Genomic DNA, 54535 nt, shown 5'->3' with positions numbered 1-54535 from the left:
TGCTGCGCAAGATGGTGCGGATCGCACAGACCTATCGCGTCACCTCGATCGCCGATTTCATCGCCACGCGCTATGGCAAAAGCCCGGCGCTGGCGGCGGTGGTCACGTTGATTACGGTGATCGGCATCGTCCCCTACATCGCGTTGCAGGTCAAAGGCGTGTCGGCCGGGTACGAGGTGCTGATCGGGCAGGCCGAGGTTCAGCGCACAGGCGTCGCCTGGTGGCAGGACGGGACGCTGGCGGTCACGCTGGCCCTGGCCGCCTTTACCATCGTGTTCGGGACGCGCCACCTCGACCTGTCGGAACGCCACGAGGGCATGGTGGCCGCCGTCGCGTTCGAATCGCTGGTCAAGCTGGGCGCCTTTCTGGCCGCCGGGGTGTTCGTCACCTGGGGGCTGTTCGACGGCCCCGCCGACATCTGGGCCCGCGCCCGTGACGTTCCCGACCTGCAATCGCTGCTGCGGCTGAAGGGGGCGACCGGCGCGGGCGATTTCGGGCACGCGCAATGGTTTGCGCTGACGATCCTGTCGATGTTTTCCGTCCTGCTGCTGCCGCGGCAGTTCCAGATGATGGTCGTCGAGTGCGTGGACGAACGTCATGTGCTGCGGGCCGCCTGGATCTTTTCGCTTTATCTGCTGGCGATCAACATCTTCGTGCTACCGATTGCTCTGGGTGGGCTGATCCATTTCGGGCCGGGCGGCGCGAACCCGGAAACCTTCGTGCTGTCGCTGCCCCTGTCGCAAAACGCCACGGCGCTGGCCCTGCTGGCCTATATAGGGGGCATGTCGGCGGCGACGGGCATGCTGATCGTCGAAACCGTGGCGGTGTCCACCATGGTCTGCAACGACCTGGTGATGCCGGCGCTGCTGCGGATGCGGGTCATGGGGGCCGGCGCGGGTGACGTGACCCGCCTGCTGCTGGTCATCAGGCGCGTGGCCATCCTGGCTGTCCTTTTGCTGGGATATGTCTATTTCCGGGTCGCCGGCGACGTCTATGCGCTGGTGTCCATCGGCCTGATCAGCTTTGCCGCCGTCGCGCAGTTCGCGCCCGCGCTGTTCGGGGGGATGTACTGGCACGGCGGGACGGCCGCAGGCGCCATGGGCGGCCTGCTGGGCGGGTTCGCGGTCTGGGCCTATACGCTGCTGCTGCCTTCGATGGCCAAGTCGGGCTGGCTGCCGGGCGGCATTCTGGACCAGGGGCCGTTCGGCATCGCCCTGCTGGCGCCCGAGCGGCTGTTCGGGATCACCGGCCTGGACAACCTGACCCACGGGCTGTTCTGGTCCATGCTGGTCAACGTCACCCTTTACGTCGGGCTGTCGCTGGCCCGCGCGCCGTCCGGGCGCGAGGCCAGCCAGGCGCTGCTGTTTGTCGATGTGTTCGACCGCGCCGACGCCGCAGAGCCGCAGTGGATCTTCTGGCGGGGTCGCGCGCGGCTGCCGGACCTGGTCGATCTGGCGACCCGCCTGCTGGGCCGGGCCCGCGCCGACAAGGTGTTTCGCGACTATGCCCAGGCGGTCGGCGCCCGGGACATTTCGGGGATCACCGCGGACGCGCGGCTTGTCGATCACGTCGAACGCCAGATCGCCGGTGCCGTGGGCGGTGCGTCGGCCCGGATCATGGTCGCCTCGGTCGTGCAGGAAGAGCCGTTGGGCATCACCGACGTGATCGAGATCCTGGACGAGGCGTCGCAGATCCGGGGCTATGCCCGCGCGCTGGAGGAGAAGTCGCGGTCGCTGGAGGCGGTGATGGACGAACTGCGCGCCGCCAACGACGCGCTGAAAAGCCTGGACCAGATGAAGGATGACTTCATGTCCTCGGTCACGCACGAACTGCGCACGCCGCTGACCTCGATCCGGGCGCTGTCGGAACTGATGCTGGATGTTCCCGACATGGACCCCGACGAGCGGGCCGAGTTCCTGCGCATCGTCGTGTCGGAATCGCAGCGGCTGAGCCGTCTCGTCAATCAGGTCCTGGACATGGCCAAGATGGAATCGGGCCACGCCGAATGGTGCAGCACGGAAATCGACCTGCGCGAGTTGCTGACGGACGCGGTCCACGTCACGGCCGAGCTGTTCCGCGAACGCGGGGCCGAGGTCGTGATGGACCTGGGCGACGATGTGCCGCGTGTTTTCGCCGACCGCGACCGATTGATGCAGGTGGTGCTGAACCTGCTGTCGAACGCGGCCAAGTTCATGCCCGACCAGGGCGGCCGCGTGACCGTCACGCTGCGGCAAGAGGCGCAGGCGCTGGTGGTCGGCGTCCGGGACAACGGTCCCGGCATCAGCGCCGACCAGCATGGCGCGATCTTCGATCGGTTCCAGCAGGCGGGCGATCCGGCTGACCGGCCGCCCGGCACGGGTCTGGGCTTGCCCATCAGCCGCCGCATCGTCGAGCATTTCGGGGGCAGGATTTGGGTGGAATCGGCACCGGGCGAAGGGGCGCTGTTCGCCTTTTCGTTGCCGCTTGGCCGACAGGGGGAGGGTGAGCATGAGCCAGAGAGTCCTGATCGCGGATGACGAGCCGAACATCGTCGTCTCGCTGGAATTCATGATGAAGCGCGCGGGCTATGAGGTGCTGGTCGCCCGTGACGGTCTGCAGGCGCTTGACATGATCCGCCGCGAACGGCCGCGCCTGGTCCTGCTGGACGGGATGATGCCGGGCCTGTCCGGGTTCGAGGTCTGCGAGGCGGTGCGGGCAGACGACGCGCTTGCGGACACCAAGATCGTCATGCTGACTGCAAAGGGGCGCGACACCGACGTCGCGCGCGGCGTGGGCGCGGGCGCGGACGCCTATGTCGTGAAGCCGTTCTCGACCCGCGACCTGGTGGACATGGTACGGGACATGCTGGCATGACGATTGACCGCCGGCTGATCGTGGCGGCTGCCGGCCCGGCGGTCGCGCTGGCCGCGTGGGTGGCCGGCGGCGCGGCTGTGCTGCTGGCGACGCTGGGCCCCAACCGCGCGGCCGCCCTGCGCGCGGCCTGGGCGCCGGTGCTGGCGACGCACGGGATGGTGCTGTTCGCCTGGTGGCTGGTTGCGGCGGTCCTGGCGGCGTGGCTTGGCCATCGCCTCTATCGCCGGCATGTCGTCGCGCCGGCCATGCTTCTGGACGCGACCCGCATTCTGGTCGAGAATCCCGACGCGCCCGACGTGCCGCCGCATGGCGCGCCCATGGTCCGGGCACTGGCGCACGAGATCAACAATCTGGCCGAACACCGCCGCACGCTGAACGCCAACATGGCGCAACTGGTGGACCAGGCCAGCCGCAGCGTCGCCGAACAGCGCGACCAGCTGGCGGCGTTGATGACGGAACTGGATCACGCCGTCGTCGTCTGCAACCTCGAGGGGCGCATCCTGCTTTACAACAGCCGTGCGCGGGCGCTGTGTGCCCGTCTGTCGCCTGCCCCCGTGGGGGGGGCTGCGGGGGCGACCTCGGGCGGAGCGGATCGCATCGGGCTGGGCCGGCCGATCACCGGGGTCGTTGATCCCGCCGCGATCACGCACGCGCTGGACACGGTTCGCGGGCGGCTGGCGCGGGGCGTCGATCCCTCGGCTGCCGTGGCGCAGGTCGTGACGACCACCGAGGCGGGGCATCTTCTGCAGGTCCGGCTGGCCCCCGTGCGCTCCGCGGACGCGGGCGGCGGTGACCGGGCGGACAGTCCGGCGGACGAAAACGCCGGTCTGACCGGCTATGTGCTGCTGCTGGACGACATCACCGTGGACCAGCACGTTCATCTGCAGCGCGACCAGGCCCTGCTGCAGATGACCGAGAACGGCCGCGCCTGCGCCGCGACCATGCAGGCCGCGCTGGACATGCTGGACCTGCCCGATCTCGAACCGGCCGACCGCGACCGCTTTCTGGCCGTCGTGCGCGACGAGGTGACGCGGATGCGGGACCGGCTTGCCGCCATCGCCGACAGTTCGGTGCTTGACGTGGCCGCGCGCTGGCCGCTGCAGGACATGCTGGGGTCCGACCTGATCGCCGCCATCGTCCAGCATCTGGGCCGCGTCACCGGGACGCCCATCACGACCTTGCCGGGGGACGGGGATCTCTGGCTGCGCATCGACAGCTTCAGCCTGATCAAGGCCTTCGAGACGCTGGCGCAAAGGCTGCGGTCGCTGACCCATGATCCGGTGCTGTGGATCAGGCTCAGCCGCAACGTCACCCGCGCGCATCTGGATCTGGGCTGGACCCCCCGGTCCGACGCGGCGCCGATTGCGCCGCAGGCCCTGACCGCAATGCAGCTGGACCCGATCCAGTCCACCGGGGCAGGGGGACAGCTGTCGGTGCGCGACGTGGTCGAACGCCACGGCGGCGAAATGTGGATCGAGCGGGGTCGTGGCGAATCGCAGCCGTTTTTCCGCATCCTGCTGCCCCTTGCCGCGGTCGAGGTGGACGGCCCCGCCCTGGCGACCGGCAGCCGGCCCGAGTTCTATGACTTCGACCTGTTCGCGGCGCGGCCCGACAGCGTCGGGGACGACCGGCCGCTGGCGGACCTCAGCTTTACCGTCTTCGACTGCGAGACGACCGGCCTTGATCCCGCCGGCGGTGACGAGATCATCCAGATCGGCGCGGTGCGGGTCGTGAACGGGCGCGTTCTGCGCGGCGATACGATGGACCAGCTGATCGACCCCTGCCGGTCCATCCCCGAGGCGGGCATACCGATCCACCACATCCACCCCGAGATGGTCCGGGGCAAGCCGACCATCGCCCAGGTCCTGCCGGTGTTTCACCGCTTTGCCGCCGACAGCGTGCTGGTCGGGCACAACGTCGCGTTCGACATGCGATTCCTGCGCCTGAAAGAGGCCGCGACCGGCCTGCGCTTCGACCATCCGGTGCTGGATACGCTGCTGCTCTCCAGCATCGTCCACCCCGCCGAGGATCATCACGGACTGGAGGCGATCGCCGAACGGCTGGGCATCGCCATCGGGGGCCGGCACACGGCCCTGGGCGACGCGCTGGCCACCGCGGACGTGTTCGTCCGCCTGCTTCCGCTGCTCGCCAAGCAGGGGATCGTGACACTGGGCCAGGCCCGCACGGCCTCGAGCCGGTCGCAGTTCGCGCGCTTGAAATACTGATGCCGAACCGGAACGACCTGCCGGGGCGGTTCCGGCCACGAGCAGGCGGCGCGCTGTCGGTCGTGAGACGGAAACGCGCCTGTTCTGTCTGAGCAGAAGGCCCCTACAGTTTCCAAAGGGGGGGAAGTGGTGCCGCAGAAGGGACTCGAACCCCCGACCCCATCATTACGAATGACGTGCTCTACCAGCTGAGCTACTGCGGCGTGCCGCGCGGGTTAGCACAGGCCCGCGCGGGGGAAAAGGGGGTCAGGCGGATTTCGCCGGATCGCTCGCCCCGATGGGCTCGACATCCGGGCGGACCGGCGGGTTGCCGGTGCCCGCACCGTCGACGGCGTGCGGCGGCACGGTCGTGATGGTCACCACCGTGGCCGCCTCGGCCGGGGTCGCGGCGGTCCGCGACGGGCGGGGCGCCGGATCGGGATGGGTCACGGTCATCGAGGGCGCATAGTCCGATTCCCTCGGCACCATGCCCGGCGGCACGTTGGCGATCTCGGGCGCGTGGCGCGGGCGGGCCGGGGCGGGCGGCACCGCGGCGGACGCCCCAGGACCGGGCGCCCCATGACCGGACGGGCCGGGATCAGGGGCGCTGGCGGACGGGCGTGCCGGATGGGGCAGATGGCGCGGCGCGTCGGTGCCCTCGGCATAGGCGTCGGCCTCGTGGAACGCCTTCTCGGCGTGTTCAGGGCGGCCGACGATCAGCGGCAGCATCTCGACCCCGTTCGTGGTCGTCGCGCGCAGGGGCACGGGCGGTTCGCGCCAGGTCAGCGTGTCGAAGCCGGCGCAGCTGTCGCAGACCGGCGCCCAGTCGGCCATGATGTTGTGGCAGTTGTCGCAGACCCACTGCGGGCCGCGGCTGGCATTGATGGCGCGCGCCAGCCAGCCCCGCACCACGCTGTCATCGGCCCCTTCGCCGCGTTCCACGGCCGCCATGATCGCCAGCGACCGGACCGTGGGATGTTTCTCGGCGAGATCGCCGAGCGCCCGGCGAGCGGCGGGAAAATCCTCGGCCGCAAGGGCCAGTTCGGCCTGCAGCAGGCGCGATTCCTCGTGCGTGGGCGACTGGCGGATCAGATCCTCGAACCGGCGCATCCGCTGTGCGGGCGTCTCGTCGGGAACGATCTCGGCATAGGCCGCGGCCAGGGCGGGGTGCGGCTGCGCGGACCACGCCTTTTGCAGCAGGCGGCTGGCGTTGCGGGTGTCCTTCTGCGCCAGATAGCTGCGCGCGGCCAGCACCGCCGCCGGCACCAGGTCGGGCGAGGCGCGGTTGGCGCTGATCGCGGCCTCGCGCGCGCTGATCGAATTGCCGTGCGCCAGCACTTCGCTGGCCTCCTGCAAGGCCAGGACGGCGTCGCGGCGCAGATGCAGGTCCTGGGGAATCGCGCCCTGCCGGCGCTTGTCCTTCAGCGTGGCGCGCGCGCCTTTCCAGTCATGCGCGCGCGTCTGCAGGCCCAGCAGCGTGTCCTGCAACTCGGGCAGCGACGGCTTCAGCGCATAGGCCTTTTCGGCCAGCTTCAGCGCCTTGTCGGTGTGGCCCAGTGCCATCTGACGCTGCATCAGGCCGCGGATGCCGACAAAGCGGGTGCGGTTGTCGGTCAGCATCTCGCGATAGACGGCGTCGGCCCGGGTCGCATCGCCCGCGACCTCGGCCGCCTGCGCGGCCAGCAGGTTGGTCAGATGCGGCTGGTCCAGGAACCGGGCGGCGCGCGACGCCTTGTCCTGCGCCAGGCGCCCCTCGCCCGAGGCGACGGCCAGCATCCCCTCGGCCAGCGCCTGATAGCCCTTCCGCTCGCGCGAGCGGTCGAAATAGCGGTCGATGGCCGTCTTGTCGCCCATCAGAAAGCGCAGGAACGCCAGCGCCAGCCGCAGGATCTGCACGACCAGCCAGGCCGCCAGGATCAGCACGATCACCGCGACGGCGGCCTGGACCGGACCCAGCGCATATTCGACGCCGTTGAACTGGACGATCAGCGCCTGGCCCGTCTCGGCCAGCCGCATCGCCCCCAGCGCCGCCGCCAGCACCACGGCAAAGAAGAACACGATCTTGAGCAGCGACAGCAGCATCGGGCGGACCTCAGTTGGACGGGGCGGCGGGGGCAGCGGCCGCAGGGGAAGGGGCATCGGCAGGCACGGCGTCGGGACCGGCCGCAGGCGCGGGCTGCGCGTCGGGGGCCGGGGTTGGGGCGGGGGCCGGGGTTGGGGCCGGCGCCGCATCCGGCGATCCCGTGGCGGCGGGCGCGGCCAGTCCGACCACGGCGGCCTGCGCGTCGGCATAGGCGCGCGCCTTTGCGGTCCAGTCGGCCATGGCCGGGCGCGCGGCCTCGGGCAGGGCCTCGATCTCGGCCAGCGCGGCCGGGATGTCGCCGCGCTCGACGGCCTCGCCCGCGCGCGACAGGACCGCGTCGGCGTCGGTGCCCTCGCGGGGCGCGACCGAACGGGCGCCGGTCTGTGCCCGCAGGAAGTTGCCCAATGCGCTGCCCTGACCCTCGGCCGAGCGGGCACGCAGGTCGGCGGCGACCGCCGCCCGTGCCGCCGGGTCGAACTCGGCCACCAGCGTGTCCAGGGGAACGACGGGAACGGTCAGGGCCGCCGGGGGCTCGACGCCCGCGTCGGCCAGCTGGGCGAGGGCGGCGTCGCGCGGCCCTCCGGTGCGGATGGCGGACCCCAAGGCCGCGGCCGCGGCGGCGGACCGGGCGCGCCCGGAGGCGTCCTCGGCCGCCGCTTGCAGTTCGGCCGCCTTGGCCTCGGCCGCGGCAAGCCGGGCGTCCGCCTGGTCGGCGGCCTCGGCGATGCGGGCCTGCGCGGCCTCGGCCTCGGTCGCAAGGGCGATCAGCTGCTCGACCTGCTCCGGACTGGCGCTGGGCCGCGCGGCCAGTTCCTCGATCCGGGCCTGCAGGGGCGCAAGGTCCGGGGCAGGCTGCGCCTGCAGGGCGCCGACCCGTGCGTCCAAGGCGGCAAGCTGTTCGGCCTGCGCGCTCAGCGTTGCGGCCAGGGTGCCGTCGGGCTGCGTGGTGGCCGGAGCCTCGGCGATCAGCTTGCGCGCGGCCTCGGCCCCCGCGGTGCTGGCCGCCTCGCGCGCCTCGGCCAGCAGCTGGTCGCTCTGGCCGGCAAGGCTGGCGCCCTGGGATTTCAGCGCGGCATCGGCCGCGGCGACGGCGGCAGCCTGCGCGGCCTCGACGCTGCGCTGCTCAAGCGCCGACGATTGCGCGGCCAGTTCGGTCCGCACGGCCTCGGCCGCGGCGACGCGGGCCGCCTCGGCCAGGGCGTTGCTGTCCACCGCAGCGGGCGCGGCGGGGGCCGGTTGCCATGCGGCCGGCAGGCGCGGCATCGCCCACCAGGCCCCGCCTGCGCCCAGCCCGGCCGCCACGACCCCGCCCAGGAACAGCGGGGCAAATCCGCCACGCCGCGCGGGCGCGGGTTCAGGGGCGCGCGCCGGCAAAGGCGAGGACGCGGGCCGTTCAGAGGCCGCGGGGGACGCCGCCCGCGCCGAGGCGGCCGAGGACGCGGTGGTCGGGAACGACGTGGCGGGTTCCCCGGACGCGGTTGACCGGGGCAGGGCCGCCGGGTCCGCGTCGTCGGATCTGCCCGCAGCGCCGGCGCCTGACCCCATCGCCGCCGTCTGGCCGGAGGCCGAGGGTTCGGGGCGCAGCGGCTGATCCCCGTCATCATCGTAGGTCAGGCTGTCGCGGCCGGCGGTGTCGCCCGGCGCGGAGGCACGCGTCTTCGGCATCGCGGCCGGACGGTCGCCCCCGGTGCCGAACAGAACCGACTCGATCGCCGGATGGGCGGATGCCGGGGCGGGCGCGTCCGGGCCGGGGCGCGGCGCGGGTCCGGCATCGCGCCTGTCCAGCGCCGCGCCCGGCGCGGCGGCCGCCCTGCCGGCCCGGTCGGTGCCCGCGCCCGTCGCGGCGGGGCCGTCCGTCAGGGGGCCGTCGTCGCTGGCCGGCCGGGACGGGACGGGGTCTTGGGTGCTGTCGATGTCGCTCGTCATGGCGCGGCGGTTCCCTGCGGCGGCGGGCCGCGCGAGGCGGCCGATTCGGTCGATAAATCTGCAAGATCCGGAACGGTCTGCGTGCCGGGTCGGGCCACACTAGACGCGGCGTGCCACCGGCTCAACCCGGGCTTTGCGGGTTTGTTCCCCGGTCCTGCGGGGGCGTGCCGGGGGGCCGGGGCGCCGTCAGGCCAGCGCCGTGCACAGCGCCTCGACCGCCGCCACGACGCCGGGCGCATCGGGGGTGGCGGCCACGACCCGCCGCGCCGCGGGGCCGTCAAAGGCCGCGTCGGCGGCGATGCTGATGGGCGCAAGCCACAGCGGCGCCCGCGCACCCGCCACCGCCGCCGCCGCAAGCCGCGCCGAGCGGGGCGAGAACAGCGGCAGGATCACCGGCGCATCCCCGGCCAGCGCCTGCGCCGCAACCGCCGTCAGGGGCAGCGCGGTCTGGTCGTAGACGACGACCGACGCCAGCCCCAGGTCGGCGGCCACATGCGCGCCCCGGACGTGCAGCCACCCCGGCCCCAGGTCCTGCAGCATCGGCATCAGCCCGGCGGCGTCGCCCGGCCCTGTCCGCGCCTCAAAGCCCGCGGCTTCGGCCGCCAGCGCGGTGCGTGGCCCCACGCAGATCGCGGGGCGCCCCCCTCCGGTCCCCGCAAAGGCGACCCCGTTTTCCGAGGTGAACACCAGCCCCGCCGCCCGGTCCAGCGCCGCCGCATTGTGCGGCACCGGGTCGATTCGCATCAGCGGCGCGATGATGGTGGGCAGGCCCAGCCCGGCAAGGTCCCGCGCCAGCCTGCCGGCGGCGGCTTCGGGGCGGGTGATCAGCAGGACGGGCATGGGGTCGCCCCGGTCGAAAAGTTGCGCGCACATGGTGTTTTCCTTGTCCCGGTGCTAACCGGACCCCGACCGACTAGGCGCTTGCGCCTCTGGAACTCAACCCCCCGCGGCGCCCGGACCCCCATGACCCTGACGTTCCTTGGCATCGAAAGCAGTTGCGACGACAGCGCCGCCGCGGTGGTGCAGGGCGACGGGGTGATCCGGTCCTCGGTCGTCAGCGGCCAGCAGGCCCTGCACGCGGCCTTTGGCGGCGTCGTGCCCGAGATTGCCGCCCGCGCCCATGCGGAACGCCTGGACGGCTGCGTCGAGCAGGCGCTGGCGGGGGCGGGCCTGGGCCTGCGCGACCTGGACGGCATCGCGGTCACGGCGGGGCCGGGGCTGATCGGCGGGGTCATGGCGGGGGTGATGCTGGCCAAGGGGCTGGCCGCCGGCAGCGGGCTGCCGCTGGTGGGCGTGAACCACCTGGCCGGTCACGCCCTGACGCCGCGGCTGACCGACGCAGCGGCGTTTCCCTATCTGATGCTGCTGGTGTCGGGGGGGCACTGCCAGTTCCTGCGCGTGGACGGACCCGAGGATTTCACGCGGCTGGGCGGCACCATCGACGACGCGCCCGGCGAGGCGTTCGACAAGGTCGCCAAGCTTCTGGGCCTGCCCCAGCCCGGCGGTCCCGCGGTCGAGGCCGAGGCGGCGCGCGGCGATCCTGCCGCCCTGCGCCTGCCGCGCCCGCTGCTGGACCGGCCCGGCTGCGACCTGAGCTTTTCGGGGCTGAAGACCGCCGTGCTGCGCGCCCGGGACGAGGCCGTGGCCGCAGAGGGCGGGCTGCGCCTGCAGGACCGCGCCGACATCTGCGCCGCGTTCCAGGCGGCGGTGGCCGAGGTGCTGGCGGAAAAGACCCGGCGGGCACTGGCGGGGTCAGGCGTGCCGCTGCTGGCGGTCGCGGGCGGGGTGGCCGCGAACGCGGCGGTCCGGTCGGCGCTGGACGGGGTGGCGCGCGAACGGGGCGTACGGTTCCTGGCCCCGCCGCTGGCGCTGTGCACCGACAACGCCGCGATGATCGCCTGGGCCGGGATCGAGCGGTTCCGCCTGGGCCACCGCGACGGCCTGGACCTGGCCGCGCGGCCGCGCTGGCCGCTGGACCGGGCTGCGGCACCGATGCTGGGCGCCGGCAAGCGGGGCGCCAAGGCATGAGCGTCGCCGTCCTGGGGGCGGGCGCCTTCGGCACGGCGCTGGCCGTGGCGCTGGCGGCCCGCGGGCCGGTCGTGCTGTGGGGCCGGCGCATCGACTGGCAGGGCGAGAACCCGCACCTGCCGGGCGTCACCCTGCCCGCCGGCATCACCGTGACCGACCGGATCGCAGACGCGCTGTCCGCCGGGGCCGCAGGTTCCGGCGCCTCGGTGCTGCTGGTCGCCATACCCGCGCAGGCGCTGTCGGGGTTCCTGGACGCCAACCGCGCCGTGCTGGATCGCCGCGCACTGGTCAGCTGCGCCAAGGGCATCGACCTTGCGTCGGGCCGCTCGCCCGCCGGGATGCTGGGGGCCGCCTGTCCGGGCGCGACCGTCGCCGTGCTGACCGGTCCCAGCTTTGCGGCTGACATTGCCCGCGGCCTGCCCACCGCGCTGACGCTGGCCTGCGCGGACGCGGCGGCGGGGCAGCGGCTGCAGCACGCGCTGGCCACGCCCGCGCTGCGGCTTTACCGCACGACGGACGTCACCGGGGCGGAACTGGGCGGCGCGCTCAAGAACGTCATCGCCATTGCGGCGGGCGCGGCGATCGGCGCGGGCCTGGGCGACAGCGCGCGCGCCGCCATCGTGACCCGTGGCTTTGCCGAAATGGCGCGCTTTGCCGCCGCGCGGGGCGCCGATCCCGACACGCTGGCGGGGCTGTCCGGTCTGGGCGACCTGATCCTGACGGCGACATCGGCCCAGTCGCGCAACTTTCGCTTTGGCGTGGCCCTGGGGCAGGGCGCGCCCTTCGATCCCGCGATCACGGTCGAGGGCGCGGCCACGGCGCGGGCCGTGGCGGGCCTTGCCGCGCGGGGCGGGATCGAGATGCCGATCTCGGCCCTGGTCGCCGGGCTTGCCGAGGGCGCGATCGACGTTAAACAGGCGATGGACCAGCTGCTGGCCCGTCCGCTCAAGGAGGAATGATGCCGCTTTACGCCGTGATCTGCCGGGACAAGCCCGGCGCGCTGCAGACCCGCATCGACACGCGCCCGGCGCATCTGGCCCATCTGAAGGACAGCGGCATCGTCCGCATGGCCGGCCCGCTGATCGAGGAGGGCGAGATGCGCGGCTCGCTGGTCGTGCTGGACTGCGACGACATCGCCGCGGCGCGGGCGTGGGCCGACGCCGATCCCTATCGCGCGGCGGGACTGTTCCAGTCCTCCGAGGTCATCGAGTGGAACAAGGTGATCGGATGAGCCGCCGCTGGCTGTTCAAGTCCGAACCCGACGTGTTCGGCTGGGACGCGCTGGTCGGACGCGGCCAGGCGGGCGAGGAATGGAACGGCGTCCGGTCCGCCCAGGCCCGCAACCTGATGCGCCAGATGGCGGTGGGCGACCGGGGGTTCTTCTATCACTCCAACATCGGCAAGCAGATCGTCGGCATCGTCGAGGTGATCGCCCCGGCCCATCCCGATTCGACGGACGCCAGCGGCACGTGGGAGTGCGTCGACCTGCGCGCGGTGGCGCCGCTGGCCCGCCCGCTGTCGCTGGCCGAGATCAAGGCCGATCCGGGGCTGGCCGACATGGTGCTGGTGCGCAACGCCCGGCTGTCGGTGCAGCCGGTCACGGACGGGGAATGGGACCGCATCGTGGCGCTGTCCGGGGGCGAGGCCACCGACGGCAGGGTCTACGACGGCAAGACAGGGGACTGAGATGGAACTGATGATCGTCATCGCCGCTGCGATCCTGGCATGGGTGCTGGGCGCGTTGTGGTATCGGCTGACGGGGCGGATGTACGCCCACGCCTCGGCCTTGCAGGTCCGCAACATCGGCGACCCGCGCCGCACCTCGGTCGTGCCCTATATGCTGGCGGGGGTGGCGCTGGTCGCCGTCGCGGCCATGATGCGCGTGCTGTTCGTGCGCGCCGGCATCGACGGGATCGTCGCGGGGCTGGTCTGGGGCAGCGCCCTTGGCGCCTTTGCAGTCGCGCCGTGGTTCCTGATCGAGAACACCTATTCCCCGCGCCCGGCCATGATGACGGTCATCGACATGGGCTATGCGGTGCTGGCCTGCGCGGTGATCGGCGCGGTGATGGGCGGGATCTGACAGGGGCGGGCTGGCCGATCAGGCCGCCGGTGCCCGGCCCCGGCGAGGGGCCGGTTGGACCGGGCCGCGGCCGGTGATGGCAATCCGCTTGGCGCGGGTGTCCGGCAGCCGCCGCCATCTCGCCTCGCCTTGCCGCGCCTTTCGTCTCTCGTTCCGCTTCGCAGCCCGGCCGTCCGCGCTTGCCCGTCCCCGTCGCGGCCGTCCCTGTTCCCAGTTCTTCTCGCGGCCCGGTCCTTCCATTCCGTCGCGCCCCGCAGCCCGCCCCGCGCCTTGCCCTTCCGGCGCATGCTTCCTAAGACCCCCCAGGACAGACCGGAGGATTGACATGGCGCGCGGACCCAGGGTGATCGTGGACAGGCCCGCCACGAAACGCGTCGGCGCGCTGCGGTCGCTGTGGCCGTTCCTGCGGCCCTATCGGGTGCTGGTGCTGGCGGCGCTGCTGGCGCTGATGCTGACCGCGGGCATCAGCCTGATCCTGCCGGTCGCGGTGCGCCGGGTCGTGGACGGGTTCAACGAGGGCGCGGAACTGCTCGATCAGTATTTCCTGGCCGCGCTGGGCATCACCGCCGCGCTGGCGGTGGGTACGGCACTGCGCTATGCGCTGGTCACGCGGCTGGGCGAGCGGGTCGTGGCCGACATCCGCCGCGCCGTGTTCGATCGCGTCATCGGCCTGTCGCCCGCGTTCTATGAACGCGTGATGACCGGCGAGATCATCAGCCGCATCACCACCGACACCACGCTGATCCTGTCTGTCATCGGATCGTCGGTGTCGCTGGCCCTGCGCCAGGCGCTGGTGGCGGTCGGCGGGCTGGTCATGCTGCTGATCACCTCGGCCAAGCTGACGGGGCTGTTGCTGCTGGTGGTGCCGCTGGTGCTGGCGCCGATCATCATCCTGGGCCGCCGGCTGCGCGGCCTCTCGCGCGAGAACCAGGACTGGATCGCGGCGTCCTCGGGCTCTGCCTCGGAAAGCCTGCTCGCGGCGCAGACCGTGCAGGCCTTTACCGCCGAGGCCGCGACCCGCGCCGCCTTCACCGATGTGACCGAGAAATCCTTTGCCGCCGCCCGCCGCCGCATCGCCACCCGTGCGGTGATGACCGCGCTGGTGATCTTCCTGATCTTCGCCGGCGTCACCGGGGTTTTGTGGATCGGGGCCCGCGACGTGCGGATGGGCGCGATGACCGTGGGCGAGCTGGTGCAGTTCGTCATCTATTCCGTGATGGTCGCCGGTTCGGTGGGCGCCCTGTCCGAACTGTGGGGCGAGATGCAGCGCGCCGCCGGCGCGACCGAGCGGCTGGGCGAGCTTCTGGCCACGCAGGACACGCTGCTCGATCCCGCCGACCCCGTGCCCCTGCCGCACCCCGCCCGCGGCCAGATCGACCTGGACCGGGTCAGCTTCCATTATCCCTCGCGGCCCGACGTGTCGGCGCTGAACGACGTGACGCTGAACATCGCGCCGGGCGAAACCGTCGCGCTGGTCGGCCCCTCGGGGGCGGGCAAGACCACGGTCGTCCAGTTGATCCAGCGATTCTGGGACCCGGAACGGGGCAGCGTCAGCATCGACGGGATCGACCTGCGCCGCATGGCGCGGGCCGATTTCCGCCGCGCCATCGCGCTGGTCCCGCAGGACCCGGTGATCTTCGGCGCGACCGCGCGCGACAACATCCGCTTTGGCCGCCCCGAGGCGACGGACGCCGAGATCGAGGCCGCCGCCCGCGCCGCCCATGCGCACGAGTTCCTGACCGCGCTGCCCGACGGCTACAACAGCTTCGTGGGCGAACGCGGGGTGATGCTGTCGGGCGGCCAGAAACAGCGCATCGCCATCGCCCGTGCCATCCTGCGCGACGCGCCGATCCTGCTGCTGGACGAGGCGACCAGCGCGCTGGACGCGGAATCCGAGCGGCTGGTGCAGGATGCCGTGGACGCGCTGGCCCGCGGCCGCACCACGATCATCGTGGCCCACCGGCTGGCCACGGTGAAAAAGGCCGACCGCATCGTGGTCATGCAGGACGGCCGCATCGTCCAGCAGGGCACTCATGATGACCTAGTGGCGCAGGGCGGGCTGTATGCGCGGCTGGCGCGGTTGCAGTTCACCGACCGCTAGCGCAGCATCGCCCGCATCAGCGACCGGAATCGCCGCCCGTATGGGGGCGCGATCAGCGCGGTGGCGTTCCAGCGCGCCTGCACCATCACCGGCGCCAGATGCGACATCCGGTCGAACCCGGCCCGGCCGTGATAGGCGCCCATGCCGCTGGCGCCGACGCCCCCGAACGGCAGGTCGTGCTGGGCCACGTGCAGCAGCGTGTCGTTGACCGTGACGCCGCCCGCGACCACCGCATCCAGCAGCCGCTCGCGCGTCGCGCGGTCGTCGGTGAACGGATAGAACGCCAGCGGCCTGGGATGGCGCGCGATCACCGCCAGGGCCTCGTCCAGCGAGGCATAGGGCACGACCGGAAGGACGGGGCCGAAGATCTCCTGCTCGGCCAGCGGCCCGGCGGCGTCGGTCACGATCACCGGCGGCAGCAGCCGGCGCGCGGGGTCGGGGGCCGCATCGCTGAGCGGATGCAGCGTCGCGCCCTGCGCGGTGGCGTCCCCGATCCAGGCCGACAGGCGGTCGAACTGCGCGGCCGAGATGATGGTGGTATAGTCGGGGTTGCGGTCCAGCCGCGGATAGTGCCGCCCCACCCAGGCCCGGCACGCGGCGATGAAATCGTCCGCCCGGTCCGCGGGCACCAGCGCATAATCCGGGGCGATGCAGGTCTGGCCCGCGTTCAGCATCTTGCCGGCCATGATTCGCCCGGCCGCGTGATCCAGCCGCGCATCCGGCGCGACCAGCGCGGGCGACTTGCCGCCCAGCTCCAGCGTGACGGGGGTCAGGTTCGCGGCGGCGGCTTCCATGACCCTGCGCCCCACGGCGGTCGAGCCGGTGAACAGCAGGTGGTCCCAGGGCAGGGCGGTGAAGGCCGCGGCGACCTCGGGACCGCCGGTGACGGCCGCGACCTCGGCCGGGTCGAAATGCCGCGCGATCAGGGCCGCGAAGCGTTCGGCGAACTGCGGGGCGTGTTCCGACAGCTTGATGATCGCCCGGTTGCCCGCCACCAGCGCCGCCGTCAGCGGCCCCGCCGACAGCATCAGCGGATAGTTCCAGGGCGCGACGATCCCCACCACGCCCAGCGGCTGCGGCCGGATCAGGGCGCGGGCGGGGCGAAACCACAGCCCGACGCCCGCCCGGCGTGGGGCCATCCAGCGGCGGCCGTGGCGGCGGGCATGGGCAAGGCCGTCCAGAACGGGAAACAGCTCGGCCAGTTCGGTTTCCGCCGCGGGGCGCTGGCCAAAGTCGGCGGCGATGGCGCGGGTCAGACCGGCGCGCTCGTCGCGCAACGCGCGGTCCAGCGTGTCCAGCCGCGCAAGCCGGGTGGGCCAGTCCGCTGTCGCCTGCGCGCGGCTGGCGTGGTGCTGGGCGTCAAACAGGGTGCGGGCGTCGTCGGAAGACAGGGGCGACATCAGGCGGCCTTTCTGCGGGCATCGGTCAATCGCGGCGCGGTCCCTGCGGCGGCCCGAAAGCCGCGCCTGTTTTCCGTGCCCGCCGGCGCCTGCTTGCGGTAAGATCGGCGCATGGACACGCTGTTTTCCCTTCCCGACCCCGAGGCGCTGTATCGCGCGCTGACCACCCGCGATCCCGCGTACGAGGGGCGCGCCCTGGTCGGCGTGACGACCACCGGCATATTCTGCCGCCTGACCTGCCCCGCGCGCAAGCCCCGGCCCGAACACTGCCGCTGGTTCGACAGCCCCGCCGCCGCGCTGGGCGCCGGGTTCCGGCCGTGCCGGCGCTGTCATCCGCTGGGCCCGCAGGCCGACGGCGACCCGGTGGTGCGCCGGATGCTGGCCGCGCTCGCCGCCGACCCGACGCGCCGCTGGACCGAGGCCGAGGTGGCCGCGACCGGCCTTGACCCGTCCACCGTGCGCCGCGCCTTTCGCCGCCACTACGGCATCAGCTTTCTGGACCTGGCGCGGCAGATGCGGCTGCGCGCAGGCGTGGGCGCGCTGCAGGGCGGCGCCCCGGTGATCGAGGCGCAGCTGGACGCGGGCTTCGACAGCGCCTCGGGGTTCCGCGAGGCGTTCGCCCGGCTGTTCGGCCATCCCCCCCGCGCCCTGACCCACGGCGCGCCGGGGCTGGTGGCCGACTGGATCGACACGCCGCTGGGCGGGATGATCGTGCTGGCCGATGCAGGCAGCCTGCACCTGCTGGAATTCGTGGACCGCAAGGCCCTGGGGGCCAGTCTGCGTGCGGTGTCGGCGGCGGCCGGCGGGCGGATCGGGCTTGGCCGCACCGCCGTCACCGACGCCGTCCAGACGCAGCTTGCCGAGTATTTCGCCGCCCGGCGCGCCGTCTTCGACCTGCCGCTGACCCTGCACGGCACCCCCTTTCAGCGCGCCGTCTGGCAGGCGCTGGTGGCGATCCCGGCGGGTGCGACCGTCAGCTATGGCGATCTGGCCGCGGGGCTGGGGCGGCCGTCCGCGGCGCGGGCCGTGGCGCGCGCGAACGGGGCCAACCGGATCGCCATCGTCGTGCCCTGTCACCGGGTGATCGGCGCGGACGGCACGCTGACCGGCTATGCCGGCGGGCTGTGGCGCAAGCAGGCGCTGATCGACATCGAGCGGCGGCTGGCCCTGGGACAGCCATAGCCCGCGCGGCCCTGTGGCGCTTGCGCCGCGGCCGGGCGACGCGTATTGTGGGCAATGGTCTTTTCCGTGGTGGGTCCGCCTTGCCGATCTCTCGTCGTCATGCCGTCCGGGGGCTGATGCTTGCCCTTGCCGTCTCGGCCGTTCCGGTCGGGTCGGCGGCGCGCGCGCCGGCGGACGGGATTGCGCCCAGGGGTCTGGCGCTGGTCATGGTGGACCGCGCCGGATGCAGCTTTTGCGACGCCTGGCGGCGCGAGATCCTGCCGGGCTATGGCGCCCATGCGATCGGCCGCGCCCTGCCGCTGGCCGTCGTGCCGATCGACGGGCCCTGGCCCGACGGGCTGGTGCTGGACCGCGCGCCCCAGATCACGCCCAGTTTCCTGATCCTGCGCGACCGGGTCGAGATCGCGCGGCTGGAAGGATATCCCGGCGCGCGCCATTTCTGGGCCGCGCTCGATGACCTGATCCTTGCGGCGCGGCCCCGGGGGACAGGGTGACCGCGCTGCGGGACCCGGGCGCCGGCGCCGGCGCGCCGGACCCGTCGCTGCCCGTTCCCCCCATGGACCCCGAGACGATGGCCGCCCGCGCGGCCGAGGCGACGGCCCTGCTGAAGTCGCTGGCGCACGAGGGGCGGATGATGATCCTGTGTCATCTGGTCGCCGGCGAGAAAAGCGTGGGCGAACTGGAAACGCTGCTCGGCCAGCGGCAGGCGACCGTCAGCCAGCAGCTTGCCCGCCTGCGCGAGGACGGGCTGGTCCGCTGCCGCCCCGAGGGCAAGGCCCGCCTTTATGCGCTGGCCGACGACCGCGTGGTCGAGGTGGTCGGCGCGCTGCACCGGGTCTTTTGCGGCCACTAGGCGCAGGCGCTGACCGCAAGCGCCCTTTTGTCCCCCCTGCCGCTGCGCTAAAGCCTGCGCGACCGCTTGCGACAGGACCCGAGCCATGCACGACATCCGCATCATCCGCGACGATCCCGACGGCTTTGATGCCGCCCTGGCACGGCGCGGGCTGGCGCCGATGTCGCCCGCGGTCCTGGCCCTGGACGCCGAGCGGCGCGCCCGCATCGCCGAGGCCGAGACGGCGCAGGCCGAGCAGAACCGGGCCAGCAAGGAGGTCGGGGCCGCGAAGGCGCGCGGCGACGAGGCCGGGTTCGCCCGGCTGCGCGCGCTGGTTGCCGACAGCAAGGCCCGGGTCGCCGCCCAGTCCGCCCGCGCCGAGGCGCTGGACCGCGAGCTGCGCGATCTGCTGATGACCATTCCCAACCTGCCGCTGCCCTCGGTGCCCGATGGCGCGGACGAGGGCGGCAACGTCGAGATCCGCCGCTGGGGCGAGCCGCGCGCGCTGGACTTTGCGCCGGTCGAGCATTTCGACATCGCGGGTGTCCGCGGTGGCATGGATTTCGCCACCGCGGCCAAGCTGTCGGGGGCGCGCTTCGTCGTGCTCAGGGGGGCGGTGGCGCGCATCCACCGGGCCCTTGCGCAGTTCATGCTGGACCTGCACGTCGCCCGCCACGGGCTTGAGGAGACCTGGACCCCGGTGCTGGTCCTGTCCGAGATGATGGAGGGCACCGGCCAGCTGCCCAAGTTCGGCGAGGACAGCTATCAGACGCGCGAGGGCTGGTGGCTGATCCCCACGGCCGAGGTGACGCTGACCAACACGGTCAACGGCGAGCTGGTCGATCAGGCCAGCCTGCCGCGCCGGATGGTCGGCCATACGCAGTGCTTCCGGTCCGAGGCGGGGTCGGCCGGGCGCGACACCGCGGGGATGCTGCGCCAGCACCAGTTCGAAAAGGTCGAGATGGTGTCGATCACCGACGCGGCCGGCGGCCTGGCCGAACATGCCCGCATGACCGGCTGCGCCCAGGCCGTGCTGGAGGCGCTGGGCCTGCCCTATCGCACGATCGTGCTGTGCACGGGCGACATGGGGTTCGGCGCGCGGATCACCCATGACCTCGAGGTGTGGCTGCCGGGGCAGGGCTGCTTCCGCGAGATTTCCTCGGTCAGCTATTGCGGCGATTTCCAGGCGCGGCGGATGAACGCGCGCTATCGCCCCGAAGGCGGCGGCCGCCCCGAGTTCGTCCACACGCTGAACGGGTCGGGGCTGGCCGTCGGGCGGGCGCTGATCGCCGTGCTGGAAAACGGCCAGCAGGCCGACGGATCGGTCGATCTGCCGGCGGCGCTGCATCCCTATCTGGCGGGCGCGACGCGGCTGGGGGCGGATGGTCGCCTGGCCTGAGGTGCCCCCGTGCCCGCGCCCCGAACCGCGGGGCGAAACGTGGAACCCGCCTTGCCCCGCGGGGCGTTGGGCTGCATGTTCCGCGCGATCGCTGCATTCCTTGAAAGCTTTGCCGTCGCGTGTTTCGCGCTGACGACGCTGGCGGTCGCGGTGGCGGAACGGCAGGCCCCCTCGCCCGCACCGGGTCTTGCGACGCTGGACGCGCTGATGCCGGGGGCGGGCGGCGCGTCGATCCCTCAGGTGCCGATGGGGCTGGTCGCGCAGCCGGTGAACGGGGCGCTGTGGTCGCTGCTGTGGCTGGCGATCGCCAGCGGGTTCGCCCATGTCGCCGTGCGCCTGTGCCGGCGGTTCCGGGGCCCCCCGCGGATCATGGTCACGGTCGGGTTGCTGGCCGCGGCGCTTGCCCCCTGGATCGTCTATCGCTCGCAGGTGATCGGCCTGTCGATCGGGGTTCTGGGGATTCTGGCGCTGGTCCAGGGGCTGTTCGACGACACGGCGGCCGAGGGGGACGAGGACTGGGGCCTGGTGCCCCTGGGCGTCCTGACGGCCTGGGTGTTGCTGTCGATCCTGGGCGCCACGGGCGTGACGTTGCAGGGCTGGCTGGGCCTCGACCCCCAGCGCGCGGCGTTGCTGATGCTGCTGGGCGTGTCGCTGGCAGGCGCGCGCATCCAGTTGTCGCTGGGCCGCAACATCGCGTTCTCGCTGACGCTGATCTGGGCGATGATCGGCATCGCCGCAGCGGCGCTGGGGGGCAGCATGACCGTGGCAACCGCCTGCGTGCTGGGCATCTCGTCGCTGGCGGTGGTGATCGTGCGGGTGACGACCTGACCGGCGCGGGCGCCGCCACTAGTCCCCGGCCGGCGTCCAATAGGCATAGCCGCCGACGGGGCTGAACCCCAGCGCCGCATACAGTGCCAGCGCAGGCGCGTTGTCGCGCAGGACGGCCAGCGCCAGCGCCTCGGCCCCCGCCCCGGCGCCCAGGCTGGCGGCCCGGCAGGTCATCCATCCGGCCAGCCCGCGCCGGCGCAGCCAGGGCACGACGACCAGCGCGTGCAGCATGGCGATCCGGCCCGCGACGGCGACAAAGGCGCAGCCGGCCGCGCGATCCTCGATCCGCCCGAGGATGGCCCATTTCGGCCCCGCCACCCGGTCCATGACCGCCTGCCGGGACGGCCCCACGTCCATCTGGGTCCACAGGTCGCGCTGGATGGCCAGCGGCGGCCACAGCGGCAGCGCCGTGACCGGCGGGACCGGCCGCCCGGCCAGCGCCGCGATGGGGGCCTGCAACAGCACGGTCGCGCGCGAGGGCTGCCACCCGCGCCCGGCCAGCGCCTGCGACAGGCGGTGGTCGTCGTCCCCGACCGCGATCAGGGGCGGCTGGTCCCAGCCGCGCTGGAGCGCGACCGCCGCGTCGATGTCGTCCGGCTGCCAGTGGCCCGTGGCGCGGGCGGCGCTGACCCGCCCGCCGCCGCCCAGTCCGCGGCCGACCTGCAATCCGCCGGCGCGGGCATACTCGGCGGCCGGCCAGGTCGCCTGGAACGCCGCGTCCAGGTCGGCCGGGATCACAGGCCCAGCCGTGCGCCCAGGGCGGCCGCGGCGGCGGCCACCCGCTGTCCGTCCAGCCCGCGGATGACCAGGTTGGTCCCGTAGACGCCCTCGCGGCTGAACGGATAGCTGCCCAGCGACAGGTCGGCAAACGCGCGCGCGACCTCTCGCAGGCCGTCGGCCACCTCGGATTCGGGGCGGTCCACCTCGATGGTGTGGCTGACCGGGGGGCGGCCGGGGTTCAGGCGTGGCACCAGCGCCTCGACCATGCTGCGGAACACCTCGGGCACGCCCGCCATGACATGGGTGCCGCCGATGGAAAACCCGGGCGCCGCGGACGCCGCATTCTCGATCAGCGTCGCGCCGACGGGGATGCGGGCCATGCGCAGGCGGTTTTCCGTCATCTCGACCCCACGCGCGGCCCAGCGCTCGACCAGCACGCGGCGCGCGTCCTCGTTGATCTCGATGGGCGTGCCAAAGGCGTCGGCCACGGCGTCGGCGGTGATGTCGTCGTGGGTGGGCCCGATCCCCCCCGAGGTGAAGACCAGATCCCACGCGCCCCCCAGCGTCCGGTCCAGCGCGCGCAGCGCCGACACGATGGCGGCGTGCTCGTCGGCGACGACGCGGATCTCGCGCAGGTCGATGCCGATGCCGTTCAGGACGCCGGCCAGGTGGTGGGCATTCGAATCCCGGGTGCGCCCGGACAGCAGTTCATCGCCGATCAGAAGGATGGCGGCGGTCGGATTGTCGGATTGCATCGGTGGCTCCCGTGTTCGGGGCATCATGCCCGCGCGCGGGGGGCTGGAACAAGGGGCGGGCGCGGACTATCTGGTCGGGGAACGAAAGGACCGGCCATGAACGACGCGCGCGTGACTCGCGAAGGAATCCGCATCCACGCCCCCGAGGATTTCGCGGGGATGCGCGCCGCGGGCCGCATGGCGGCGCTGATCCTGGACGAGGTCGGCCCCCTGGTCACGCCCGGCGTCACCACCGCCGCGCTGGACGATTTCATCCGCCACCGGGTCGAAGCGCTGGACCTGACCAGCGCCACCATCGGCTATCGCGGCTATCAACACGCCAGCTGCATCAGCGTGAACCATGTCGTCTGCCACGGCATCCCCGGCGACAAGGTGCTGGCCGACGGCGACATCCTGAACATCGACGTGACGGTGATCCTGGACGGCTGGTTCGGCGACAGCTCGCGCATGTACGTGGCCGGCACCCCCAGCGTAAAGGCGCGGCGGCTGATCCAGGTCACGCACGACGCCCTGATGAAGGGGATCGAGGCCGTGCGCCCCGGCGCCACCTTCGGCGACGTGGGCGCGGCGATCCAGACCTGGGTCGAGGCGCACAAGATGTCGGTCGTGCGCGATTTCTGTGGCCACGGGCTTGGCCGCGTGTTCCATGCCCCGCCGAACGTGCTGCACTATGGCCGCCCCGGCCGGGGGGCGGTGCTGGAGGAGGGGATGTTCTTCACCATCGAGCCGATGGTGAACCTCGGCCGGCCTGAAACCAAGGTGCTGGGCGACGACTGGACGGCTGTCACCCGCGACCGCTCGCTGTCGGCGCAGTTCGAGCATGCGGTCGGCGTGACTGCGGACGGGTGCGAGATCTTTACCCTGTCGCCGGGCGGTCTGTTCTATCCCGCGATCTGACGCCGGGGGCGCCGCCGACCGGGGCGCTGCCCCGGACCCCGGGATACTTGAGCAAGAAAGAAGATCAGGCGCCTGCCGACAGCCGGTCCATGATGGCCTGGCGTTCGTTGTCCGGCATCGTGGCCCAGCGGGCGATCTCGTCCAGGGTGCGACCGCAGGCGGTGCAGATGCGGGTCGCCGGGTCCAACGCGCAGATCCTGCGGCACGGGCTGGCGACGGTCATTCGGCGGCCAGATGGCGCAGCCGGTCCAGCGCCCCTTGCAGGATATAACCCGCCGCGACCTGGTCGATGACCTCGGCCCGGCGCTTGCGCGATGTGTCGGCCTCGAGCAGCGCGCGTTCGGCGGCGACCGTGGACAGGCGCTCGTCCCAGAAGGCGATGGGCAGCGGCGTCAGCCGGTCGAGGTTGCGGGCAAAGGCGCGGGTGGACTGGGCGCGCGGCCCTTCGGAGCCGTCCATGTTGCGGGGCAGGCCCAGCACCAGCCCCACCAGCCCGCGGTCCGCCGCGATCCGCAGCAGGGCGGCGGCGTCCAGCGTGAATTTCTCGCGCCGGATCACCGTCAGGGGCGAGGCGACCTGCCGCAGCCCGTCGCTGACGGCGACGCCGATGGTCTTTGTGCCGAGGTCGAGCCCCGCGACCGCCCCGGTGCGGGGCAGCGCGGCGGCGAAATCGGCCATCTCGGCGCAGATCACAGGCCCGCGCCCGTGGCCGCGTCGTTCAGCGCCGCCAGTTCGGCCGCGTCGCCCTGCAGCGCGGCCCGGCCCTGGTCCAGCATGGCGCGGGCCTTGTCCATCTGGCCGGTGACGGTCAGCGCGCCCACCAGCCGCCCCCATTCCGCGCCCGTGCCGCCGGTCGTGGTCAGCCGATCCTCGAGCTGCCGGACCATCCCGGCGATCATCTGCTGGCGTTCCTCGGGGGTCATGTCCTGGGCAGCGGCGACGGCGGCCGCGTCGGGGCCGGGCATCGCGGGGGCCGCGCCCTCGGCCGCGCCGCCCGCTGGCGGGGGCTGGTAATCGGCGTGGCCGGCCAGCCAGGCCAGGTCGGGAATCACTTGCCGGATCGGCGCGATCCAGGGCGCGTCCTCGGGGCCGCGTTCCAGCAGGCCGCGCCAGATCGGAAAGGCCAGGTCGGGCCGGTCGGTCTGCGCCAGCATCAGCCCGCGCATGTAGAGCGCCTGCCCGTTCTGCGGGTCGAGCGCCAGGGCGCGGTCCAGCGCCGCCTCGGCCTCGGGCGTGACAAGGCCGCCGGCCGCCTCGACCATCAGGGCGGCCAGGCGGGCGTGGTCAAGCGCCCCGGCGCGGTCGCCCAGGCTCTCGACCAGTTGCGACTGGGCGGTCCGCGCGGCCACCAGGTTGCCCAGCCTCAGCTCGTGCTCGGCCAGCAGCGCCAGACCCTGCGGGTCGCCGGGGTTGCGCGCCACGGCCTCGCGCAGCTTGTCGATCAGCTCGACATAGGCGGGGTCGGGGGTCGCAACCGAAATCGGGGGCGCCGTGCGTTCCGCCTCGGCCTGCGTCGGGCGGCCGTTGTAGCGCGCCTCGGCCGCGGCGACCCGCACGGTCAGCGGCGCGTCGGGCAGGCGGGGGGCGCCCAGCCACGCGTAAAGCGCCCCGGCCCCCCCCAGCAGCACGGCCAGCAGCGCGATGGCGACCGCCCCCCGCCCGGCCGTCACCGTGCGCGGCGACTGCGCGGCCAGTGCGCGATCGGCCTCCAGCACCTTGCGGCCGATCTCGGTGCGCAGGCGGTCGGCCTCGTCCGGGGTCAGCACGCCGCGGGACAGGTCGCGGTCGACCTCGCGCAGCTGGTCGCGATAGACGCGCAGGTCAAAGGCCGCGGCGGGTTCCGCCACCCGGCCCCCGCGCAGGAACGGCAGCAGCAGGGCCACCGCCACCAGCACCGTCATCGCCGCCGCCATCACCCAGAACATCGCCGCCTCCCGATTGGTCCGATGGACAGATAGGCAGTTTCGCCGCCGGGGAAAAGCGCAAGGACGCCGCAGCCCGGTGGGCAGCGCAAATGGGCGGCGCAAACGGGCGGCGGCGGGCCTGTCGCGGATGTCCGACCGCCACTGTCGCACGGCAACCATATGGCTGTCGCAGATCGCCTTGCCGCAACGCCGGTCGGCAGGCGATTGTCGGCCCTGCATCCCATAGCCCAAGGTCCGCGATGTCCGTCATGACGCCCGCTTCCGACGCGACCCCCCAGCACGGCGCGACCGCACGCCGGTCGGGCCGCTATTCCGTCTTTGCCATCGTGCGCCAGGCGATGGGCCTGCACGCCGGATGGGGCCGGGCCTGGGCCAGCCCCGAACCGCGCAGGCGCTATCAGGTCGTCGTGGTCGGCGCGGGCGGGCACGGGCTGGCGACCGCCTATTACCTGGGCAAGAACCACGGCATCACCGATGTCGCGGTCATCGAAAAGGGCTGGCTGGGCGGCGGCAACACCGGCCGCAACACGACCATCATCCGGTCCAACTATCTGCAGGACCCCTCGGCGGCGATCTATGACAAGTCGCTGAAGCTGTACGAGACCCTGTCGCAGGACCTGAACTACAACGTCATGTTCAGCCCGCGCGGGCTGATCATGCTGGCGCAGACCGAACACGAGATGCGCGGCTATCGCCGCACGGTCCACGCCAACCACCTGCAGGGCGTGGCGACGCGCTGGATCGACGCGCCCGAGCTGAAGCGGCTGGTGCCGATCATCAACATCGCGGGGCCCCGCTATCCGGTGCTGGGCGGGCTTTACCAGGAACGCGGCGGCACCGCGCGCCACGACGCGGTCGCCTGGGGCTATGCCCGCGCCTGTTCCGACATGGGCATGCACATCATCCAGAACTGCGAGGTGACCGGCATCGACACCGCCGGCGGCCGCGTCCGCGCGGTCGAGACCGGGCGCGGGCGGATCGAATGCGACAAGCTGGCGATCGTCGTCGCAGGCCACTCCAGCGCGCTTGCGGGCATGGCCGGGTTCCGGCTGCCGATCGAATCGGTCGCGCTGCAGGCGCTGGTCAGCGAGCCGATCAAGCCGTGCCTTGACGTGGTGGTGATGGCCAACACCGTTCACGGCTATCTGTCGCAGTCCGACAAGGGCGAGATGGTGATCGGCGGCGGCACCGACGGGTTCAACAACTATACCCAGCGCGGGTCCTGGCAGCACGTCGAGGAAACCGTCCGCGCCCTGATCGAGACGTTCCCGATGCTGTCGCGGCTGAAGATGCTGCGCCAATGGGGCGGCATCGTGGACATGACCGGCGACCGCTCGCCCATCCTGTCGGCGACGCCCGTGGGCAACATCTTCGTCAACTGCGGCTGGGGCACCGGCGGGTTCAAGGCGATCCCCGGATCGGGATGGGCCATGGCCGAGCTGGTCGCAAGGGGCACGCCCGGGCCGCTGGCCGCGGCCTTCGGAATGGACCGCTTTGCCGAGGGGCGGTTCATCGACGAAAGCGTCGCCGCGGGGGTCGCGCATTGACCGCGCTTGTCATTTGCCCCGGCGCACGTCATGCGTGCGCCATCCTTTCAAGCACGGAGTGTGTGACATGGCGACCAACAACGAATCCAGATCCAGCCGGTGGGTCCTTATCGCGGCAGTCATCGTCGCCGTCGCGGCGATCCTGTGGTATCTCAGCGCCGGCGACGACACCGTCACGACCAGCGCGCCGGCCGGCGACGCGACCGTCACGGTCGAGACGCCTGCCACGGGCACCGCGACCGCCCCTGCGGCCACGACCGACGCCCCTGCGGCCACGACCGACGCTCCTGCGGCTGGCGGCACCACGCCTGCCGGCACCACCACGACCACCACGAGCCCGACGAACTGATCCCGCAGTCGGCCGGGGCTGGTCCCCGGCCCCCTGCCGCGCGCCGCACCCGCTGCGGCGCGCCCTCTCGGGCGCAGGGCCGTCCGCTTCGGCGGCCTGCCATGATCCGGGAACCTGCGCACCCATTGGCCCGTTCAGCCTGCACCCTCAGCAGGAGTTCTTGCCATGCGTGATCCCCAACAGCGCGACGGGCGCACCGGCGCCGACACCGGGCGGCGCGAGATCGGCGTCTGGCCGCTGGTCATCGGCGCGGCCATCGTCATCGCGCTTGCCGTCTGGTTCTTCCTGGATGTCGGCGTGCAGGAGCCTGTGCCCCTGCCCGACAGTCCGGCGGCCCAGGGCGCGACCGGCGCAGCCTCTGGCGTCACCGGCGCCACGCCCGAGCCCGGCGCCCCCGTCGGCAGCACTGCCCCCGCGGACGCGCCTGCGGTCCAGCCGAACCCCGACCTGGCACCCGGCACCGGCGTCGACACGACGCGCGGGAACTGAGTCCGTCGCCACCCTGACCCGGCTGCGGCCGGCTGTCTTCACCTGCCTGCCCTGCGCGGATCCCGCGCGGGGCATTTCACGTTCCGCGGCCCCTCTGATCACAAGGACCGGCAGCCCATGCTGACCCTGACCTGCCCCTATTGCGGCGTCGCCGCCGAGGAAACCGAGCTGCACCCCGGCGGTGAATCGCATCTCAAGCGGTTCGGCCCCGGATCGTCGGACACCGACTTCGAGGCCTATCTGTTCGCGCGCAAGAACCCCAAGGGCGTGCATTTCGAACGCTGGCGGCATCTTTACGGATGCGGCAAGTGGTTCCTGGCCGCCCGCGACACCGCGACGCTGCAGGTGTTCGGCACCTACCGCGCCCAGACCCCCACGCCCCCCGCCGAGATCGTCGCCGCCATTCAGGCCGCCCGCCCCCATTGGCAGCCCGACTGGGACACCAGCCCGCCCCGGAACGCCGAGGGCGACAGCGCACCCGGGCTGGGCGACGACCCCGCCCCGAACCCCACGCCTGCACGGGACAGCTTTGCATGACCACCCAGTCCGCACCCTTCCGACTGCCCGCCGGCGGGCGCCTGATCGACCGCACCGCGCGCCGTGACTTTCGCTTCGACGGCCGGCAGATGTCCGGGCTGGCGGGCGACACGCTGGCATCGGCCCTGCTGGCGAACGGCCAGCTGATGATGGGCCGGTCGTTCAAGTACCACCGCCCGCGCGGCCCCGTCGCCTCGGGCGCGGAAGAGCCGAACGCGCTGCTGGGGCTTGGCCAGGGCGGCCGGTTCGAGCCGAACCAGCGTGCCACCACCACGCCGCTGGTCGCGGGCATGGTGACGACCAGCCAGAACGCCTGGCCCAGCCTTGATCGCGACATCGGCGCGGTGAACAACTGGCTGTGGCGCTTCTTTCCGGCCGGATTCTACTACAAGACGTTCATGTATCCGCGCGCCGCGTGGAAGCACGTGTTCGAGCCGGTGATCCGGCGCGCCGCGGGTCTTGGCCGCGCGCCGGAATTGCCCGATCCCGACCGCTATGAACAGGCCTATGACTTTGCCGATGTCGTCGTGGTCGGCGGCGGGATCGCAGGCCTTGCCGCGGCGGCCGAGGCGGCGGCAGGGGGCGGCAAGGTCGTGGTGCTGGAACAGACCGGCCACTGGGGCGGGCGCACGCCCGTCGATCACGCCGACGGGCAGGGGCGCGTCGATGCGGCGCTGGCGCAGTTGCGCGCGATGCCCAATGTCACGCTGCGCCGCAACACGATGGCCGTGGGGCTTTACGATCATGGCTATCTGCTGGCGCGCGAACATCTGGCCGACCACGACCCGAACGCCGGCCTGCCGCGCCAGCGGCTGTGGCGCATCCGCGCCGGCCGGGTCGTGACGGCCACCGGCGCGCTGGAACGCCCGCTGAGCTTTGCCGGAAACGATGTGCCCGGCGTGATGCTGGCCTCGGCGGTGCGGGACTATCTGGTCGATTACGGCGTGGCCGCGGGCCGCCGGGTGGCGGTCGTGACCAACAACGACGACGCCTATCGCACGGCGCTGGCGGCGCTGGACGCAGGGCTCGAGGTGCCGATCGTCATCGACGCCCGCCCGGTCGCCGACGGGCCGCTGGCGCAGGCGGTCCGCGCCCGGGGCGTGCGCATCGCCACCGGATCGGCCGTGGCCAAGGTGCTGGGCAGCAAGGCCGTGAACGGGCTGAAGCTGTGCGACCACGCGGGCCAGGGCGATCCGCTGGGCGTCGTCGATTGCGACGTGATCGCCATGTCCGGCGGCTGGTCGCCCGTCGTCCATCTGTGGAGCCATTGCGGCGGCAAGCTGATCTGGGACGAGGCGCGCGCCATGTTCGCCCCCGACCCGAACCGCCCGCCGACCGGCGCCGACGGGCAGGGCAACGTGACGGTCGCAGGCGCGGCCTCGGGCGATCTGGCGGTGTCGGGCCTGACCGGGGCCGTGGGCGAAAGCCCCATCCTGCCGGTCTGGGTGATGCCGCGGAACGCGACGCGCGCGGCGCGCTTCAAGATGTGGCTGGACTATCAGAACGATGTCAAGGTCAGCGACGTCGAGCTGGCCGGACGCGAGGGCTATGCCAGCGTCGAGCACGCCAAGCGCTATACCACGCTGGGCATGGCGACCGACCAGGGCAAGATCAGCAACATCAACGGTCTGGCGATCCTGTCGGATGCGCTGGGTCAGCCCATCCAGGCGACGGGCACGACGACCTTTCGCCCGCCCTATACGCCGCTGACCCTTGGCACGATCGCGGCCGAGGCGCGGGGGGATGTGTTCCAGCCGCTGCGCAAGACCCCCCTGCACGGCTGGCACGAACGCCACGGCGCGCATTGGGAACCCGTGGGCCTGTGGCGCAGGCCCTATTGCTATCCGCGCGGGACCGAGACCCCGCACGCGGCCGTGGCGCGCGAGATCCTGGCGGTGCGCGGCGGTGTGGGCACGCTGGACGCCTCGACCCTGGGGAAAATCCTTGTGAAGGGGCCGGATGCCGGTCGGTTCCTCGACATGATCTATACCGGGATGATGTCGTCGCTGCCGGTGGGCAAGTGCCGCTATGGTCTGGTCTGTTCGGAAAACGGCTTTCTCGTGGACGACGGTGTCGCCGCCCGCCTGTCCGAGGACAGCTGGCTGGTGCACACCACCACCGGCGGGGCCGACCGCATCCATGCCCACATGGAGGACTGGTTGCAGTGCGAATGGTGGGACTGGCGCGTCTATACCGCCAACCTGACCGAGCAGTACGCCCAGATCGCCGTGGTCGGCCCCAAGGCGCGCACGGTGCTGGAACGGCTGGGCGGCATGGACGTGTCGGCCGGGGCGCTGCCCTTCATGGGCTGGGCCGAGGGCCGGCTTGCCGGCATCCCGGTCCGCATCTATCGCATCAGCTTTTCGGGCGAGCTGTCCTTCGAGATCGCGGCACCCGCAGGCCGCGGGCTGGAGCTGTGGGAGGCGATCCACAAGACCGGGGCCGAGTTCGGCATCACCCCCTATGGCACCGAGGCGATGCACATCATGCGCGCCGAAAAGGGCTTCATCATGATCGGGGATGAAACCGACGGCACGGTGATCCCGCAGGACCTGGGCCTGTCCTGGGCCATCAGCAAGAAAAAGCCCGACTACATCGGCAAGCGCGCGCAGGAACGCAGCTTCATGGCCAGCCCCGACCGCTGGACGCTGGTGGGCCTGGAAAGCCTGGACGGCCGGGTGCTGCCCGACGGGGCCTATGCGGTCGCCGACGGCGTGAACCCGAACGGCCAGCGCAACACGCAGGGGCGCGTCACCTCGACCTATTTCTCGCCCACGCTGAACCGCCCGATCGCCATGGGGCTGGTCCATCGCGGCCCCGACCGCATGGGCGAGGAGCTTGAGTTCCCCGTTCCCGGCGGGGCCAGCCACCGCGCGCGGATCGTCGATCCCGTGTTTTTCGACAAGGAAGGGACCAAGGCCAATGTCTGACCCGCGCCTGCCCGACACGATCCTGATGACCCCCCTGGCCCAGGTGACCGAGGTCACGGGTCTTGGAATGGTGGCGATCCGCGCCGATCTGGCGCGCGCGGGCGATGCCATCGCCGACGCGGCGGGGCTGGCGATCCCCGCGCCCAACCGCTTTGTCACGGATGGCGGCCGCTGGCTGGGCTGGATGTCGCCCGACGAGCTGCTGCTGATCCTGCCCGCGGCCGAGGTCGCCCCGGCGGTCGCCGCCCTGACCGACGCCCTTGCGGGCGAGCACGCGCTGGTCGCCGATGTCAGCGACATGCGCTGCGTCTTCGACCTGTCGGGGCGCAAGCCCGCGCAGGCGCTGTCCAAGCTGTGCCCGGTGGACTTCGGGGCGCTGCCCGCCGACGGGCTGCGCCGGACGCGGGCCGCGCAGATCGCCTGCGCGGTCTGGCCGCAGGGGCAGGGGTGGCGGATCACCGCCTTTCGCTCTGTGACCGACTATCTGCGCGGCATCCTGACCGCCGCCGCGGCCCCCGGCACCGACCTCGAGCCGCGCTGAGCACGGCCGGGCGGGCGTCTCAGGCGTCCGCCCGCGCTGCCTGTTGCCGCCAGGTCGCGGCGGAATACAGCGCCAGCGCCGTCCAGATCATCGCAAAGGCCATGCCGTGCCAGATCGTGAACGGCTCGCCGAACAGCGCCACGGCGCACACCAGTTGCAGCGTCGGGTTCACGTATCCGATCAGTCCCACCGTCGCCAGGTTGGCGCGTTGCGCGCCCAACGCGAACAGCATCAGCGGCACCGCCGTCATCGGCCCCGACAGGACCAGCAGCGTCGTGACCCCCATGCCCTCGCCGACCCGGCCCAGGCCCGCCGCAGGCGGCAGCCAGCCCGCGTGCAGCGCCACCAGCCAGCCCAGCGCCAGCGGCGACAGCACGGCCACCTCGGCCGTGACCGACAGGACCGGGTCCAGGGGCAGGGCTTTCTTGACCACGCCATAGACCCCCATGCTGGCCGCCAGGATCAGGCTGATCCACGGCGCGGCCCCCAGGCCCCAGGTCAGCAGGCCAACGGCCAGCGCCGCAAGGATCACCGCCAGCCGCTGCTCGGGGTGAAGCCGCTCCTTGAAGACCACGATCCCCAGGACGACCGCCGTCAGCGGAAAGATGTAATAGCCCAGCGAGCTTTCCATCACGTGATCGTTCTGGACCGACCAGATGAACACCCCCCAGTTCAGCGAGATCATCAGCGCCGCCAGCACGATCCGTCCCAGGTGGCGCGAGGCGAGCGCGCGGGGCAGGGTGGCAAGCCGCCCCTGCGCCGCCAGCACCGCCCCGAACAGCACCAGCGACCAGATCGTGCGGTGGGCCAGGACCTCGGCCGCGGGCACGTCGGCCAGCGCGTGGTAGAAGATCGGCGAGACGCCCCACAGGGCATAGGTGCCCAGCAGCGGCCACACGCCGCCCATGCGTTTGCCCATGGCCCATCCCCTTTGCCGTCCGGGTGCGGATGTGCCGGTTGCGGCGGACGGGGGCAAGGGGCCGGCGCCGCCCGGCGCAGGATGCCGATGCGCCGCGGGGGCCGGGGCGATGACGGCGCGGCCGGTCGTCCGGCCGATCCGCAACCGCAACCGCAGGGCCACCCGCGCCGGGTCGCTGGTGCCCATGCCGAAGCCCTGCGCGAACGACAACGCCCGCCCCGAACCGGGACGGGCGCGTGAGGTGAAAGCGGGCGCCGCTTACATCCGCGAGGCGACGTTTTCCCAGTTCACCAGATTGTCCAGGAAGTTCTTGAGATAGTCCGGCCGCCGGTTGCGGAAGTCGATGTAATAGGAATGTTCCCACACGTCGCAGCCCAGCAGCGCCACCTGGCCCTTGCACAGCGGGTTCACGCCGTTCTCGGTCTTGGTGATCTCGAGCCCGCCCTGCGCGTTCCGCACCAGCCACGCCCAGCCAGAGCCGAACTGGCCGACGCCCGCCTCGGTGAACTTCTTCTTGAAGTCGTCGACCGAGCCGAAGCTGTCCTTGATCGCGGATTCCAGGTTGCCCGGCATGGCGGTGCGGGTCGGACCCATCATCTCCCAGAACTGGGCGTGGTTCCAGTGCTGGCTGGCGTTGTTGAAGATGGCGGACTGCGCCACCGCGCCGTCCTGGTAGGTGCCCTTGACGATCTCCTCAAGGCTGGCCCCCTCCCACTGGGTGCCGGCGATCAGCTCGTTCAGCTTGTCCACATAGGCCTTGTGGTGCTTGTCGTGGTGAAACTCCAGCGTTTCGGCCGACATGCCGGCCGAGGCCAGCGCGTCGTGGGAATAGGGCAGGTCGGGCAGGGTGAAAGCCATTTTGCGTGTCCTCGGCAAGGGATTGCGGGGGGCATATCAACACGGCCGGGCCGGCAAGGCCAGCCCGTCGGGGTCGGCAGGGAAACGCGGCGGCCGGGCGGCGGTTCCCGGCCGCCCGGCCGGGGCCACGGCGCGCGGCCCGCGCCATCCGCATTGGCAAGCGCCGCCGCCCGCGTATAGAAGGGCCACAGCCACAGGCAGGACGGACGATGACCAACCAGAACGACAGCTTCATCGACGAGGTCACCGAGGATCTGCGCCGCGACCGGCTTTTCCTGCTGATGCGCCGCTATGGCTGGATCGTCGTGCTGGCCATCGTGCTGGTGGTCGCCGCGACCGCCTGGCGCGAGTGGTCGCAGGCACGTGCCATGCAGCAGGCGCAGCAGTTCGGCGACAGCCTGCTGGCGGCCGAGGCGGCGGGTGCGGACCCTGCCGCGGATGCCGCCGCGCTGGCCGCGCTGCCGGCGGCGCAGCCGGGGCAGGCGGCGCTGCGCGACCTGCTGGCGGGCGGGGCCTGGGCGCAGGCGGGCGACGCCGCCAAGGCCGCCGCCGCCTATGACGCCGCGGCCGGCGCGCTGCCGCAGAATGTGGTGATGCGCGATCTGGCGCGGCTGAAATCCGTTCTGGCGCAGGGCTCGGCCATGGACCCCGCCGCGCGGGACGCGGCCCTGGCCGAACTGTCCGCGCCGGGCGCCCCGTTCGAGCTGATCGCGCTGGAGCTGAAGGCCATCGCGCTGGTCGGTGCCGGCCGCGACGAGGACGCTCTCAGCCTGATCCGCCAGATCCAGCAAAAGGACGGGGTGAGCCAGGCGATGCGCCGCCGCCTGTCCGAGCTGATGATCACGCTCGGGGTCGATCCCGAACCCGCCGCGGCCGCCGCAGTCCCCGACCCCGCGGCTGCGATGCCCGTCCTGAACTGAACCCCAGGGGGTCGCGCCCCGGCGCCACCCCGCGCCGTCCGCCGACCCTGACGTTTCCAGCCCGAGGCCATCCGATGTCGCGATCCACTGCCATCCGCCGATCCCCAGCGCTGCGCCTTGGCGCGCGCGGGCTGCTGCCGCTGGCGGTGCTGGTGGCGCTGTCCGCCTGCGCCGAGCGCGAACTGATCCTGCCCGGCACGCGGGTCGGCCCGCGCGACGTCGTCTCGCCCGAGGGGCCGGCGGTCGTCACCGGGGGCGGCGTCACCTCGACCGCGCTGTCGCTGCCCGCGCCGCGCTCGTTCGAATGGCCCCAGCGCGGCGGCAACGCGCAGCATCTGATCGGCCACGCGGCGCTGGGCGCAGGCACGCAGCGGATCTGGTCGGCGCCCATCGGCCAGCCGTCGGGCAAGCGCCATCGCATCACCGCCGATCCGGTGGTCGCGGGCGGTCGCGTCTTCACCCTCGACAGCCGGGCGCGCGTCACGGCGACGGCCCTGTCGGGCGGCACGGCCTGGACGGCGAACCTGACCCCGCCGGCCGAACAGGGCGACAGCGCCTCGGGCGGGGGTCTGGCCCACGACGGGGGCCGGGTGTTCGCGACGACCGGCTATGGCGAGCTGGTGGCGCTGGACGACGCGACCGGGGGCGTCGCCTGGCGCCAGCGGGTTGAGGCGCCCATCGGCGGCGCGCCCGCGGTTGCGAACGGCACCGTCTATGTCGCCGCCCGCAACGGTACGGGATGGGCGGTCCGCGCCAGCGACGGCAAGGTCCTGTGGACCGCGGCGGGCATCCCGGGCGCCTCTGGCGTGACGGGCGTCGCGGCGCCCGCCGCGGACGGCGACCTGGTGATCTTTCCCTTTGCGTCGGGCCAGCTGCTGGCCGTGGACGCCGCCACCGGCGAAACCCGCTGGAGCGCGCAGGTCGCGGGATCGCGCGTGGGCCGCGCGATCGCCTTCATCCGCGACCTGACCGGAGAGCCGGTGATCGCCGGCAACGTGGTGCTGGCGGGTTCGTCCTCGGGGCGGATCAGCGCCTTCGACCGCGCCACCGGGGCCGAGCTGTGGTCGGACCGCGAGGGCGCAAGCAGCCCCGTGCTGCTGGCCGGCGGGTCGGTGTTCGCCGTCAACGACCAGGCGCAGCTGGTCCGGCTGGACGCCGCCACGGGCGCGCGGATCTTTGCCATCGACCTGCCCTATTTCAAGACCGACCGCGTCCGCCGACAAGAGGCGGTCTTTGTCCATTACGGTCCGGTGCTGGCGGGGGGGCGGCTGTTCGTCGCCGCGTCGGACGGCCAGTTGCGCGCCTTTGACCCGCAGTCGGGCGCGCTGGTGGGGCAGGCCGCCATCCCCGGCGGGGCCGCAAGCGCCCCGGTGGTGTCGGGCGGCACCCTGTATGTCACCGGCCGCGACGGCCGCCTGCACGCGTACCGCTGATGACCTTCACCCTCGCCATCGTCGGGCGGCCCAACGTGGGCAAGTCCACCCTGTTCAACCGCCTTGTCGGCAAGCGGCTGGCGCTGGTCGACGACCAGCCGGGCGTGACGCGCGACCTGCGCGAAGGCGACGCCCGGCTGGGCGATTTGCGCTTTGTCGTCATCGACTCGGCCGGCCTGGAGATGGTCGAGGATGACAGCCTGCAGGGCCGGATGCGCCGCCTGACCGAGCGCGCCGTGGACGAGGCCGACATCTGCCTGTTCGTCATCGACGCCCGCGTCGGCGTGACGGCCGCGGACGAATATTTTGCCGACATCCTGCGCAAGCGCGCGCGCCATGTCGTGCTGGCCGCCAACAAGGCCGAGGGCCGCGTGGGCGAGGCCGGCGCGACCGAGGGCTGGGCGCTGGGCCTGGGCGAGCCGCTGCGGATTTCCGCAGAGCACGGCGAGGGGATGGAGGATCTGTACCGCGCGCTGCTGCCGCTGGCCGAGATCGTCGAATCCGACCGTCCGACCCCCATCGCGCCCCAGACCGACGTTGCCCTGACCGACGAGCAGTCCGAGTCCGGCGAGGGCGCCGAGGACTGGCGCCCAAGCGCGCAGCGCCCGCTGCAACTGGCGGTGATCGGGCGGCCGAACGCGGGCAAGTCGACCCTGATCAACAAGATCATCGGCGAGGACCGCCTGCTGACCGGCCCCGAGGCCGGGATCACCCGCGATTCGATCAGCGTTCAGGCCGATTTCATGGGCACGCCGATGCGGATCTTCGACACCGCGGGGATGCGCAAGAAGGCGCGGATCAACGACAAGGTCGAAAAGCTGTCCGTCGCCGACGGCCTGCGCGCCGTGCGCTTTGCCGAAGTGGTGGTCGTGCTGCTGGACGTGGGCATCCCGTTCGAGCAGCAGGACCTGCGCATCGCCGATTTCGCCGAAAGCGAGGGGCGGGCCGTGGTGGTCGCCGCGAACAAGTGGGACCTGGAGGACGACAAGCCCCACAAGCTGAACGAGCTGCGCGAGGCGTTCGAGCGGCTGTTGCCGCAGTTGAAGGGGGCGCCGCTGGTCACGGTGTCGGCGCGCACCGGCAAGGGGCTGGACCGGCTGCACAACGCGATCCTCAAGGCGCACGAGGTCTGGAACCGCCGCATCGGCACGGCGCGGCTGAACCAGTGGCTGACCGCGATGACCGAGGCCCATCCCCCGCCGGCGCCGGGCGGCCGGCGCATCCGCCTGCGCTACATGACGCAGGTCAAGACCCGCCCGCCGGCGTTCGTCGTGATGGCGACCCACGTGGACCAGATCCCGGAAAGCTATCGCCGCTATCTGGTCAACGGGCTGCGGGCCGATTTCGACATGCCGGGGACGCCGATCCGCATCACCTTTCGCGATCAGGGCGACAAGAACCCCTACAAGGACCGGTCCAACAAGCGCCAGACCGGCGCGCTGGCCAAGCACAAGGAGCGTCAGCGCCCCAAGGGCGCCTGAGCGGCAGCCGCGCCGACCGGGGCCGGGCCGGTCGCGCCCGCGGGGCCGCCGGTTCCAGTCAGGCGGTGGCCAGGCGGCGGAATTCGCGTTTGAGCAGGTCCACCTCGGCCCGCAGCAGTTCGATCTCGGCGCGAAGGTCCTCGTCCAGGGCCGCCCCCGCGATGACGGGCATCGCCCCCAGGCGGGTCGCGCCGGGCCGCGGTCCCTCGTCGCCCTCGCCGTCGTCGGCGATCAGCAGATAGGTCTGCGCGCCCTCTGCCATGGACCCCGCCGGCAACGCGGCCGCGATGCGGAAGCGTCCCTCGCCGTCCGGGATCACCTGCGCCTGGACCAGTGTGCGCCCGTGCAGGACCAGCGCGACCCGGCCCGGGCGGTCGGCGTCCGTCAGGACCCCTTCCCACACGCCGGATTTCAGGCCAAGCGAGGTGAAGTCGCCGCGCATCGGATGTCCTTTCAGATCTCGGCGCGCAGGTGGCGCGACAGGAACAGGTCGCGCAGCACCACCGCGTTCATCTGCGGCGCCTCGAAGATCAGGTCCAGCCAGATCTTGTGCAGCCGCTTCTCGTTCATTTCGACATAGTAGAGGTCGAACTCGATCACCGCATCCTGCGGGGGGCCGGGCGTCAGGTCGCCCATGTGACGCAACAGCTCGTCCGTGTTGGGACCGTGGCCCACGTTCAGCCGCGCATAGATGCTCATCGGGCGTTCCACGCTCAACCTGGGGGTCAGGCGGATGATGTGGCTGCGCGTCAGCCCGTCCAGCGCCGCCTGCGGCAGATCGATCGAGAGCGACAGGAAGCTGCCGGTGAACGCCATGGTTTCCAGTTGCAGGCCAAAGGGCGACAGGTCGTCGGCCTCGCGGTTGACCGACTGGCGCAGGATCAGCGCGCGATTGCGGCAATCGTGCCAGACGGCGGCCTCGCCCCCCAGCCGGGTGCCGTGGGCCGGCGCGGCATGGCCCGAGGGCGAGAGCGGGGCCGACAGGACCGTGGGCCGCCAGTGCCAGTCGGTGCCGGCAGGCAGCCCCGGCACGTCGGCGCCGATGCGCGTGCGGTCCATCTGCGCAAGGCTGCGGCCCAGGAATCGGTCCAGAGTCAGCCGCAGGGCGCGCGCCTCGTCGGACAGGGGGCGCAGGCGCGACGGCGGCAGATCGTCCCCGGACGCGGCCAGCGCCGCCCATTGCCGCGCCGCGCGGGCACGGGTCCGACGTCTGGCCCAGCCGCGCAGGTCCGCCGCCATCGCGCTGTCCTTATTGATCCATATAGACGTGGGTCTCGACCCGGGCGCCCGGATGGGTCACGGCGCCGTAGCGGGCCGATCCGACCAGCCGGGCGTATTTCCACAGCGCCCCGGCGTTGTAGTCGGTCTGCCGCGGCCCGGCCCATTCGGCCTTGCGCCGGGCCAGTTCCTCGTCGGTCAGGGCGACCGACAGCTCGCCCGTCAGCGCGTTCAGCGTGATCAGGTCGCCGTCGCGGATCAGCGCGATCGGGCCGCCATGCGCGGCCTCGGGGCCGACATGGCCCACGCAGAACCCGCGCGTCGCGCCCGAAAAGCGCCCGTCGGTGATCAGCGCGACCTTTTTCCCCATGCCCTGGCCCGACAGCGCCGCGGTGGTGGCCAGCATCTCGCGCATGCCCGGCCCGCCCGCGGGACCCTCGTTGCGGATCACGAAGACGCAGCCTTCGCGGTAGCGGCGGTTCTGGACGGCCTCGAAGGCGTCCTCCTCGCATTCGAAGACGAGCGCCGGGCCGGTGAAGACCTGATCGGCCTCGCTCATCCCCGCGACCTTGACGATCGCGCCCTCGGGGGCGAGGTTGCCCTTCAGGCCCACGACGCCGCCGGTCCTGGTGATCGGGGTTGCGACGGGGTGGATCACCTTGCCGTCCGGCTCGCCCGTGATGGTGTCCAGTTCCTCGCCCAGGGTGCGGCCGGACGCGGTCATGCAGTCCAGGTGCAGCAGGCCCTCTCTGGCCAGTTCCTTCAGCACGACGGGCACGCCCCCCACCTCGAACAGGTCCTTGGCGACGTATTCGCCGCCGGGCCGCAGGTTCACGAAATAGGGCGTGTCGTGGAAGATGTCGCACACGTCGAACAGGTCGAAGTCGATCCCCGCCTCGTGCGCGATGGCGGGCAGGTGAAGGCCCGCGTTGGTGGACCCGCCGGTGCAGGCGACCACGCGGGCCGCGTTTTCCAGGCTTTTGCGGGTGACGATGTCGCGGGCGCGGATGTTGCGGGCCAGCAGGTCCATGACCGCCGTGCCCGAGGCGTCGCAGAACTGGTCACGGCTTTCATAGGGCGCGGGCGCGCCGGACGAGTTCAGCAGCGCCAGCCCGATCGCCTCGGACACGCAGGCCATGGTGTTGGCGGTGTATTGCCCGCCGCAGGCCCCCGCCGACGGGCAGGCCAGCTTTTCCATGATCGCCAGTTCCTCGTCCGAGATCAGCCCGGCGGCGTGCTTGCCGGCCGCCTCGAACATGTCCTGGACCACGATGTCGCGACCCTTGTAGCGGCCCGGCAGGATCGAGCCGCCGTAGACGAAGACCGAGGGCACGTTCAGCCGCACCATCGCCATCATCATGCCCGGCAGCGACTTGTCGCACCCGGCCAGGCCGACCAGCGCGTCATAGCAATGCCCGCGCATGGTCAGTTCCACCGTGTCCGCGATGGCGTCGCGCGACGCGAGGCTGGACCGCATCCCCTCGTGCCCCATGGCGATGCCGTCGGTGACGGTGATGGTGGTGAATTCGCGCGGCGTGCCGCCGCCCTTCTTGACGCCGGCCTTGGCGGACTGCGCCTGACGGTTCAGGGCGATGTTGCAGGGCGCGGCCTCGTTCCAGCAGGTGGCGACGCCGACGATGGGCTGGTGGATCTCGTCCTCGCTGAGGCCCATGGCATAGAGATAGCTGCGATGCGCGGCGCGCGACGGCCCTTCGGTCACGTGACGGCTGGGCAGTCTCGACTTGTCAAAGCGCGCGTTCCGCATGGCGTTCCCCCTTGGCTTGCACGGGGAATAGTCCCGCCCGTGCAGGGGGGCAAGGGTGCGATCGCGCGCCCGCGCGCGGGGCGGCCGTCAAGGGGCCGCGGGCGCGGGCAAGTTCGCGCGTCAGCCGCCGAGGCCGCGCCGCGCGGCGGCCCCGACCGGACGGTGGCCGAGGCGACCCGCGTCGCGGGCAGGGGGGTGCGCGTCACAGCAGCGGCGCGGCCAGCGCCAGCAGGTTGTTGCGCAGCCGACGCCAGGGCGACCAGCGCTGGATCGCGCCCAGCCGCAGCGGGCGGGCGCGGGCGACATAGCTGGCCTGCCGCCGGTCCAGCTCGCCCACGGCGTCCGCGTCCAGGATCATCATGTTCATCTCGTAGTTCAGCTCGAAGCTGCGGCGGTCGAGGTTGGCCGACCCCACCATCGCCATGCAGCCATCCACCGTGATGATCTTGGCGTGCAGCAGCCCCGGCCCGAACAGCATCAGCCGGACCCCGGCCTGTGCAAGGCCCGCGAAGAACCCCTCGCTGGTCGCGCCGACCAGAAGGGAATCGTTGCGCGCCGGCAGGATCAGCGTCACCCGCACCCCGCGCAGCGCCGCGCCCCGGATCGCCGCGTCCAGCGCCGCGTCGGGGACGTAATAGGGGGTCGAGATCGTGACCGACCAGCGCGCGGCGTGGATCATCGTCGCCATGCAGTCGGCCAGCGAGCCGCGGCGCACATCGGGTCCGGTGGCGACCACCTGCGCGATCGCGGGCCCCGCAGCGTGCGGCGGATCGCGGGTCAGCATGGCGCCCAGATCCTCGCCGGTCGCGCTCATCCAGTCTTGCAGGAACACGCCCTGCATCTGGCGCACGACCGGCCCCCGGACCCGCAGCATGACGTCGATCCACGGCGCGAAGCGGGGCTTCACGGCAAAGGCCGTGCTGGCGCAGTTGCGGCTGCCGGTCATGCCCGTCGCGTCGTCGATCACCACGATCTTGCGGTGGTTGCGCAGATCGACGCGCTGGATCAGCGCCTGAACCAGGGGCAGGCGGATCGGTCCCGCGACGTGACACAGCACGCCCGCCGCCCGCATCGCGCCCCAGTGGGGCGAGCGGACCAGCCCGCGCGACCCCAGCGCATCGACCAGCACCCGAACCGTGACCCCGCGGGCTGCGGCGCGGGCGGCGGCACCGGCCACCCGGACCCCCGTCGCGTCGGGCAGCCAGATGTAGAACAGCAGATGCACGTGATCGACCGCCGCGTCGATGGCGGCGACCAGCTCGTCCATGGCGCTGTTGTCCTCGGGCAGCAGGTGGAACGCGTTGCCGCCCACGGGGACAAAGCCCCCCGCCGCGCGGTTGGCCGCAAGAACCGGCACGGCAAAGGACGGCGCATCGACAACCGGCGCGGGCCGGCGGTCGCGCAGCCCGCGCAGCCGGTCGCGGATGTCGGCGCGGCGCTGGCGCTCGCCGCGGCTCATGCGGATCTCGCCGAAATACAGATAGCCCAGGATGCCGATCACCGGCAGCGCCTCGATCATCAGGACCCAGGCCAGCCTGACCGACGGCTCCAGCCGCGGGCGCATCAGCACCCGGATGCCGAAGGCCAGCCCCAGCACGACATGAAGCCATACGCCGATCTGCGTCCACATGGGCGCATGTGGACAGGCCCGGCGGCCGATTGCAATCAGGCCCGCCCCGGCCTATCTGACCGTCGAGGCAGGAACAGCGGAAGGCCGCAGGATGAACTGGATCACCAACTATGTCCGGCCGCGCATCAATTCGCTGTTCTCGCGCCGCGAGGTGCCCGAGAACCTGTGGACCAAGTGCCCCGAATGCGGGACGATGCTGTTTCACCGCGAGCTGGCCGACAACCTGAACGTCTGCAGCAACTGCGACCATCACCTGCCGATCACGCCCCGCGCGCGCTTTACCGCGCTGTTCGACGGCGGCGTCTTCACCGAGGTCAAGGTGCCCGAGCCGGTGGTGGACCCGCTGGGCTTCAGGGACCAGAAGAAATACCCCGAGCGCCTGAAGGCCGCCCAGAAGGCGTCCGGCGAAAAGGATGCGATGCTGGTGGTCGAGGGCGAGATGGGCCGCACGCCCATCGTCGCCGCCGCCCAGAACTTCGACTTCATGGCCGGGTCGATGGGGATGTATGTCGGCAACGCCATCATCGCCGCGGCAAAGCGGGCGGTGGAGCTCAAGCGGCCGCTGGTGCTGTTTTCCGCCTCGGGCGGGGCGCGGATGCAGGAGGGCATCCTGTCGCTGATGCAGATGCCCCGCACCACCGTCGCCGTGCAGATGCTGCGCGAGGCGCGGCTGCCCTACATCGTCGTGCTGACCCATCCGACCACCGGGGGCGTGACGGCCAGCTATGCCATGCTGGGCGACGTCCAGATCGCAGAACCCAATGCCCTGATCTGCTTTGCCGGCCCCCGGGTGATCGAGCAGACGATCCGCGAAAAGCTGCCCGAGGGGTTCCAGCGCGCCGAGTACCTGCTGGAGCACGGGATGCTGGACCGCGTGACCCACCGCAAGAAGCTGCGCGAGGAGCTGGTGACCATCCTGCGGATGCTGATGCGCCAGTCGGCTCCGGTCGTGGCCGACTTGCCTGCGCCCGGCGTGATCCCGTCCGCGCTGCCGGATGCCGGACCCGACGCGGGCCCCCTGGCGGGCGATCAGCCGGCCGCCGCCCCCGACCGCCCCAAGGCCGCGTCCGCCGCTGCCCGGGCCTGACGTGTCGACGACCGACGCGAGCGACGCGATCCTGGATCGGCTGACCACGCTGCATCCCAAGATGATCGACCTGTCGCTGGACCGCATGGTCGCGCTGCTGGCCGATCTGGGCGATCCGCAGCGCGCGGTCCCGCCCGTCATCCACATCGCCGGGACGAACGGCAAGGGCTCGACCCAGGCGATGATCCGCGCGGGGCTGGAATCGGCGGGGCTGCGGGTCCATGCCTACACCTCGCCGCACCTGGCCCGGTTCAACGAACGCATCCGGCTGGCCGGCACGCTGATTTCCGACGCGATGCTGGCCGAGACGCTGGCCGAGGTCGAGGCGGTGAACGCCGGCCGGCCGATCACCTTCTTCGAGGTGACGACCGCGGCGGCTTTCCTCGCATTCGCCCGAACGCCCGCCGACTATACGCTGCTGGAGGTGGGCCTGGGCGGGCGGCTGGACGCGACCAACGTGATCGACCGGCCCCGGCTGTGCGCCATCACCCCGGTCAGCATCGACCACACCCAGTATCTGGGCGAGACGCTGCCCGAGATCGCGGGCGAAAAGGCCGGCATCCTGAAACGCGGCGTCCCCTGCGTCGTCGGCCCCCAGCAGGACGACGCGCTGGTCGTGATCGAGGCGCGGGCGGCGCGGCTGGGTTGCCGGTTGTCGGTGGCGGGCCAGCACTGGACCGCCGCGGCCGAGGACGGCGGGCTGGTCTTTCAGGACGAGCGCGGCCTGCTGGACCTGCCGCGCCCGGTGCTGCCCGGACCGCACCAGATCGACAACGCGGGCACCGCCCTTGCCTGCCTGCGCGAACTGGGCTTCGGCCAGGCCGAGGCCGCGGCGGCCGTCACCCGCGCCGAGTGGCCCGCGCGGATGCAGCGTCTGACGCGCGGGCCGCTGGCGCAGTCCGCCGCCGCCCAAGGCTGCGACCTGTGGCTGGACGGCGGCCACAACCCGGCCGGCGGCCGGGCGGTCGCCGCGACGCTGGCCGCCATGCCGCGCCGGCCCACGCATCTGGTCTGCGGGATGCTGAACACCAAGGATGTCGCCGGCTACATGCAGGCGCTGGCCCCGGTCGCCGCCAGCCTGACCGCCGTGCCGATCCCCGGCGAGGCCAACACGCTGCCGGCCGAGGTGACGCAGGCCGCCGCCGCCGCCGCCGGGATCGACGCCACCGCCGCGCCCGATGTGGGGGACGCGGTGGCGCGGCTTGCCGCGGCCCATCCCGGCGCACGGCTGTTGATCTGCGGCTCGCTCTACCTTGCCGGGCGGGTGCTGCGCGAGAACGGCTGATCCTTGCCGGCCGGCCCGGTTCGGCGCTGGCGCAGGGCTGGTGCGGCGCGGTAACTGTCGGCGACATCCCGGGATACGTGGATCATGGCCAGGACAACCGCGCTTTTTGAAACGCTGTTCACGGTCCTCGACCAGGGCTATTGCCTGTGCGAGATCATCCGCGACGCGGACGGCCGGGCGGTCGATTGCCGCGTTCTGGACACCAGCCCGCAGTTCGACACGATGACCGGGCTGGCGAACGCCACCGGCCGCACCGCGCGCGAGCTGATCCCGTGGCTGGAGGAGCACTGGTCCGCGACTCACAGCGCGGTCGCGGCGGGCGGGTCCGCCCGCTTTCAGGCCGGCTCCGACGCGCTGGGCCGCTGGTTCGACATCTTCGCCACGCCCATTTCGCCGGATGGCCACGTCGCCATGGTGTTTCGCGACATCACCGCCCAGCACAAGGCCGAGGTCGAGCGCGCCGAGGCGCTTGCGCGGGCCGAGCGGCTGCTGGTCGAGGTCAACCACCGCGTCATGAACACGCTGGCGATGATCGGCTCCATCGTCCGCATGGAGGCGCAGCGGCTGGACCCGGACGACGCCGCCAGCGCCTCGATCGGCCGTCTGCAGGCCAGGCTGGCGGCCGTGACCACGCTGTACCGGGCCCTCAGCCTGACGGCCGCGGTCGAGCGGGTGGAGGCCGCGCCCTATCTGTCGCGGGTGGTCACGTCGGTGGCCGATTCGATCGGGCGGCCGGGGCAGGTCGGGATCGAATGCCGGATCGCGCCCGTCATGCTGGCCACGGCACAGGCCGCGCCGCTGGGCCTGCTTGTCAACGAGCTGATGACCAATGCCCTGAAATACGCCTTTCCCGACGGGCGCAAGGGGCGGCTGACGGTGGCGCTAGACCGCCAGGCCGATGGACGGCTGTGCCTGTCGGTGGACGACGACGGGGTGGGCGTCGAGGCCGCGGCGCGTCCCGGCAGCGGCGGCGCGGAGGGCATCGGCAGCCTGCTGGTCGATGCGTTCGCCCGGCAGCTTGGCGGACAGATGCGGCGCGACAGCGGCACGGGCGGCACGAGCGTCAGCGTCCTGTGGGACCCGCGATGAACGGCACGCAAGGGTCAGGGCAGGGCGGCGGCACGATCCTGAAAAACCCGTTAACCATATGGTAAATATATAACAATTTATCGGTCCTATCGCTTTTCGATGGCAATCGGGGCACTCGCTGAGGCAGGTCCGGGGCGGCATGGTGCCGCCGCGACGCTGCGAGAGCGATCGAATGTTGCCGATTACCGCCCAAGTCTACATGACCCGCGTGGTCGACGGGATTGTCCAGTCGGACTCGGTCCCGACCACCATCACCGTCTCGGATGCCGACGCGGACGGCCTGATCTCTCCCAAGGAGTGGGCGGCGGCCACGGGCGGCGTGATCGGTCACAACGGCGGCGCCGACGACGCGTTGTGGCGGGGCGACAAGACGGGGAACTTCAGGACCGGGACGCTGTATGGCCGCACCTGCTATCAGGCGGGCGACGATGCGCGGCCGGCACTGCGCCCGCTCAAGCACAATTTCAGGCCTGTGGACCCCGGCGGGATGGCGATCTGCTTTGCGGCCGGCACGCTGATCGCCACGCCCGACGGCCCCCGCGCGGTCGAGACGATCCGCGCGGGCGACCTGGTGCTGACCCTGGATGCGGGCGCGCAGCCGGTGGTCTGGGCCGGGTCGCGCCACCTCGACGCCGAGGCGCTGGACAGGGCCCCGAACCTGCGCCCGATCCGCATCGCGGCGGGTGCGCTGAGCGACGGGCTGCCGCTGCGCGACCTGACCGTGTCGCCCCAGCACCGCATCCTGATGCGCCACATCGAGGGGGACGCGGGGCAGGGCGTGCTGGTCGCCGCCCGGCATCTGGCCGAATGCGCCCGGCCCGGGGCCGATGTGCTGACCGACGTGCGGGGGGTCACCTACTGCCATCTCGCGCTGGCGGGGCACGCCGTGCTGCTGGCCGAGGGCGCACCGGCCGAGTCGCTTTATACCGGCCCGCAGGCGCTGCGCGCCCTGTCCAGGGCGCAGCGACAGGACCTTGCGGCCGTGTTTCCGGCGCTGGCGCGGGGGGAAAACCCGATGACCCCGGCGCGCCCCTTCGCCCGGCGCAAGGACGTGCTGCGCGCCCGCCGTCTGTCGGCCTGATCAGCGACCCCAGGCCGCCCCGCGCATTTCGCGCAGGCGGCTTGCGGTGCGCTCGAACTCAAAGCTGCCCGCGCCCTCGATGTACAGGCGTTCCGGCTCGTCCGCGGCCGACGCGATCAGGCGCACCCGCGCCTCGTAAAGCGTGTCCACCAGAACGACAAAGCGCTTTGCCGCGTCATAGTTCTGCGATCCCAGCCGCGGAATGCCGTCCAGCATCAGCACGTCCAGCGCCTGCGCCAGCGCCAGATAATCGGCCGGACCCAGAGGCTTGCCGCACAGGTCCCAGAATCCGGCGCGCGCCACCCGATCGCAATGCGCGGGCAGCTCGACGATCCGTCCCTTGACCTCCAGCCGCAGGGGCTGGGGTTCGGCGCAGTCGGTCAGTTCGGCCCACAGCGCATCGATGCCCGCGCGTGCGATGGGGTCGGCGGGCACGAACCAGACCTGCCCCCCGGCCAGGCGGTCCTGGCGGTGGTCGGTGGCGCTGTCGAGCTGGACGACCTCCATCCGGTCCCGGATCAGCGCGATGAACGGCAGGAACAGCTGCCGGTTCAGCCCATGATTGTAAAGATCCTCGGGCACCCGGTTCGAGGTGGTGACGACCGTCACCCCCTTGTCGAACAGGATCTGGAACAGCCGGCCCACGATCATCGCGTCGGCAATGTCGGTGACCTGCATCTCGTCAAAGCAAAGCAGCCGGGTGGCCTCGGCGATGCCCTCGGCCACGGGGCGCACGGCGTCGGCCTGCCCGGACTGGCGGGCCAGGGTCAGCCCGGCCTGCACCTCTTGCATGAAGGCGTGGAAATGGACGCGGCGCTTGGCGGCGATCGGCGCGGCCTCGGTCACCAGATCCATCAGCATGGACTTGCCCCGCCCGACGCCACCCCACAGATACAGGCCCCGCGGGCCGGGGCTGTCGGGCGCGGCCGTGCCGCCGCCCAGGATGCGGCCCAGCCAGCCGACCGCCGGGCCAGGGGACGCGGGCGCGGCCAGGTCCGCGACCAGTCGGTCCAGTGCGGGCAGGATGGCGCGCTGCGCGGGGTCGGGGCTGAGCTGGCCGGCCGCGACCCGCGCCTCGTAGAGGGCGGTGACGGGGCCGGGGCTTGCGTCTGGGCGGCTGTCCATGCGCGGACGGGTGCCAAAGAACCCCGCCTGCCGCAAGCCCGTTCTGCCCCGCTCAGTCCAGCGAGGCGAGCACCCCCGCCGCGCCGGCCACGGGGTCCAGCGTGCCGGCGGCGACCTGCGCGCCCAGGTCGGACAGCCGGGCGGCGATGTCGGGGCGCGACAGGCGGGCCAGCAGCCCGGCGCGGACCTCGGACAGGAACCACCGCTCGGCCTGCTCGGCGCGGCGGCGGTCCAGATGACCGTGCGCGCGGCGCCATTCGGCCAGGGCGCGCATCTCGTCCCAGGCCAGGGCCAGGCCGTCGCCCTCGGTGGCGGACACCGGCATCGCCTTGGGAAATCCGTCGGAGTCCTGCGGGCGGCGGCGCAGCAGGCGCAGCGCGCCCGCATAGTCGGCGACCGTCCGCAGCGCCGCCGGGCGCAGGTCGCCGTCGGCCTTGTTGACCAGGATCAGGTCGGCCATTTCCATGATGCCGCGCTTGACCCCCTGCAATTCGTCGCCGCCCGCCGGGGCCAGCAGCAGGACGAACAGGTCTGTCATGTCGGCGACCAGCGTTTCCGACTGCCCGACGCCCACCGTCTCGACCAGCACCACGTCGAAGCCCGCCGCTTCGGCCAGCCGGATCGTCTCGCGCGTGCGCCGCGCGACGCCGCCCAGTTCGGCGCGCGACGGAGAGGGGCGGATGAAGGCGTTGGGGTCGCGGCTCAGCCGTTCCATGCGGGTCTTGTCGCCCAGGATGGACCCGCCCGACCGCGCCGACGAGGGATCGACCGCAAGCACGGCGACCCGCAGCCCCTGGCCGGTCAGCATCAGGCCGAAGGCCTCGATGAACGTCGACTTGCCCACCCCCGGCGTGCCCGACAGCCCGATCCGCAGCGCCTGGCGCCGCGGCAGCGCGGCCAGCAGCGCCACCGCCCGCGCGCGGTGGTCGGCCCGGGTGCTTTCGACCAGCGTGATCGCCCGGGCCAGCGCGCGACGGTCGCCTGCGGCCAGCCGGCGGGCCAAGGTCTGGGTTTCGTCGTCCACGGCGCCCGTCCTGTCGGTTCCTGCCGGCCTGTCGTAAGACGCGGGCCGGCGATTGCCAAGCCGGGCCGGGCGGCCGGTCCGGGCGATTCGGGCTTGACGCGAGGGGCGCGGCCTCCTAATCCCGCGCAACGGATTTCCGGGCGCTGCCTTGGCACGCGCCCTTTCATTTTCCGGCCCGGACCCGCACCGGCTGCCGGGCGCTGCAAACGAAGGAAGCAAGATCATGTCGCGCGTCTGCGAACTGACCGGCAAGGGGCCGATGACCGGCAACAACGTGTCCCACGCCAACAACAAGACCCGCCGGCGTTTCCTGCCGAACCTGAACGATGTCACGCTGATGTCGGACAAGCTGGGCCAGTCCTATTCGCTGCGTATCTCAGCCGCGGCGCTGCGGTCGGTGGACCATCGCGGCGGGCTGGATTCGTTCCTGGTCAAGGCCAAGGACGACGAGCTGTCCGTCCGCGCGCTGAAGATCAAGCGCGAGCTGTCCAAGGCCTGATCCGCCGATCGGCTTCATCCTCGGCCCCGCCCTTGCCGGCGGGGTCTTTGGCGTTTGCGGGACGGCGGGCCGGCCAGCGGCGGTTTGCAAGGGGGCTTCGGGCGCGCTAGTCCTGTCCGGGATGGGACGCGCGCTGCATCTTTCGCTGATTCTGCTGCTGGTCGTCACCGGCCTGTCGCTGGGCGCCGCGCGCGGTCAGGCGCGGGTGGCCGGACAGGTCGTGCTCTGCGCGGGCGGCGCGGTGACGGTGCAGGTCGTCGATGCCAATGGGCACCCGGTCCAGCGCGCCATGATCTGTCCCGACATGGCGCTGTCGCTGCTCTCCGCGGTCGCGCTGCCGCCGCCGCAGGTCGTGCCGCCGCAGGGCGGGGCACGGCGGGCGGACGTCGCGGCCCGGGTGGAACGGACGGGGTCGGGGCTGCGGCCCCGGCAGGGGCGGGGACCGCCAGCGCAGGCCTGAGCCGCCACGCACGTTCCCCCTTATCGAAAGCGACCGACATGAACATGATTCTCAGCACCGCCGCGCTGGCGGCCCTTCTGCCCCTTTCGGCGCTGGCCTGCGCCGCCCATGACGCGGCCACCACGGCCCGCGGACCCGAGGTCCTGACCTTGGCCGCGGCCACCACCCCCGCCGCGGCCACCACCCCCGCGGCCGTCGCGGCCCCGGCGCCCGCGGCGTCGGTCGTCACCGTGTCCGATGCCCATGCGCGTTCGGCCAACCCCCGCACCGGGGCGGCCTTCATGACCCTGACGAACAGCGGCGCGACCGCCTGCACGCTGACCGGCGTCACCTCGGACGTGGCCGACTTGGTCGAACTGCACACCCACAAGGACGACGGCGGGGTGATGAAGATGATGAAGATCGATAGCCTGACGGTGCCCGCAAACGGGACCCATACGCTGGCCCGCGGTGGCGACCACGTGATGTTCCTGGGCCTGCGGCGCCCCCTGGCCGATGGCGACAGCGTCGAGATGGTGCTGGATCTGGGGAACTGCGGCCAGGTTCCGGTCACGGTTCCCGTGGATAACGGGGCCGGCGCCGGTGCCGCGCCGGGGATGGGGGCCGCGCCCGCCATGGGGCATGGGCACGGCATGATGCACGGCCGGCCTGCGAACTGACGGCCCGCGGGCGGGGCCGGCCGGGGCAAGCCTCGGGCCGGTTCCCCTGCCGGCAGGGTAGCCCGCGCCCGCCCTCAGCGCGGGATGTCCGCCGCGGTCCCGCCGTTCGCCATGCCGGCGATCAGTGCCTGGACATGCGGTCCAAGGGCGTGGGCCAGTGCCGCGGTGCCGCTGGCCGAGGGGTGCAGGCCGTCGCGCTGCAGCAGCGGTCCGCGGGCCGCCGGCGGAACGGCGGTGATCGGGGCATAGAGGTCCGGCATCAGCCGCGCGCCGCTGTCCTGGGCCAGCGCGGGCCAGATCGCCGCCCAGCGCGCCCGCAGCGCCCGGTCCCGTGTCGGCGCGCCGATGCCCACCAGCAGGACCGGCCGGCCCCCGGCCGCCGCGCGCGACAGGATCGCCGCCAGGTTGGCGCGGGTCCGGTCAGGCGGCAGGCGCATCAGCATGTCGTTCGCGCCCAGCTCGACGATCACGGCGTCGGGCTGGTGGCGGCGCAGCGCCGGGCCGATGCGGACCCGTCCGCCATAGCTGGTGTCACCGGACAGGCCGCCGTTGATGATGGTGGCGGGCGTCCCCCGGTCGGCCAGCCAGCGTTCCAGTTGCCGGGGCAGCGACTGGCCGGCGGGCAATCCGAACCCCGCCGTCAGGCTGTCGCCCAGCATCAGGATGCGCGGCGCGTCGGCCCAGCCGGGCAGCGCCAGCCACAGCAGCAGCGCGGCCAGCGCCCTCATGCAAAGCGCCGCAGCCGCAGGGCGTTGGTCACGACAAAGACCGACGACAGCGCCATGGCGCCCGCGCCCAGCATGGGCGACAGCTGCGGCCCGCCAAAGGGGACCAGCGCCCCCATGGCCACCGGGATCAGCGCCACGTTGTAGGCAAAGGCCCAGAACAGGTTCTGCCGGATATTGCGCATCACCGCGCGGCTGAGGCGGATGGCGCGGGAAACCCCTGCCGGATCGCCCGACGACAGCACAACCTCGGCGGCCTCGATGGCGACATCGGTGCCGGTGCCGATGGCAATGCCGGTTTCGGCGGCGGCCAGCGCGGGGGCGTCGTTGATGCCGTCGCCCACAAAGACGCTGCCCGGCCCCATGGCGCGGATCGTGTCCAGCTTGCCCGCGGGCAGCACACCGCCGACCACGCGGTCGATCCCAAGCCGTCGGCCGACCGCCTGCGCCGCAGCAGGCACGTCGCCCGAGATCATCGCCGTCTGCAGCCCCATGTCGTGCAGCGCGCCGACGGCCGCGGCCGAGGTGTCGCGCACCGGGTCGGCCATGCCCATGACGGCCACATGGCGGCCATCGACCGCGACATGCACCGGGGTCGCGGCGTCGGCCGACAGCGCCTCGGCCCGCGCGATCAGCGCCGGGTGGGGCGCGACGCCGCCCCGGTCCAGCGCGGCGGCGTTGCCGATCAGCACGGCGCGTCCGTCCACGGTGGCAGTCAGCCCGTGGCCGGCCTGCGCGGCGACGGATTGCGCGGCGGGCGGCGCGATCCCCTCGGCCCGTGCCGCGGTCAGCACGGCGGCGGCCAGCGGATGCTCGGACCGCGCCTCGGCCCCCGCGGCCAGGCGCAGCACCTCGGTCCGTTCAAGCCCGGCCGTCTCGAGCGCGACCAGCGCGGGGTGGCCCCGGGTCAGCGTGCCGGTCTTGTCGAACGCGACGGTGCGGGCGCCCGCCAGCCGTTGCAGCGCGTCGCCGCGCCGGAACAGGATGCCCAGTTCCGCCCCGCGCCCGGTCCCGACCATGATCGACATCGGCACCGCCAGCCCCATGGCGCAGGGGCAGGCGATGATCAGGACCGAAATCGCGGCCACCAGCGCGTGCGGCAGGGCCGGATCGGGGCCGAACGCCAGCCACAGCCCGAAGGCCAGCACCGCCAGCGCCATCACCACGGGCACGAAGACCCGCGTGACCTTGTCCACCAGCGCCTGCACCGGCAGCTTGGCGGCCTGCGCGTCCTCGACCAGACGAACGATCCGGGCCAGCGCGGTGTCGGCCCCGGTGGCGGTGACGCGATAGGTCAGGGCCGAGGGGCCGTTCAGCGTGCCGCCGGTGATGCGCGCGCCGGGGGCCTTGGCGACGGGCAGCGGCTCTCCGGTCAGCATGGATTCGTCCACGGACCCCGTGCCCTCGACCACCTCGCCGTCCACCGCCACACGTTCGCCGGGGACAAGCTGCACCAGGTCGCCGGGGACCAGCTCGGCCACCGGCACGGTGACGGGCACGCCGCCGCGGATCGCCTGCGCCTCGGCGGGGGCCAGTTCGACCAGGCGGCGGATAGCCTGGCCGGCCTGGCCGCGCGCGCGTGCCTCGAGCCAGCGGCCCAGCAGGATCAGCGTGACGATGACGGCCGCGGCCTCGTAATAGACGTGTCGGGCGTCGGGGGGCAGCAGGCCGGGCGCAAAGGTCGCGACGGTGGAATACAGGAACGCCGCCCCCGAGCCGAGGGCGACAAGGCTGTTCATTTCGGGCGCGCCGCGCAGCAGGGCGGGGAGGCCGTGGGCGAAGAAGATCCGCCCGGGTCCGGCCAGCACGGCAAGCGCCAGCACGAACTGGACCGTCCACAGCGCCTGCGTGCCGACCGCCCCCATCAGCGCATGGTGAAAGGGGGGATACAGATGCCCGCCCATTTCCAGGATGAACAGCGGCAGGGTCAGCACCGCCGACAGCACGACGCCGCGCCGCAGCCGCGTGACCTCGTCGGGGCCGGCGGGGGGCGGCGTGACGCCCGCGTCGGGCAGCGTGGCCGCATAGCCCGCGCGCGTCACCGCCCCCGCCAGCGCCGCCGGCGTCACGCCGGGCGCGTGCGTGACGCTGACCGAGCGCGTCGCAAGGTTTGCCGCGGCCGAGGCGACGCCGGGCAGGGCGGTCAGGGCGCGCTCGACCCGGCCGGTGCAGGACGCGCAGGTCATCCCCTCGACCGTCAGGCGGGTGGTGGCCAGCGCGGCGGGATAGCCGGCCCGGGCCAGCGCCTCGGTCGCGGGACCAAGGGCCGCGCGGTCGTCCAGCGTGATCCGCGCCTTGTGCGTGGCCAGATTGACGGATGCGCCGGACACGCCCGGAACGGCCGTCAGGGCACGTTCGGCACGGCCGACGCAGGACGCGCAGCTCAGGCCTTCAAGCTGAAGTTCGATGTGTTGTGTCATGGAATCCTCTTTGATCGGAACTTGCGTTGCGGACAAAGAGGGGCCGGGGCGGCGCCTGCGGCCGGCCCGGCGGACGGGCCGCGGCCTCGTGCGGGCGCGGCGGCGCCAGTTGGACGGGCGGATGGACCGGCGCGGTGCGCGCCGTCACGCGCCGGCCGCGCGGAAAGCAGCGGCAGCCCCGTCCGCCACGGCCGTTGCAGTCATGCGCCGGACGCACGGCGGCCCGCCGCGGCGGGCGAGGCGGTGCGGGGGGCACGGCGGACGGGCGAGAACAGCAGGGCATGACGGCTCCTTCCACCACGGGATATGTGGCCGCCACGCAGGCGGCGCAAGCGGCGGCCGGCCGATTCACGCCGCTTTGAGTTGAAACCGGCCCCCCGAACGGCTAGCGCGAGGGTCAGACAAGAAACGCCGCGACGAGGACAGTCCCATGAACCGCCGCCAGATCCTGATGCTGACCCTGCCGCTGCTGGCCGCGCCGCAGGCCCTGCTGGCGCAGGCCGCGCCAGTGAAAAAGGCCGTCCGGGCCGCCGACCCCTATGCGCCGACCGAGGTCGCGATCCGCGACGGGTTCGAGGTGGGCTCGATCGTCGTCGTGTCCAAGGACTACTTCCTGTATCATGTCATCGCGCCGGGACGCGCCATCCGGTACGGCGTTGCCGTGGGCAAGGACGAGCTGGTCTGGAAGGGACGCGCGCTGGTCGGCCGCAAGACCGAATGGCCCAGCTGGAAGCCCACGCCCGCGATGATCCAGCGCAAGCCCGAGCAGTACAAGAAATACGAGAACGGGATGCCGGGCGGACCCGAGAACCCGCTTGGTGCGCGGGCGCTTTACCTGCACACCGCAAACGGCAACGACACCGCGATCCGCATCCACGGCACGACCGACCCGGGGTCGATCGGGCGGTCGGTGTCGAACGGCTGCATCCGCATGCGCAACGAGGCGGTGATGGCCCTGTACGACCAGGTGGCCCTCGGCACGCCCGTCTACGTGTACTGATTGCCGACGGCGTTCCGGCCCGGCGCGCTGGGCGACCTGGCGGCGGCGGGGTTCGACGACATCATCGACGTGCGCTCGCCGGCCGAGTTCGCGGACGATCATCTGCCCGGCGCGATCAACCTGCCCGTGCTTGACGACGCCCAGCGGGCCGAGGTCGGCACGATCTACAAGCAGGTCTCGCCCTTCGATGCCCGCAAGATCGGGGGCGCGCTGGTCGCGGCGAACGCCGCCCGCCACATCGCGGGCCCGCT

General features: G+C 72.4%; 52 protein-coding genes and 1 tRNA gene (2 of these 53 running past the window's edge). 33 read left to right on the top strand and 20 right to left on the bottom strand.

The features are described from left to right. The 3 genes in view from DPQ23_RS06290 to DPQ23_RS06280 are tightly spaced (each overlapping or abutting the next) and all read left to right on the top strand, a layout consistent with a single transcriptional unit that may run on beyond the window. Positions 1–2516: the 3' portion of a sensor histidine kinase gene (locus tag DPQ23_RS06290; RefSeq protein WP_240602493.1), read on the top strand. It extends 262 nt beyond the left edge of the window; the window shows 2516 of its 2778 coding nt (coding positions 263–2778); the start codon falls outside the window, past its left edge; it ends in the stop codon at positions 2514–2516. Continuing rightward, entirely contained in the window at positions 2488–2853 is a 366-nt protein-coding gene (locus tag DPQ23_RS06285; RefSeq protein WP_112873837.1) for a response regulator transcription factor, read from the top strand. The genes DPQ23_RS06290 and DPQ23_RS06285 overlap by 29 nt, the downstream gene beginning before the upstream one ends. Next, positions 2850–5078, top strand: coding sequence for a 3'-5' exonuclease (locus tag DPQ23_RS06280; protein ID WP_112873836.1), 2229 nt, complete (start codon positions 2850–2852; stop codon positions 5076–5078). Before DPQ23_RS06285 ends, DPQ23_RS06280 begins: the two co-directional genes overlap by 4 nt. 127 nt (positions 5079–5205) lie before the next feature. Here the strand turns inward: DPQ23_RS06280 and DPQ23_RS06275 are convergent. From DPQ23_RS06275 to DPQ23_RS06260, 4 genes are all read right to left on the bottom strand, one after another. After that, positions 5206–5281 (bottom strand) — tRNA-Thr (locus DPQ23_RS06275). A 43-nt stretch (positions 5282–5324) separates the two neighbouring features. Continuing rightward, entirely contained in the window at positions 5325–7139 is a 1815-nt protein-coding gene (locus DPQ23_RS06270; RefSeq protein WP_112873835.1) for a heme biosynthesis protein HemY, read from the bottom strand. A 10-nt stretch (positions 7140–7149) separates the two neighbouring features. Then, positions 7150–9066 (bottom strand): COG4223 family protein, encoded by a 1917-nt coding sequence (locus DPQ23_RS15380; protein WP_162630653.1) that lies wholly within the window; start codon positions 9064–9066, stop codon positions 7150–7152. 186 nt (positions 9067–9252) lie between these two features. Continuing rightward, entirely contained in the window at positions 9253–9939 is a 687-nt protein-coding gene (locus tag DPQ23_RS06260) for a uroporphyrinogen-III synthase (RefSeq protein ID WP_112873833.1), read from the bottom strand. 90 nt (positions 9940–10029) lie between these two features. On the opposite strand from DPQ23_RS06260, the gene tsaD reads away from it, so the two are divergent. From tsaD to DPQ23_RS06230, 6 genes are all read left to right on the top strand, one after another. Further along, positions 10030–11094, top strand: coding sequence for a tRNA (adenosine(37)-N6)-threonylcarbamoyltransferase complex transferase subunit TsaD (tsaD, locus tag DPQ23_RS06255; protein WP_112873832.1), 1065 nt, complete (start codon positions 10030–10032; stop codon positions 11092–11094). Then, entirely contained in the window at positions 11091–12053 is a 963-nt protein-coding gene (locus tag DPQ23_RS06250) for an NAD(P)H-dependent glycerol-3-phosphate dehydrogenase (protein WP_112873831.1), read from the top strand. Before tsaD ends, DPQ23_RS06250 begins: the two co-directional genes overlap by 4 nt. Continuing rightward, on the top strand, positions 12050–12325 hold the full coding sequence (locus DPQ23_RS06245) for a YciI family protein (RefSeq protein WP_112873830.1): 276 nt from the start codon (positions 12050–12052) through the stop codon (positions 12323–12325). The genes DPQ23_RS06250 and DPQ23_RS06245 overlap by 4 nt, the downstream gene beginning before the upstream one ends. Next, positions 12322–12780 carry an EVE domain-containing protein gene (locus DPQ23_RS06240; RefSeq protein WP_112873829.1) on the top strand — a complete coding sequence of 153 codons (459 nt, stop codon included), beginning with the start codon at positions 12322–12324 and terminating at the stop codon, positions 12778–12780. The genes DPQ23_RS06245 and DPQ23_RS06240 overlap by 4 nt, the downstream gene beginning before the upstream one ends. 1 nt (position 12781) lies before the next feature. Continuing rightward, complete coding sequence (locus DPQ23_RS06235) at positions 12782–13174, top strand: DUF1761 domain-containing protein (protein ID WP_112873828.1); 393 nt, start codon at positions 12782–12784, stop codon at positions 13172–13174. A gap of 325 nt (positions 13175–13499) precedes the next feature. Next, positions 13500–15275 (top strand): ABC transporter transmembrane domain-containing protein, encoded by a 1776-nt coding sequence (locus DPQ23_RS06230; protein WP_112873827.1) that lies wholly within the window; start codon positions 13500–13502, stop codon positions 15273–15275. On the opposite strand, the gene DPQ23_RS06225 is transcribed toward DPQ23_RS06230, so the two are convergent. After that, on the bottom strand, positions 15272–16675 hold the full coding sequence (locus DPQ23_RS06225) for a coniferyl aldehyde dehydrogenase (protein ID WP_112873826.1): 1404 nt from the start codon (positions 16673–16675) through the stop codon (positions 15272–15274). The genes DPQ23_RS06230 and DPQ23_RS06225 overlap by 4 nt on opposite strands. Before the next feature lie 111 nt (positions 16676–16786). Here DPQ23_RS06225 and DPQ23_RS06220 point away from each other — a divergent pair, with 111 nt between their 5' ends. From DPQ23_RS06220 to DPQ23_RS06200, 5 genes are all read left to right on the top strand, one after another. Beyond that, positions 16787–17857 (top strand): bifunctional transcriptional activator/DNA repair enzyme AdaA, encoded by a 1071-nt coding sequence (locus tag DPQ23_RS06220; RefSeq protein WP_112873825.1) that lies wholly within the window; start codon positions 16787–16789, stop codon positions 17855–17857. Between the two features lie 116 nt (positions 17858–17973). Further along, positions 17974–18351, top strand: coding sequence for a SoxS protein (locus DPQ23_RS06215; protein WP_240602491.1), 378 nt, complete (start codon positions 17974–17976; stop codon positions 18349–18351). A 62-nt stretch (positions 18352–18413) separates the two neighbouring features. Next, positions 18414–18710 (top strand): ArsR/SmtB family transcription factor, encoded by a 297-nt coding sequence (locus DPQ23_RS06210; protein WP_112873859.1) that lies wholly within the window; start codon positions 18414–18416, stop codon positions 18708–18710. A gap of 85 nt (positions 18711–18795) precedes the next feature. Next, positions 18796–20088, top strand: a complete 1293-nt coding sequence (serS, locus tag DPQ23_RS06205; RefSeq protein WP_112873824.1) for a serine--tRNA ligase — start codon at positions 18796–18798, stop codon at positions 20086–20088. Positions 20089–20163: 75 nt separating this feature from the next. Beyond that, positions 20164–20916 carry a hypothetical protein gene (locus tag DPQ23_RS06200; protein WP_162630652.1) on the top strand — a complete coding sequence of 251 codons (753 nt, stop codon included), beginning with the start codon at positions 20164–20166 and terminating at the stop codon, positions 20914–20916. Positions 20917–20934: 18 nt separating this feature from the next. On the opposite strand, the gene DPQ23_RS06195 is transcribed toward DPQ23_RS06200, so the two are convergent. Both DPQ23_RS06195 and DPQ23_RS06190 read right to left on the bottom strand, forming a co-directional pair. Beyond that, positions 20935–21654 (bottom strand): GNAT family N-acetyltransferase, encoded by a 720-nt coding sequence (locus DPQ23_RS06195; RefSeq protein ID WP_240602489.1) that lies wholly within the window; start codon positions 21652–21654, stop codon positions 20935–20937. Beyond that, positions 21651–22391, bottom strand: a complete 741-nt coding sequence (locus tag DPQ23_RS06190; RefSeq protein ID WP_112873822.1) for a competence/damage-inducible protein A — start codon at positions 22389–22391, stop codon at positions 21651–21653. The genes DPQ23_RS06195 and DPQ23_RS06190 overlap by 4 nt, the downstream gene beginning before the upstream one ends. A 96-nt stretch (positions 22392–22487) precedes the next feature. Between DPQ23_RS06190 and map the strand changes: the two genes are divergently transcribed. Then, the gene (gene map / locus DPQ23_RS06185; protein ID WP_112873821.1) at positions 22488–23288 is read left to right on the top strand and encodes a type I methionyl aminopeptidase; all 801 of its coding nucleotides are present in this window, start codon (positions 22488–22490) and stop codon (positions 23286–23288) included. A 64-nt stretch (positions 23289–23352) separates the two neighbouring features. On the opposite strand, the gene DPQ23_RS06180 is transcribed toward map, so the two are convergent. Genes DPQ23_RS06180 through ccmI form a run of 3 tightly spaced genes read right to left on the bottom strand, consistent with a single transcriptional unit; the run spans position 23353 to position 25213 of the window. Next, positions 23353–23511: a DUF1289 domain-containing protein gene (locus DPQ23_RS06180; protein ID WP_112873820.1), complete on the bottom strand. Its 159-nt coding sequence runs from the start codon at positions 23509–23511 to the stop codon at positions 23353–23355. After that, on the bottom strand, positions 23508–23966 hold the full coding sequence (ruvX, locus tag DPQ23_RS06175) for a Holliday junction resolvase RuvX (protein WP_112873857.1): 459 nt from the start codon (positions 23964–23966) through the stop codon (positions 23508–23510). The genes DPQ23_RS06180 and ruvX overlap by 4 nt, the downstream gene beginning before the upstream one ends. Positions 23967–23977: 11 nt before the next feature. Further along, entirely contained in the window at positions 23978–25213 is a 1236-nt protein-coding gene (gene ccmI / locus DPQ23_RS06170; protein WP_112873819.1) for a c-type cytochrome biogenesis protein CcmI, read from the bottom strand. Positions 25214–25461: 248 nt separating this feature from the next. Between ccmI and DPQ23_RS06165 the strand changes: the two genes are divergently transcribed. From DPQ23_RS06165 to DPQ23_RS06140, 6 genes are all read left to right on the top strand, one after another. Beyond that, on the top strand, positions 25462–26760 hold the full coding sequence (locus DPQ23_RS06165; protein WP_112873856.1) for a sarcosine oxidase subunit beta family protein: 1299 nt from the start codon (positions 25462–25464) through the stop codon (positions 26758–26760). Between the two features lie 67 nt (positions 26761–26827). Next, entirely contained in the window at positions 26828–27109 is a 282-nt protein-coding gene (locus DPQ23_RS06160; protein ID WP_112873818.1) for a hypothetical protein, read from the top strand. A gap of 165 nt (positions 27110–27274) precedes the next feature. Continuing rightward, positions 27275–27598 carry a hypothetical protein gene (locus DPQ23_RS06155; RefSeq protein ID WP_112873817.1) on the top strand — a complete coding sequence of 108 codons (324 nt, stop codon included), beginning with the start codon at positions 27275–27277 and terminating at the stop codon, positions 27596–27598. A 117-nt stretch (positions 27599–27715) separates the two neighbouring features. Further along, on the top strand, positions 27716–28135 hold the full coding sequence (locus DPQ23_RS06150; RefSeq protein WP_112873816.1) for a sarcosine oxidase subunit delta: 420 nt from the start codon (positions 27716–27718) through the stop codon (positions 28133–28135). Next, positions 28132–31065 (top strand): sarcosine oxidase subunit alpha family protein, encoded by a 2934-nt coding sequence (locus DPQ23_RS06145; RefSeq protein WP_112873815.1) that lies wholly within the window; start codon positions 28132–28134, stop codon positions 31063–31065. Before DPQ23_RS06150 ends, DPQ23_RS06145 begins: the two co-directional genes overlap by 4 nt. After that, entirely contained in the window at positions 31058–31606 is a 549-nt protein-coding gene (locus tag DPQ23_RS06140) for a sarcosine oxidase subunit gamma (protein ID WP_240602478.1), read from the top strand. The genes DPQ23_RS06145 and DPQ23_RS06140 overlap by 8 nt, the downstream gene beginning before the upstream one ends. Positions 31607–31625: 19 nt before the next feature. Here the strand turns inward: DPQ23_RS06140 and rarD are convergent, their stop codons facing one another. Continuing rightward, a complete protein-coding gene (rarD, locus tag DPQ23_RS06135; protein WP_112873814.1) occupies positions 31626–32525 on the bottom strand; it encodes an EamA family transporter RarD in 900 nt (299 codons plus the stop codon). 258 nt (positions 32526–32783) lie between these two features. Beyond that, the gene (locus DPQ23_RS06130) at positions 32784–33383 is read right to left on the bottom strand and encodes a superoxide dismutase (protein ID WP_112873813.1); all 600 of its coding nucleotides are present in this window, start codon (positions 33381–33383) and stop codon (positions 32784–32786) included. 209 nt (positions 33384–33592) lie between these two features. On the opposite strand from DPQ23_RS06130, the gene DPQ23_RS06125 reads away from it, so the two are divergent. The 3 genes from DPQ23_RS06125 to der all read left to right on the top strand — a co-directional run bounded on the left by DPQ23_RS06125 (position 33593) and on the right by der (position 37217). Continuing rightward, positions 33593–34303, top strand: a complete 711-nt coding sequence (locus DPQ23_RS06125) for a tetratricopeptide repeat protein (RefSeq protein WP_112873812.1) — start codon at positions 33593–33595, stop codon at positions 34301–34303. A gap of 74 nt (positions 34304–34377) precedes the next feature. Then, the gene (locus DPQ23_RS06120) at positions 34378–35736 is read left to right on the top strand and encodes a PQQ-like beta-propeller repeat protein (protein ID WP_112873811.1); all 1359 of its coding nucleotides are present in this window, start codon (positions 34378–34380) and stop codon (positions 35734–35736) included. Further along, positions 35736–37217 (top strand): ribosome biogenesis GTPase Der, encoded by a 1482-nt coding sequence (gene der, locus DPQ23_RS06115; protein WP_112873810.1) that lies wholly within the window; start codon positions 35736–35738, stop codon positions 37215–37217. Before DPQ23_RS06120 ends, der begins: the two co-directional genes overlap by 1 nt. A gap of 58 nt (positions 37218–37275) precedes the next feature. On the opposite strand, the gene DPQ23_RS06110 is transcribed toward der, so the two are convergent. The 4 genes from DPQ23_RS06110 to cls form a co-directional block, all read right to left on the bottom strand. Continuing rightward, positions 37276–37659, bottom strand: a complete 384-nt coding sequence (locus DPQ23_RS06110) for a hypothetical protein (protein WP_112873809.1) — start codon at positions 37657–37659, stop codon at positions 37276–37278. Positions 37660–37670: 11 nt separating this feature from the next. After that, positions 37671–38456 carry a DUF6478 family protein gene (locus DPQ23_RS06105; RefSeq protein WP_112873808.1) on the bottom strand — a complete coding sequence of 262 codons (786 nt, stop codon included), beginning with the start codon at positions 38454–38456 and terminating at the stop codon, positions 37671–37673. A gap of 10 nt (positions 38457–38466) precedes the next feature. Then, on the bottom strand, positions 38467–40200 hold the full coding sequence (gene ilvD / locus DPQ23_RS06100; RefSeq protein ID WP_112873807.1) for a dihydroxy-acid dehydratase: 1734 nt from the start codon (positions 40198–40200) through the stop codon (positions 38467–38469). A 202-nt stretch (positions 40201–40402) separates the two neighbouring features. Continuing rightward, complete coding sequence (cls, locus tag DPQ23_RS06095) at positions 40403–41830, bottom strand: cardiolipin synthase (protein WP_112873806.1); 1428 nt, start codon at positions 41828–41830, stop codon at positions 40403–40405. A 91-nt stretch (positions 41831–41921) separates the two neighbouring features. Between cls and accD the strand changes: the two genes are divergently transcribed. The 4 genes from accD (at position 41922) to DPQ23_RS06075 (ending at position 46372) form a co-directional block, all read left to right on the top strand. Continuing rightward, positions 41922–42917: an acetyl-CoA carboxylase, carboxyltransferase subunit beta gene (accD, locus tag DPQ23_RS06090; RefSeq protein ID WP_112873805.1), complete on the top strand. Its 996-nt coding sequence runs from the start codon at positions 41922–41924 to the stop codon at positions 42915–42917. A 61-nt stretch (positions 42918–42978) separates the two neighbouring features. Further along, the gene (locus tag DPQ23_RS06085; RefSeq protein WP_240602527.1) at positions 42979–44202 is read left to right on the top strand and encodes a bifunctional folylpolyglutamate synthase/dihydrofolate synthase; all 1224 of its coding nucleotides are present in this window, start codon (positions 42979–42981) and stop codon (positions 44200–44202) included. 84 nt (positions 44203–44286) lie between these two features. Then, on the top strand, positions 44287–45291 hold the full coding sequence (locus DPQ23_RS06080; RefSeq protein WP_112873803.1) for a sensor histidine kinase: 1005 nt from the start codon (positions 44287–44289) through the stop codon (positions 45289–45291). Positions 45292–45463: 172 nt separating this feature from the next. After that, entirely contained in the window at positions 45464–46372 is a 909-nt protein-coding gene (locus DPQ23_RS06075; RefSeq protein ID WP_162630651.1) for a Hint domain-containing protein, read from the top strand. Here DPQ23_RS06075 and zapE read toward each other — a convergent pair whose 3' ends face one another. Both zapE and meaB read right to left on the bottom strand, forming a co-directional pair. Further along, positions 46373–47497, bottom strand: a complete 1125-nt coding sequence (gene zapE, locus DPQ23_RS06070) for a cell division protein ZapE (RefSeq protein WP_112873801.1) — start codon at positions 47495–47497, stop codon at positions 46373–46375. Between the two features lie 52 nt (positions 47498–47549). Beyond that, a complete protein-coding gene (gene meaB, locus DPQ23_RS06065) occupies positions 47550–48521 on the bottom strand; it encodes a methylmalonyl Co-A mutase-associated GTPase MeaB (protein ID WP_170310762.1) in 972 nt (323 codons plus the stop codon). Positions 48522–48744: 223 nt separating this feature from the next. On the opposite strand from meaB, the gene rpmB reads away from it, so the two are divergent. The 3 genes from rpmB (at position 48745) to DPQ23_RS06050 (ending at position 50139) form a co-directional block, all read left to right on the top strand. Next, positions 48745–49020, top strand: coding sequence for a 50S ribosomal protein L28 (gene rpmB / locus DPQ23_RS06060; RefSeq protein ID WP_112873800.1), 276 nt, complete (start codon positions 48745–48747; stop codon positions 49018–49020). Between the two features lie 121 nt (positions 49021–49141). Next, positions 49142–49480 carry a hypothetical protein gene (locus tag DPQ23_RS06055; protein ID WP_112873799.1) on the top strand — a complete coding sequence of 113 codons (339 nt, stop codon included), beginning with the start codon at positions 49142–49144 and terminating at the stop codon, positions 49478–49480. Positions 49481–49518: 38 nt separating this feature from the next. Next, positions 49519–50139: a copper chaperone PCu(A)C gene (locus DPQ23_RS06050; protein WP_240602476.1), complete on the top strand. Its 621-nt coding sequence runs from the start codon at positions 49519–49521 to the stop codon at positions 50137–50139. Between the two features lie 74 nt (positions 50140–50213). Here the strand turns inward: DPQ23_RS06050 and DPQ23_RS06045 are convergent, their stop codons facing one another. Continuing rightward, positions 50214–50867 carry an arylesterase gene (locus tag DPQ23_RS06045; protein WP_112873798.1) on the bottom strand — a complete coding sequence of 218 codons (654 nt, stop codon included), beginning with the start codon at positions 50865–50867 and terminating at the stop codon, positions 50214–50216. Beyond that, positions 50864–53284, bottom strand: a complete 2421-nt coding sequence (locus DPQ23_RS06040) for a heavy metal translocating P-type ATPase (protein WP_112873797.1) — start codon at positions 53282–53284, stop codon at positions 50864–50866. The genes DPQ23_RS06045 and DPQ23_RS06040 overlap by 4 nt, the downstream gene beginning before the upstream one ends. Positions 53285–53714: 430 nt before the next feature. Between DPQ23_RS06040 and DPQ23_RS06035 the strand changes: the two genes are divergently transcribed. Next, positions 53715–54284, top strand: coding sequence for a L,D-transpeptidase (locus tag DPQ23_RS06035; protein ID WP_112873796.1), 570 nt, complete (start codon positions 53715–53717; stop codon positions 54282–54284). Continuing rightward, positions 54285–54535: the beginning of a tRNA 2-selenouridine(34) synthase MnmH gene (gene mnmH / locus DPQ23_RS06030; RefSeq protein WP_112873795.1), read on the top strand. Its footprint extends 859 nt past the window's final position; only the first 251 of its 1110 coding nucleotides appear in the window; its start codon is at positions 54285–54287; the stop codon falls past the right edge of the window.

The sequence above is a fragment of the Paracoccus endophyticus genome (assembly GCF_003286075.1).
GTDB lineage: Bacteria > Pseudomonadota > Alphaproteobacteria > Rhodobacterales > Rhodobacteraceae > Paracoccus > Paracoccus endophyticus.
The sequence above is the reverse complement of the archived record's forward strand: the minus strand, read 5'-3'. Positions and strand labels throughout refer to the sequence as shown.

What these genes read in the sequence shown, in the direction of transcription:
- DPQ23_RS06285 (WP_112873837.1), top strand. Translation starts at nt 2,488, where the DNA reads ATGAGCCAGAGAGTCCTGATCGCGGATGACGAGCCGAACATCGTCGTC.
- DPQ23_RS06280 (WP_112873836.1), top strand. Translation starts at nt 2,850, where the DNA reads ATGACGATTGACCGCCGGCTGATCGTGGCGGCTGCCGGCCCGGCGGTC.
- DPQ23_RS06270 (WP_112873835.1), bottom strand. Translation starts at nt 7,139, where the DNA reads ATGCTGCTGTCGCTGCTCAAGATCGTGTTCTTCTTTGCCGTGGTGCTG.
- DPQ23_RS15380 (WP_162630653.1), bottom strand. Translation starts at nt 9,066, where the DNA reads ATGACGAGCGACATCGACAGCACCCAAGACCCCGTCCCGTCCCGGCCG.
- DPQ23_RS06260 (WP_112873833.1), bottom strand. Translation starts at nt 9,939, where the DNA reads ATGTGCGCGCAACTTTTCGACCGGGGCGACCCCATGCCCGTCCTGCTG.
- tsaD (WP_112873832.1), top strand. Translation starts at nt 10,030, where the DNA reads ATGACCCTGACGTTCCTTGGCATCGAAAGCAGTTGCGACGACAGCGCC.
- DPQ23_RS06250 (WP_112873831.1), top strand. Translation starts at nt 11,091, where the DNA reads ATGAGCGTCGCCGTCCTGGGGGCGGGCGCCTTCGGCACGGCGCTGGCC.
- DPQ23_RS06245 (WP_112873830.1), top strand. Translation starts at nt 12,050, where the DNA reads ATGATGCCGCTTTACGCCGTGATCTGCCGGGACAAGCCCGGCGCGCTG.
- DPQ23_RS06240 (WP_112873829.1), top strand. Translation starts at nt 12,322, where the DNA reads ATGAGCCGCCGCTGGCTGTTCAAGTCCGAACCCGACGTGTTCGGCTGG.
- DPQ23_RS06235 (WP_112873828.1), top strand. Translation starts at nt 12,782, where the DNA reads ATGGAACTGATGATCGTCATCGCCGCTGCGATCCTGGCATGGGTGCTG.
- DPQ23_RS06230 (WP_112873827.1), top strand. Translation starts at nt 13,500, where the DNA reads ATGGCGCGCGGACCCAGGGTGATCGTGGACAGGCCCGCCACGAAACGC.
- DPQ23_RS06225 (WP_112873826.1), bottom strand. Translation starts at nt 16,675, where the DNA reads ATGTCGCCCCTGTCTTCCGACGACGCCCGCACCCTGTTTGACGCCCAG.
- DPQ23_RS06220 (WP_112873825.1), top strand. Translation starts at nt 16,787, where the DNA reads ATGGACACGCTGTTTTCCCTTCCCGACCCCGAGGCGCTGTATCGCGCG.
- DPQ23_RS06215 (WP_240602491.1), top strand. Translation starts at nt 17,974, where the DNA reads ATGCTTGCCCTTGCCGTCTCGGCCGTTCCGGTCGGGTCGGCGGCGCGC.
- DPQ23_RS06210 (WP_112873859.1), top strand. Translation starts at nt 18,414, where the DNA reads ATGGACCCCGAGACGATGGCCGCCCGCGCGGCCGAGGCGACGGCCCTG.
- serS (WP_112873824.1), top strand. Translation starts at nt 18,796, where the DNA reads ATGCACGACATCCGCATCATCCGCGACGATCCCGACGGCTTTGATGCC.
- DPQ23_RS06200 (WP_162630652.1), top strand. Translation starts at nt 20,164, where the DNA reads ATGTTCCGCGCGATCGCTGCATTCCTTGAAAGCTTTGCCGTCGCGTGT.
- DPQ23_RS06190 (WP_112873822.1), bottom strand. Translation starts at nt 22,391, where the DNA reads ATGCAATCCGACAATCCGACCGCCGCCATCCTTCTGATCGGCGATGAA.
- map (WP_112873821.1), top strand. Translation starts at nt 22,488, where the DNA reads ATGAACGACGCGCGCGTGACTCGCGAAGGAATCCGCATCCACGCCCCC.
- DPQ23_RS06180 (WP_112873820.1), bottom strand. Translation starts at nt 23,511, where the DNA reads ATGACCGTCGCCAGCCCGTGCCGCAGGATCTGCGCGTTGGACCCGGCG.
- ruvX (WP_112873857.1), bottom strand. Translation starts at nt 23,966, where the DNA reads ATGGCCGATTTCGCCGCCGCGCTGCCCCGCACCGGGGCGGTCGCGGGG.
- ccmI (WP_112873819.1), bottom strand. Translation starts at nt 25,213, where the DNA reads ATGTTCTGGGTGATGGCGGCGGCGATGACGGTGCTGGTGGCGGTGGCC.
- DPQ23_RS06165 (WP_112873856.1), top strand. Translation starts at nt 25,462, where the DNA reads ATGACGCCCGCTTCCGACGCGACCCCCCAGCACGGCGCGACCGCACGC.
- DPQ23_RS06160 (WP_112873818.1), top strand. Translation starts at nt 26,828, where the DNA reads ATGGCGACCAACAACGAATCCAGATCCAGCCGGTGGGTCCTTATCGCG.
- DPQ23_RS06155 (WP_112873817.1), top strand. Translation starts at nt 27,275, where the DNA reads ATGCGTGATCCCCAACAGCGCGACGGGCGCACCGGCGCCGACACCGGG.
- DPQ23_RS06150 (WP_112873816.1), top strand. Translation starts at nt 27,716, where the DNA reads ATGCTGACCCTGACCTGCCCCTATTGCGGCGTCGCCGCCGAGGAAACC.
- DPQ23_RS06145 (WP_112873815.1), top strand. Translation starts at nt 28,132, where the DNA reads ATGACCACCCAGTCCGCACCCTTCCGACTGCCCGCCGGCGGGCGCCTG.
- DPQ23_RS06140 (WP_240602478.1), top strand. Translation starts at nt 31,058, where the DNA reads ATGTCTGACCCGCGCCTGCCCGACACGATCCTGATGACCCCCCTGGCC.
- rarD (WP_112873814.1), bottom strand. Translation starts at nt 32,525, where the DNA reads ATGGGCAAACGCATGGGCGGCGTGTGGCCGCTGCTGGGCACCTATGCC.
- DPQ23_RS06130 (WP_112873813.1), bottom strand. Translation starts at nt 33,383, where the DNA reads ATGGCTTTCACCCTGCCCGACCTGCCCTATTCCCACGACGCGCTGGCC.
- DPQ23_RS06125 (WP_112873812.1), top strand. Translation starts at nt 33,593, where the DNA reads ATGACCAACCAGAACGACAGCTTCATCGACGAGGTCACCGAGGATCTG.
- DPQ23_RS06120 (WP_112873811.1), top strand. Translation starts at nt 34,378, where the DNA reads ATGTCGCGATCCACTGCCATCCGCCGATCCCCAGCGCTGCGCCTTGGC.
- der (WP_112873810.1), top strand. Translation starts at nt 35,736, where the DNA reads ATGACCTTCACCCTCGCCATCGTCGGGCGGCCCAACGTGGGCAAGTCC.
- DPQ23_RS06110 (WP_112873809.1), bottom strand. Translation starts at nt 37,659, where the DNA reads ATGCGCGGCGACTTCACCTCGCTTGGCCTGAAATCCGGCGTGTGGGAA.
- DPQ23_RS06105 (WP_112873808.1), bottom strand. Translation starts at nt 38,456, where the DNA reads ATGGCGGCGGACCTGCGCGGCTGGGCCAGACGTCGGACCCGTGCCCGC.
- ilvD (WP_112873807.1), bottom strand. Translation starts at nt 40,200, where the DNA reads ATGCGGAACGCGCGCTTTGACAAGTCGAGACTGCCCAGCCGTCACGTG.
- cls (WP_112873806.1), bottom strand. Translation starts at nt 41,830, where the DNA reads ATGTGGACGCAGATCGGCGTATGGCTTCATGTCGTGCTGGGGCTGGCC.
- accD (WP_112873805.1), top strand. Translation starts at nt 41,922, where the DNA reads ATGAACTGGATCACCAACTATGTCCGGCCGCGCATCAATTCGCTGTTC.
- DPQ23_RS06085 (WP_240602527.1), top strand. Translation starts at nt 42,979, where the DNA reads ATGATCGACCTGTCGCTGGACCGCATGGTCGCGCTGCTGGCCGATCTG.
- DPQ23_RS06080 (WP_112873803.1), top strand. Translation starts at nt 44,287, where the DNA reads ATGGCCAGGACAACCGCGCTTTTTGAAACGCTGTTCACGGTCCTCGAC.
- DPQ23_RS06075 (WP_162630651.1), top strand. Translation starts at nt 45,464, where the DNA reads ATGTTGCCGATTACCGCCCAAGTCTACATGACCCGCGTGGTCGACGGG.
- zapE (WP_112873801.1), bottom strand. Translation starts at nt 47,497, where the DNA reads ATGGACAGCCGCCCAGACGCAAGCCCCGGCCCCGTCACCGCCCTCTAC.
- rpmB (WP_112873800.1), top strand. Translation starts at nt 48,745, where the DNA reads ATGTCGCGCGTCTGCGAACTGACCGGCAAGGGGCCGATGACCGGCAAC.
- DPQ23_RS06055 (WP_112873799.1), top strand. Translation starts at nt 49,142, where the DNA reads ATGGGACGCGCGCTGCATCTTTCGCTGATTCTGCTGCTGGTCGTCACC.
- DPQ23_RS06050 (WP_240602476.1), top strand. Translation starts at nt 49,519, where the DNA reads ATGAACATGATTCTCAGCACCGCCGCGCTGGCGGCCCTTCTGCCCCTT.
- DPQ23_RS06045 (WP_112873798.1), bottom strand. Translation starts at nt 50,867, where the DNA reads ATGAGGGCGCTGGCCGCGCTGCTGCTGTGGCTGGCGCTGCCCGGCTGG.
- DPQ23_RS06040 (WP_112873797.1), bottom strand. Translation starts at nt 53,284, where the DNA reads ATGACACAACACATCGAACTTCAGCTTGAAGGCCTGAGCTGCGCGTCC.
- DPQ23_RS06035 (WP_112873796.1), top strand. Translation starts at nt 53,715, where the DNA reads ATGAACCGCCGCCAGATCCTGATGCTGACCCTGCCGCTGCTGGCCGCG.